53 protein-coding genes (1 of these 53 running past the window's edge) are annotated in these 57,671 nt (G+C 39.4%); 42 read left to right on the top strand and 11 right to left on the bottom strand.

All coding sequences use genetic code 11. The features are described from left to right. The 6 genes from ACFSFW_RS14870 to ftsX form a co-directional block, all read left to right on the top strand. Nucleotides 1-815, top strand: the 3' portion of a protein-coding gene (locus tag ACFSFW_RS14870; protein ID WP_388039394.1) for a lamin tail domain-containing metallophosphoesterase family protein. The gene continues 2,941 nt to the left of window position 1, outside the view; 815 of the gene's 3,756 nt are visible here — the last part of the coding sequence; its start codon lies beyond the left edge, outside the window; its stop codon occupies nucleotides 813-815. Nucleotides 816-1,025: 210 nt separating this feature from the next. Further along, on the top strand, nucleotides 1,026-1,892 hold the full coding sequence (locus ACFSFW_RS14865) for a YitT family protein (RefSeq protein WP_388039392.1): 867 nt from the start codon (nucleotides 1,026-1,028) through the stop codon (nucleotides 1,890-1,892). A 55-nt stretch (nucleotides 1,893-1,947) separates the two neighbouring features. Then, a complete protein-coding gene (gene cccB, locus ACFSFW_RS14860; RefSeq protein ID WP_388039390.1) occupies nucleotides 1,948-2,292 on the top strand; it encodes a cytochrome c551 in 345 nt (114 codons plus the stop codon). Nucleotides 2,293-2,757: 465 nt separating this feature from the next. After that, nucleotides 2,758-3,738: a nuclease-related domain-containing protein gene (locus tag ACFSFW_RS14855; protein WP_388039388.1), complete on the top strand. Its 981-nt coding sequence runs from the start codon at nucleotides 2,758-2,760 to the stop codon at nucleotides 3,736-3,738. A gap of 293 nt (nucleotides 3,739-4,031) precedes the next feature. Further along, on the top strand, nucleotides 4,032-4,718 hold the full coding sequence (ftsE, locus tag ACFSFW_RS14850; protein ID WP_099361351.1) for a cell division ATP-binding protein FtsE: 687 nt from the start codon (nucleotides 4,032-4,034) through the stop codon (nucleotides 4,716-4,718). Further along, nucleotides 4,708-5,601, top strand: a complete 894-nt coding sequence (gene ftsX / locus ACFSFW_RS14845; RefSeq protein WP_304216223.1) for a permease-like cell division protein FtsX — start codon at nucleotides 4,708-4,710, stop codon at nucleotides 5,599-5,601. Before ftsE ends, ftsX begins: the two co-directional genes overlap by 11 nt. A 152-nt stretch (nucleotides 5,602-5,753) precedes the next feature. Here the strand turns inward: ftsX and ACFSFW_RS14840 are convergent, their stop codons facing one another. Together ACFSFW_RS14840 and katA are read right to left on the bottom strand one after the other, a co-directional pair. Continuing rightward, nucleotides 5,754-6,185: a Fur family transcriptional regulator gene (locus ACFSFW_RS14840; protein ID WP_304216224.1), complete on the bottom strand. Its 432-nt coding sequence runs from the start codon at nucleotides 6,183-6,185 to the stop codon at nucleotides 5,754-5,756. Nucleotides 6,186-6,278: 93 nt separating this feature from the next. Continuing rightward, the gene (katA, locus tag ACFSFW_RS14835; RefSeq protein WP_388039385.1) at nucleotides 6,279-7,739 is read right to left on the bottom strand and encodes a catalase KatA; all 1,461 of its coding nucleotides are present in this window, start codon (nucleotides 7,737-7,739) and stop codon (nucleotides 6,279-6,281) included. Nucleotides 7,740-8,076: 337 nt separating this feature from the next. Here katA and ACFSFW_RS14830 point away from each other — a divergent pair, with 337 nt between their 5' ends. Beyond that, a complete protein-coding gene (locus tag ACFSFW_RS14830) occupies nucleotides 8,077-9,699 on the top strand; it encodes a catalase (protein ID WP_388039383.1) in 1,623 nt (540 codons plus the stop codon). A gap of 268 nt (nucleotides 9,700-9,967) precedes the next feature. Here the strand turns inward: ACFSFW_RS14830 and ACFSFW_RS14825 are convergent, their stop codons facing one another. Continuing rightward, nucleotides 9,968-10,336: a GNAT family N-acetyltransferase gene (locus ACFSFW_RS14825; RefSeq protein WP_388040323.1), complete on the bottom strand. Its 369-nt coding sequence runs from the start codon at nucleotides 10,334-10,336 to the stop codon at nucleotides 9,968-9,970. Nucleotides 10,337-10,771: 435 nt separating this feature from the next. Between ACFSFW_RS14825 and ACFSFW_RS14820 the strand changes: the two genes are divergently transcribed. After that, nucleotides 10,772-12,214 (top strand): S41 family peptidase, encoded by a 1,443-nt coding sequence (locus tag ACFSFW_RS14820; RefSeq protein WP_388039381.1) that lies wholly within the window; start codon nucleotides 10,772-10,774, stop codon nucleotides 12,212-12,214. A 430-nt stretch (nucleotides 12,215-12,644) separates the two neighbouring features. Next, the gene (locus tag ACFSFW_RS14815; RefSeq protein WP_388039380.1) at nucleotides 12,645-13,838 is read left to right on the top strand and encodes a PDZ domain-containing protein; all 1,194 of its coding nucleotides are present in this window, start codon (nucleotides 12,645-12,647) and stop codon (nucleotides 13,836-13,838) included. A 456-nt stretch (nucleotides 13,839-14,294) separates the two neighbouring features. Here ACFSFW_RS14815 and ACFSFW_RS14810 read toward each other — a convergent pair whose 3' ends face one another. The 5 genes from ACFSFW_RS14810 to ACFSFW_RS14790 all read right to left on the bottom strand — a co-directional run bounded on the left by ACFSFW_RS14810 (nucleotide 14,295) and on the right by ACFSFW_RS14790 (nucleotide 17,231). Further along, the gene (locus ACFSFW_RS14810) at nucleotides 14,295-14,603 is read right to left on the bottom strand and encodes a hypothetical protein (protein ID WP_304216232.1); all 309 of its coding nucleotides are present in this window, start codon (nucleotides 14,601-14,603) and stop codon (nucleotides 14,295-14,297) included. Between the two features lie 167 nt (nucleotides 14,604-14,770). Further along, nucleotides 14,771-15,001, bottom strand: a complete 231-nt coding sequence (locus tag ACFSFW_RS14805; RefSeq protein WP_388039378.1) for a hypothetical protein — start codon at nucleotides 14,999-15,001, stop codon at nucleotides 14,771-14,773. 345 nt (nucleotides 15,002-15,346) lie between these two features. Continuing rightward, complete coding sequence (locus ACFSFW_RS14800; protein WP_388039376.1) at nucleotides 15,347-15,658, bottom strand: DUF3892 domain-containing protein; 312 nt, start codon at nucleotides 15,656-15,658, stop codon at nucleotides 15,347-15,349. 63 nt (nucleotides 15,659-15,721) lie between these two features. Then, nucleotides 15,722-16,012 (bottom strand): HNH nuclease-like protein HlpB, encoded by a 291-nt coding sequence (gene hlpB, locus ACFSFW_RS14795; protein ID WP_388039374.1) that lies wholly within the window; start codon nucleotides 16,010-16,012, stop codon nucleotides 15,722-15,724. Nucleotides 16,013-16,169: 157 nt separating this feature from the next. After that, nucleotides 16,170-17,231, bottom strand: coding sequence for a M42 family metallopeptidase (locus tag ACFSFW_RS14790; RefSeq protein WP_388039372.1), 1,062 nt, complete (start codon nucleotides 17,229-17,231; stop codon nucleotides 16,170-16,172). A 233-nt stretch (nucleotides 17,232-17,464) separates the two neighbouring features. Here ACFSFW_RS14790 and ACFSFW_RS14785 point away from each other — a divergent pair, with 233 nt between their 5' ends. The 6 genes from ACFSFW_RS14785 (at nucleotide 17,465) to ACFSFW_RS14760 (ending at nucleotide 20,321) form a co-directional block, all read left to right on the top strand. Beyond that, nucleotides 17,465-18,001: an NADPH-dependent FMN reductase gene (locus ACFSFW_RS14785; RefSeq protein WP_099355545.1), complete on the top strand. Its 537-nt coding sequence runs from the start codon at nucleotides 17,465-17,467 to the stop codon at nucleotides 17,999-18,001. 81 nt (nucleotides 18,002-18,082) lie between these two features. After that, complete coding sequence (locus ACFSFW_RS14780) at nucleotides 18,083-18,460, top strand: hypothetical protein (protein ID WP_388039370.1); 378 nt, start codon at nucleotides 18,083-18,085, stop codon at nucleotides 18,458-18,460. Continuing rightward, nucleotides 18,447-18,974, top strand: coding sequence for an RNA polymerase sigma factor (locus ACFSFW_RS14775; protein ID WP_388039369.1), 528 nt, complete (start codon nucleotides 18,447-18,449; stop codon nucleotides 18,972-18,974). The genes ACFSFW_RS14780 and ACFSFW_RS14775 overlap by 14 nt, the downstream gene beginning before the upstream one ends. After that, nucleotides 18,971-19,201, top strand: coding sequence for a hypothetical protein (locus tag ACFSFW_RS14770; RefSeq protein WP_388039367.1), 231 nt, complete (start codon nucleotides 18,971-18,973; stop codon nucleotides 19,199-19,201). Before ACFSFW_RS14775 ends, ACFSFW_RS14770 begins: the two co-directional genes overlap by 4 nt. A 215-nt stretch (nucleotides 19,202-19,416) precedes the next feature. Next, the gene (locus tag ACFSFW_RS14765; protein ID WP_388039366.1) at nucleotides 19,417-20,001 is read left to right on the top strand and encodes an NADPH-dependent FMN reductase; all 585 of its coding nucleotides are present in this window, start codon (nucleotides 19,417-19,419) and stop codon (nucleotides 19,999-20,001) included. Nucleotides 20,002-20,015: 14 nt separating this feature from the next. After that, nucleotides 20,016-20,321: a monooxygenase gene (locus ACFSFW_RS14760; protein ID WP_388039364.1), complete on the top strand. Its 306-nt coding sequence runs from the start codon at nucleotides 20,016-20,018 to the stop codon at nucleotides 20,319-20,321. A gap of 28 nt (nucleotides 20,322-20,349) precedes the next feature. Here the strand turns inward: ACFSFW_RS14760 and ACFSFW_RS14755 are convergent, their stop codons facing one another. Next, nucleotides 20,350-20,730 carry an SLAP domain-containing protein gene (locus ACFSFW_RS14755; RefSeq protein WP_388039363.1) on the bottom strand — a complete coding sequence of 127 codons (381 nt, stop codon included), beginning with the start codon at nucleotides 20,728-20,730 and terminating at the stop codon, nucleotides 20,350-20,352. A 329-nt stretch (nucleotides 20,731-21,059) separates the two neighbouring features. On the opposite strand from ACFSFW_RS14755, the gene ACFSFW_RS14750 reads away from it, so the two are divergent. The 14 genes from ACFSFW_RS14750 (at nucleotide 21,060) to ACFSFW_RS14685 (ending at nucleotide 34,755) form a co-directional block, all read left to right on the top strand. Further along, nucleotides 21,060-21,875, top strand: coding sequence for a ZIP family metal transporter (locus ACFSFW_RS14750; RefSeq protein WP_304216243.1), 816 nt, complete (start codon nucleotides 21,060-21,062; stop codon nucleotides 21,873-21,875). 126 nt (nucleotides 21,876-22,001) lie between these two features. Next, on the top strand, nucleotides 22,002-23,546 hold the full coding sequence (locus ACFSFW_RS14745; protein WP_304216244.1) for a spore germination protein: 1,545 nt from the start codon (nucleotides 22,002-22,004) through the stop codon (nucleotides 23,544-23,546). Then, the gene (locus tag ACFSFW_RS14740; protein ID WP_388039361.1) at nucleotides 23,543-24,643 is read left to right on the top strand and encodes a GerAB/ArcD/ProY family transporter; all 1,101 of its coding nucleotides are present in this window, start codon (nucleotides 23,543-23,545) and stop codon (nucleotides 24,641-24,643) included. The genes ACFSFW_RS14745 and ACFSFW_RS14740 overlap by 4 nt, the downstream gene beginning before the upstream one ends. Continuing rightward, the gene (locus ACFSFW_RS14735) at nucleotides 24,640-25,770 is read left to right on the top strand and encodes a Ger(x)C family spore germination protein (protein WP_388039359.1); all 1,131 of its coding nucleotides are present in this window, start codon (nucleotides 24,640-24,642) and stop codon (nucleotides 25,768-25,770) included. Before ACFSFW_RS14740 ends, ACFSFW_RS14735 begins: the two co-directional genes overlap by 4 nt. 169 nt (nucleotides 25,771-25,939) lie before the next feature. Then, complete coding sequence (locus ACFSFW_RS14730; protein WP_388039357.1) at nucleotides 25,940-26,632, top strand: response regulator transcription factor; 693 nt, start codon at nucleotides 25,940-25,942, stop codon at nucleotides 26,630-26,632. Next, a complete protein-coding gene (locus tag ACFSFW_RS14725; RefSeq protein WP_388039355.1) occupies nucleotides 26,633-27,637 on the top strand; it encodes a sensor histidine kinase in 1,005 nt (334 codons plus the stop codon). 91 nt (nucleotides 27,638-27,728) lie between these two features. Continuing rightward, on the top strand, nucleotides 27,729-28,490 hold the full coding sequence (locus ACFSFW_RS14720; protein ID WP_388039353.1) for an ABC transporter ATP-binding protein: 762 nt from the start codon (nucleotides 27,729-27,731) through the stop codon (nucleotides 28,488-28,490). Continuing rightward, nucleotides 28,480-30,429, top strand: coding sequence for an ABC transporter permease (locus ACFSFW_RS14715; RefSeq protein ID WP_388039351.1), 1,950 nt, complete (start codon nucleotides 28,480-28,482; stop codon nucleotides 30,427-30,429). The genes ACFSFW_RS14720 and ACFSFW_RS14715 overlap by 11 nt, the downstream gene beginning before the upstream one ends. A gap of 256 nt (nucleotides 30,430-30,685) precedes the next feature. Further along, the gene (locus tag ACFSFW_RS14710; protein WP_388040322.1) at nucleotides 30,686-31,597 is read left to right on the top strand and encodes a metal ABC transporter solute-binding protein, Zn/Mn family; all 912 of its coding nucleotides are present in this window, start codon (nucleotides 30,686-30,688) and stop codon (nucleotides 31,595-31,597) included. Beyond that, nucleotides 31,594-32,349, top strand: a complete 756-nt coding sequence (locus ACFSFW_RS14705; protein ID WP_388039350.1) for a metal ABC transporter ATP-binding protein — start codon at nucleotides 31,594-31,596, stop codon at nucleotides 32,347-32,349. The genes ACFSFW_RS14710 and ACFSFW_RS14705 overlap by 4 nt, the downstream gene beginning before the upstream one ends. After that, the gene (locus ACFSFW_RS14700) at nucleotides 32,327-33,244 is read left to right on the top strand and encodes a metal ABC transporter permease (RefSeq protein WP_388039349.1); all 918 of its coding nucleotides are present in this window, start codon (nucleotides 32,327-32,329) and stop codon (nucleotides 33,242-33,244) included. Before ACFSFW_RS14705 ends, ACFSFW_RS14700 begins: the two co-directional genes overlap by 23 nt. Then, entirely contained in the window at nucleotides 33,244-34,134 is an 891-nt protein-coding gene (locus tag ACFSFW_RS14695) for a metal ABC transporter permease (RefSeq protein ID WP_388039347.1), read from the top strand. The genes ACFSFW_RS14700 and ACFSFW_RS14695 overlap by 1 nt, the downstream gene beginning before the upstream one ends. Before the next feature lie 82 nt (nucleotides 34,135-34,216). Next, complete coding sequence (locus ACFSFW_RS14690; RefSeq protein ID WP_388039345.1) at nucleotides 34,217-34,354, top strand: hypothetical protein; 138 nt, start codon at nucleotides 34,217-34,219, stop codon at nucleotides 34,352-34,354. 35 nt (nucleotides 34,355-34,389) lie between these two features. Continuing rightward, complete coding sequence (locus tag ACFSFW_RS14685) at nucleotides 34,390-34,755, top strand: metal-dependent transcriptional regulator (RefSeq protein ID WP_388039343.1); 366 nt, start codon at nucleotides 34,390-34,392, stop codon at nucleotides 34,753-34,755. 60 nt (nucleotides 34,756-34,815) lie between these two features. Here ACFSFW_RS14685 and ACFSFW_RS14680 read toward each other — a convergent pair whose 3' ends face one another. Together ACFSFW_RS14680 and ACFSFW_RS14675 are read right to left on the bottom strand one after the other, a co-directional pair. Continuing rightward, nucleotides 34,816-35,574 (bottom strand): YibE/F family protein, encoded by a 759-nt coding sequence (locus ACFSFW_RS14680; protein WP_388039341.1) that lies wholly within the window; start codon nucleotides 35,572-35,574, stop codon nucleotides 34,816-34,818. After that, nucleotides 35,571-36,680, bottom strand: coding sequence for a YibE/F family protein (locus ACFSFW_RS14675; protein WP_304216620.1), 1,110 nt, complete (start codon nucleotides 36,678-36,680; stop codon nucleotides 35,571-35,573). Before ACFSFW_RS14675 ends, ACFSFW_RS14680 begins: the two co-directional genes overlap by 4 nt. Before the next feature lie 201 nt (nucleotides 36,681-36,881). Here ACFSFW_RS14675 and ACFSFW_RS14670 point away from each other — a divergent pair, with 201 nt between their 5' ends. The 13 genes from ACFSFW_RS14670 (at nucleotide 36,882) to ACFSFW_RS14610 (ending at nucleotide 57,572) form a co-directional block, all read left to right on the top strand. Continuing rightward, entirely contained in the window at nucleotides 36,882-38,423 is a 1,542-nt protein-coding gene (locus tag ACFSFW_RS14670) for a response regulator (RefSeq protein WP_388039340.1), read from the top strand. Nucleotides 38,424-38,430: 7 nt separating this feature from the next. Further along, on the top strand, nucleotides 38,431-40,182 hold the full coding sequence (locus ACFSFW_RS14665; protein WP_388039338.1) for a sensor histidine kinase: 1,752 nt from the start codon (nucleotides 38,431-38,433) through the stop codon (nucleotides 40,180-40,182). 178 nt (nucleotides 40,183-40,360) lie between these two features. Next, nucleotides 40,361-41,647 carry an ABC transporter substrate-binding protein gene (locus ACFSFW_RS14660; protein ID WP_388039337.1) on the top strand — a complete coding sequence of 429 codons (1,287 nt, stop codon included), beginning with the start codon at nucleotides 40,361-40,363 and terminating at the stop codon, nucleotides 41,645-41,647. Nucleotides 41,648-41,879: 232 nt separating this feature from the next. Further along, nucleotides 41,880-42,806, top strand: coding sequence for a carbohydrate ABC transporter permease (locus ACFSFW_RS14655; protein ID WP_388040320.1), 927 nt, complete (start codon nucleotides 41,880-41,882; stop codon nucleotides 42,804-42,806). Beyond that, nucleotides 42,799-43,623, top strand: coding sequence for a carbohydrate ABC transporter permease (locus ACFSFW_RS14650; protein ID WP_099361377.1), 825 nt, complete (start codon nucleotides 42,799-42,801; stop codon nucleotides 43,621-43,623). Before ACFSFW_RS14655 ends, ACFSFW_RS14650 begins: the two co-directional genes overlap by 8 nt. A gap of 380 nt (nucleotides 43,624-44,003) precedes the next feature. Beyond that, nucleotides 44,004-47,069 carry a beta-galactosidase, LacZ type gene (gene lacZ, locus ACFSFW_RS14645; protein ID WP_465253935.1) on the top strand — a complete coding sequence of 1,022 codons (3,066 nt, stop codon included), beginning with the start codon at nucleotides 44,004-44,006 and terminating at the stop codon, nucleotides 47,067-47,069. 642 nt (nucleotides 47,070-47,711) lie between these two features. Next, nucleotides 47,712-48,953 (top strand): ABC transporter substrate-binding protein, encoded by a 1,242-nt coding sequence (locus ACFSFW_RS14640; RefSeq protein WP_304216264.1) that lies wholly within the window; start codon nucleotides 47,712-47,714, stop codon nucleotides 48,951-48,953. A gap of 70 nt (nucleotides 48,954-49,023) precedes the next feature. Continuing rightward, the gene (locus ACFSFW_RS14635) at nucleotides 49,024-49,956 is read left to right on the top strand and encodes a carbohydrate ABC transporter permease (RefSeq protein ID WP_099361380.1); all 933 of its coding nucleotides are present in this window, start codon (nucleotides 49,024-49,026) and stop codon (nucleotides 49,954-49,956) included. Next, a complete protein-coding gene (locus tag ACFSFW_RS14630; protein WP_099361381.1) occupies nucleotides 49,953-50,774 on the top strand; it encodes a carbohydrate ABC transporter permease in 822 nt (273 codons plus the stop codon). Before ACFSFW_RS14635 ends, ACFSFW_RS14630 begins: the two co-directional genes overlap by 4 nt. A gap of 29 nt (nucleotides 50,775-50,803) precedes the next feature. Further along, nucleotides 50,804-53,863, top strand: coding sequence for a glycoside hydrolase family 2 TIM barrel-domain containing protein (locus ACFSFW_RS14625; protein ID WP_388039332.1), 3,060 nt, complete (start codon nucleotides 50,804-50,806; stop codon nucleotides 53,861-53,863). Nucleotides 53,864-53,907: 44 nt separating this feature from the next. Continuing rightward, nucleotides 53,908-55,584, top strand: coding sequence for an amylo-alpha-1,6-glucosidase (locus tag ACFSFW_RS14620; protein ID WP_388039330.1), 1,677 nt, complete (start codon nucleotides 53,908-53,910; stop codon nucleotides 55,582-55,584). Between the two features lie 50 nt (nucleotides 55,585-55,634). Further along, nucleotides 55,635-56,516: a DMT family transporter gene (locus ACFSFW_RS14615; RefSeq protein WP_388039328.1), complete on the top strand. Its 882-nt coding sequence runs from the start codon at nucleotides 55,635-55,637 to the stop codon at nucleotides 56,514-56,516. Between the two features lie 54 nt (nucleotides 56,517-56,570). Continuing rightward, nucleotides 56,571-57,572: a LacI family DNA-binding transcriptional regulator gene (locus ACFSFW_RS14610; RefSeq protein WP_388039326.1), complete on the top strand. Its 1,002-nt coding sequence runs from the start codon at nucleotides 56,571-56,573 to the stop codon at nucleotides 57,570-57,572. Nucleotides 57,573-57,671: the final 99 nt, after the last annotated feature.

Raw genomic sequence — 57,671 nt, 5'->3', positions numbered from 1 at the left:
AGGTGAATAATGATTATTCCGAGTTCTATAAGTACTTTGGAAAGCAACGTTTTAAAAATAAACCTTATTATGGCGGTTCGTACCGTAATAACCGTGGCCATTATGATTTAATTTCAGCGGGCGGCAATGATTTTATCATGGTGTACCTCGGCTGGGGGATAACTGATGAAGGCATCCAATGGGTAAACGATGTACTAGCTGCCCACCCAGATCGCAAAGCGATTTTAAACTTCCATGAATACTTGCTTGCCACAGGGACAAGGCACCCGATAGGTGAAAGGCTTTTTAATGAAATTGTTGTGCCAAACAAAAATGTCATTATGGTGTTGTGTGGCCATTACCATGAGGCACAAACCTATGTCGATGAAATTGATGATGATGGTGATGGAGATCCAGACCGTACCGTTACCCAAATGTTGGCCGATTATCAAGCTGGGCCAGAAGGTGGCCAAGGCTATATGAGGCTCCTGCATTTTGACCAAAATAATAATCGAATTTTGGTTAAAACGTATTCTCCTTATATGGACGACTACAATTTTTACGACCTAGATATTTATCCGCAGAAAGACCAATTTGTAATTGAGATGGATTTAGCACCAGTCACAAAGCGGGTCGCAACCGATTACTTTACGGTCAATGTTTATACAAATCGCGTAATTGGAACTGATAAGACGAAAAGCGGCAAAATCGCAAAGGCCTTGTGGACGGGGCTAGAGAGTGACCGTTCATACTCGTGGTATGCGGTTGTTGAAGACAAATACACAGGACGAGCAGTCTCGGATATTTGGACATTTCGTAAAATTTCAAGCCACTAATTATTATTTTGTAATAATAATTTATTTATCGTTACAAACTAATGATGTAGGTGTATATTTTGTTGCTTTACCACGTTATTTTGCTGGCGTTTACTTGCTTTTGAAGCCGTGTTATACTTCCAAAGGTTATTTGGGCGCAAATACGCAAGGCAAGTTGCATCTAACATTTGAACGGTGCTAGTTGCTAGGATTGTATACGGGGGTAGTTTCATGAATAGAAGAAGACGTCAGCACGAAGTTCATCCAACACTTCAAAAGGTAAAGGAATTCATATACATACTACTAGGTTCTGCCACAGTGGCTCTATCGTTTAATCTGTTTTTACTACCGAACAAGGTGGCATCTGGTGGTGTGAGCGGGATTAGTACCATCCTGAACTCCCTTTTCGGTTGGGAAGCAGCCTATGTTCAGTGGGCATTTAATATCCCATTATTCATTGCAGGAATCATTTTTCTAGGGAAGATGTATGGTGCCCGGACGTTAATTGGCACTCTTTTTTTACCATTTGTTGTTTATCTTTCTAGAAATCTGGAACCCGCAACGTTCGATCCATTGCTTGGTGCTTTATTTGGTGGAATTGGAGTCGGTTTGGGGCTCGGTATTACTTTCCGAGGCAATGCATCGACAGGTGGGACAGACCTGGCCGCTCAGATTGTTCATAAGTATACAGGAATCTCCCTTGGGAAAAGTGTTGCTTTTATTGACGGCTTGATTGTTGTGACTGCGGCAATTGTGTTCAATATTGAGAGTGGGCTCTATGCGTTAATTGGACTTTTCGTTACAAGTAAAACGATTGATTTGGTACAGGTAGGTCTAGGTAATTCGAAAATGGCTCTCATTATTACGAATCGTCAGGACGAAGTGCGCCAGGAGATTTTTGACAAACTGGACAGAGGAGTGACAAAACTCTCTGGATATGGGGGTTACACCGACGATGAGCGACCGATGCTCATGTGTGTAGTCGATCAAAAAGAGTTCACAAAATTGAAACAAGTGGTTCAAAGCGTTGATACATCTGCATTTGTCGTCGTTATGGACGCTGCAGAGGTATTAGGAGAGGGTTTTAAAAGAGCGTAAAAGGGGTATAATAAAAATTGTATAATGGAAAAATTTATTACAGGGGGTAAATTCTGTGAAACGTAAGCTATTCAGTATTTTATTAGGAACATCACTTGTATTCGCGTTAGCTGCATGTGGCGGTGGGGACGACAATGCAGGAGAGGCACCAGCAAGTGATAATAACGGCGGTGGAGAAGCTACCGTTAACGCTGAAGAAATCGCTCAACAAAACTGTGCATCTTGTCACGGACAAGACTTTGGTGGTGGAGCAGGTCCTGACCTTACAAAGATCGGATCTAAATACAGCAAAGACGAAATTGCTGGAATCATTGAAAATGGCCAAGGCTCAATGCCTGGTGGCATCATCAAAGGTGAAGAAAAAGACGCAGTAGCTACATGGCTATCTGAGAAAAAATAAGTAGTATGTCAGGCCTTCCGGGTGAACCGGAAGGCTTTTTAAATGGCTAAAACTAGGGTTATGTCCGATAAAAAGTGGTGAATGTCTGATATATTCAGAGTTGAGTCCGATAAAATTGAATCAATGTCCGATATCCCAGCGGTAATGTCCGATATAATCAAAACAATGTCCGATATCGAAATACCTAAATAGATAGTCTGCCTTCCGAATGAACCGGAAGGCTTTTTAAATGGCTAAAACTAGGGTTATGTCCGATAAAAAGTGGTGAATGTCCGATAATTTCAGAGTTGTGTCCGATAAAACTGAATCAATGTCCGATATCCCGGCGCCAATGTCCGATATCCTTAAATTTCTGTCCGATATCTAAAACTTTCCCCATCTTCCAAGTAAATTATTTTTAAAAAAATTGCAGGAAAGCCGAAAATAATGTCGAATACCCAATAAAAGTGAAAGGAGTAGATGTATTTGATAAGAAAAAAACGTACAGTACCAATTGAAATTTTAATCCTTGAAGCACTTTTGCGGAGATTACGGCCAGACCATCCAAAAATACCACAAATTCAAGCAGAATTAGCCAAAAGAAAGAAGGGATACCGAGGAGAACTTTCGTTAAATTATTATTTGGACCTCATCGACACACCTGAATTCCTCATTTTGCACGATATTAGGCTCACAGACGGCAAAAGCTTCTTCCAGATCGACACACTCGTGATTACCCCTTATTTTTTTCTAATCCTAGAAGTCAAAAATATAGCAGGAACCCTTTACTTTGAAGATGAATCTAATCAAATGATCCGAACTTTAATCAATGAAGAAGAAGGAATGCCCAATCCAATTTTACAAGCGCTCCGACATTCCCGCCAATTCAAAAACTGGCTCATCCAACGGAAGTTACCACTTTTGCCCATCGAACATTTAGTCATCATCAGTGACCCAAAAACAATTATAAAAGCGTCAAGACCAAGTATTTTCACAAAAGTAATGCACAATGCAAATCTCCCATTTACATTTGAAAAATTTCAAAATAGACATACGAAAGAAACGTTGACGATGAAGGAAATGAAGAAAATAGCGGGGGCCATTGAAAAACATCATACCCCTAAAAAACCTGACCCACTGGTACAGTTTTCTATTTCCCAAACTGAAATTCTAAAAGGGGTTCATTGTCTGAAATGTTCCGCTCTTCCGATTGAAAGAAAAAGAGGCTATTGGTATTGTGATAATTGTTGTACGAAATCCCAAGATGCATATATACAAGCACTCAAGGATTATACCTTACTCATAAAACCAACGTTTACGAACGAGGAAATCCGAGATTTTTTACAAATCCCTTCAAGTAAATTTATATTTCGATTGTTAAAATCTATGAATCTCGAGTATACAGGAGAGAAAAAAGGAAGAATGTACCATTTGACCCGATTCCAAAATTTACACACCAGCACCTGAATCCTATCCCATCAAACATTAACTGCCATGAAATGAAAATGTAATAAAATTGAGTCGTATTTTGACGAATAATGATGTTATAATGAAAAAAGTAATGAAATTATCCTCATTTTGGCTTATAATTTCAAGTTGCATAGTTCAATAGGAGCATAAGTATGTCTATATGGACATAAGCGCTTACATTTTAATATAAATAGATTACTAAACATAAAATAATAGAATTCCCCACTGAGAACGGTGGGGTTCTTACTTCCGGTTAACGAGGGATAAAAAAACGAGATAGGTGATTCGCAATGATAGAAATGAAAGACGTTTTTAAAAAGTATCCGAATGGTGTTATGGCCGTTAATGGAATAAATGTAAAAATCGATCAAGGTGAGTTCGTGTATGTTGTTGGTCCGAGTGGTGCGGGGAAATCGACATTTATTAAAATGATGTATCGTGAAGAGAAGCCGACAAAAGGTTCAATCATCATAAATGGAATTGATCTTGCTAAATTAAAAGAGAAAAAGGTTCCCCTTTTACGTAGAAATATCGGCGTCGTGTTCCAGGATTTCAAGCTGTTACCACGCCTATCGGTGTATGAAAACGTGGCATTCGCGCTTGAAGTTATTGAAGAAAATCCGAAGAATATCAAAAAACGTGTAATGGACGTGCTTGACCTTGTGCGTCTTAAGCACAAAGCTCGATTTTTGCCAGATGAGCTATCAGGTGGGGAACAGCAGCGTGTGTCGATTGCGCGCTCGATCGTCAATTCTCCAGGTGCGCTTATTGCGGACGAGCCTACAGGTAACCTTGACCCTGAGACATCTTGGGAAATAATGAACATTTTTGAAGAAATCAATTTCCGTGGGACGACCATTGTGATGGCGACTCATAACCGTGAAATTGTTAATACGATTAAAAGACGTGTAATTGCCATTGAAGGTGGAAAAATTGCGCGTGACGAGGTAAGGGGTGATTACGGCTATGAAGCTTAACACACTCCGCCGTCATTTACGTGAAAGTACAAAAAACTTAGGGCGAAACGGATGGATGACATTCGCATCTGTCAGTGCCGTTACTGTTACACTACTCCTAGTAGGTGTATTCTTAGTCATCATGATGAATCTGAACAGCATGGCGACATCACTTGAAAAAGACGTTCGTATCAGTGTTCACACGGACTTAACGTCAACAAAAGAACAGCAGGAAGCCTTGAAAGCAGAAATTGTAAAAATTCCTGAGGTTGCATCTGTCACTTTCTCCTCAAAGGATCAAGAGTTAGAAAAAATGATTGATAGCTTTGGAGAAGATGGAAAAGTTTTTGCTTTATACGAACAAAGTAACCCACTTCATGATGTATTTGTCGTGGAAACGAAAAAACCTCAAGAGATCATGGCGGTTGCTAATAAAGTTGAAAAAATGGAGTATGTTTACAGTGTGAACTATGGAAAAGGAAAAGTTGAAAAGATTTTCAGTACTGTCGGTGTTTCACGAAACATTGGAATTGGGCTGATCATCGGTCTCCTTTTCACAGCGATGTTCTTAATTTCAAATACAATTAAAATCACGATCTTTGCGAGAAGAAGAGAAATTGAGATTATGAAGCTAGTAGGAGCAACAAACTGGTTTATTCGTTGGCCATTTTTCCTAGAAGGATTATTCCTTGGAATTCTTGGCTCGTTGATTCCAATTGGAATTATCCTAGGATTCTATAATTTCATATATGATTTGATTCAACCACAATTAAACGGTACATTCCTAGAGCTATTGCCATTTAATCCATTTGCATTCCAAGTAACGGCACTCTTGCTGCTAATTGGTGCATTCATTGGAGTTTGGGGAAGCTTAATGTCTGTCCGTAAGTTCCTAAAAGTATAAGAAAAAAGCGCATCTGCAAAGGTGCGCTTTTTCGTGCTTAACTTACATAACGGGTTTTGTTTTTCTTTAATTTCATTCCACAGGCGCAGCTTGTGCTGTGTTTAAGGATTTTGATTTCCGTTTTACATATTGGACAGATTGTTTTGGGCATTTTAAAAGTCACCTTCTTTGTTTTGACAAGATTTACATAGTCCATATACTTCCATCTGGTGCGAGTAAATTTTAAATTCAGTTAGCTTGCAGGCAACATGCTCGATTTGGCGTAGAGTTGGATAATTAAAATCAATAATTTCGCCACAAGATTCACATAAAATATGATAGTGATTCGGTTGGTTGGCTAGTTCATATTTACTTAACCCGTTCCCATAGGGCAGTTCTTTTAAAATCCGTAACGATACAAATAGTCTTACATTGTTGTAGATAGTGGCAAGGCTAATTTGTGGTAATTGCCGATGTATGTCTTCCACTGTCGGATGGCCTTTTAAGGAAAGGAAGGTCTGTAGTATTAACGTACGTTGAGGTGTAATGCGTAACCCGCGTTCTTTTAAAAAAGGGATTAGTTCAGCCATTTGATTGTCTTCCACGTTTAACAACCTCTTTGTTCATATTTATAAGAATAGGTATCCGGCTGCGGATACCTATTTTATGTGAGAATAAAATGAAATGTTCTTTACTTATTACTTCGCTACTACTTCACCAGGAACCTCTAAGCCAAGGCCTTCTGCGATACGTGTTCCGTATTCAGGGTCTGCCTTGAAGAAGTGGCTAATTTGACGAAGTTGGATTTCTTCTAATTCAACTGGTTTCATAGCTGCTACGATTGTGTCAACAAGACGAGTGCGTTCCTCTTCACTCATTAAGCGGTAAAGGTCACCAGCTTGTGTGTAATGGTCGTTATGATCATAAGCTACACTATCGGCAATTCCTTCAACAGCGAATGCATGCTGCTTTGCTTCTGGTGTTTCTTTCGGTCCGCTAAAGCTATTAGGCTCGTAATATACGGAACTACCACCATTGTTATCAAACCGCATTTGACCATCGCGTTGATAGTTGTTCACATCAACTCTTGCACGGTTGATTGGTAATGCTTGGTGGTTTGCTCCAACACGGTAACGATGTGCATCATGGTAGGCAAAAAGACGACCTTGAAGCATTTTGTCAGGTGATACATCCACACCAGGTACTAACGTTCCAGGTGAGAATGTGGCTTGTTCAACTTCTGCAAAATAGTTTTCAGGGTTGCGGTCTAATACCATGCGACCAACTTCGATTAATGGATAGTCCTTTTGTGACCACACTTTTGTAACATCGAATGGATCGAAGCGATATGTATTCGCATCCTCCAACGGCATGATTTGTACATATAGCTTCCAAGCAGGGAAGTCACCTTTTTCAATTGCATTGAACAGATCTTCCGTATGATAATCTGGATTTTCTCCAGCAAGCTTTGTCGCTACTTCATTTGTTAGGCACTTAACGCCTTGCTCTGTACGGAAATGATACTTAATCCAAACGCCTTCACCTTCAGCGTTTGTCCATTTGAACGTATGGCTTCCGTAACCATGCATGTGACGCCATGTCGCAGGAATACCGCGGTCACCCATTAACCAAGTAACTTGGTGAAGTGATTCAGGTGAATGAGACCAGAAATCCCATACAGCTGTTGGGTTTTTCAAGTGTGTTTGTGGATGACGCTTTTGTGTATGGATGAAGTCTGGGAACTTAATCGCATCGCGGATAAAGAAAATCGGTGTGTTGTTTCCAACGATGTCGTAGTTTCCTTCTTCTGTATAAAATTTAAGCGCAAAACCACGTGGGTCACGAGCTGTGTCAGCAGATCCATTTTCCCCAGCAACCGTTGAAAAACGGATGAATAATGGAGTACGCTTGCCAATTCCATTGAATAATTTTGCTTTTGTATATTTTGATATGTCGTTTGTTACTTCGAAATAACCGTGCGCACCGCTACCTTTCGCGTGAACAACACGTTCAGGGACACGTTCTCTATTGAAATGTGCTAATTTTTCAAGGAGGTGTACGTCCTGGATTAGTACCGGTCCTCTAGAACCAGCTGTGATTGAGTTTTGGTTGTCCCCAACTGGAGCACCCCAACTTGTAGTGAGATTATTGTATGTCAACTTGATCACCTCGTATTAAATTTGAATACATTTATTATAATAACACCTATAAATTAAAAATCAATATTTTTTTATAATAATTATAATGTAGATTGAAATAGTCTCTTAGATTTAGTATTGGAATGTGGTGGTATTAACGTTATAACACTCATAACTTACATGAGATTAAACTGTATTTCGAATTATTTTTCATGTATCTTTATTCTATTGATTTTCAATTATAGAGATTTTTAGTACATACTTGAGAATTGGAGTGGGATGTAGCCTTTTATATACATAGAAAATGATGTAAGGGAAATAATGACAATGAATTTTCGTTTAAGAGAGGAAGTGCAACATGAACGATGAAAAGCAACATGGAAGTGTGGAAGGGGTAGGTGGGCCACAGGATAATCGCCTAGGAACGGGTGAGTCGGCGGATTCATTAACAAACAGGCAGGGCCATCCAGTTACAGATAATCAAAATATCCGAACAGTTGGAAACCGAGGTCCTTCAACACTAGAGAATTACGATTTTATTGAAAAAATGTCCCATTTTGACCGTGAACGCGTTCCAGAACGTGTAGTTCATGCCAGAGGTGCTGGTGCACATGGATATTTTGAGGCATATGGAAAAGTTGGCGACGAACCGGTTTCTAAGTACACTCGCGCAAAATTGTTCCAAGAAGCAGGAAAAAGGACTCCAGTTTTTGTGCGTTTTTCAACGGTCGCAGGGGCGATGGAGTCTCCAGAAACGGCACGAGATCCCCGCGGTTTTGCCGTTAAATTTTATACGGAGGATGGAAACTGGGATTTAGTCGGAAACAATTTAAAAATCTTTTTTATCCGCGATGCGATGAAGTTTCCTGATATGATTCATGCTTTTAAGCCAGACCCGGTCTCAAATCTGTCAAACCCAGAAAGAATGTTTGACTTTTTATCGAAAACACCTGAAGCAACCCATATGATAACCTTCCTGTTTTCACCATGGGGAATTCCGGCAAACTACCGCCAAATGCAAGGTTCTGGAGTAAATACATACAAATGGGTGAATCAGGACGGCGAGGCCGTATTAGTGAAATATCACTGGGAGCCACTGAAGCAAGGTATAAAAAACTTAACTCAAAAAGAAGCAAATGAAATCCAAGCGACAAATGTAAGTCATGCTACTCAGGATTTATATGAAGCAATCGAGCGTGGAGATTACCCAGAGTGGGAGTTTTGTGTGCAAATCATGACTGATGATTACCACTCTGAGCTTGATTTTGACCCACTCGATGATACAAAACTCTGGCCGACAGATAAGTTCCCGTTTTTAAAGGTTGGAAAAATGGTATTAAACAAGAATCCAGAGAATTATTTTAACGAGGTTGAGCAAGCTGCGTTTGGTACAGGGGTACTTGTGGATGGACTTGATTTTTCAGATGATAAAATGCTTCAAGGGAGAACGTTCTCGTACTCAGATACGCAGCGACATCGCGTCGGAACGAACTATCTTCAACTGCCAATTAATGCGCCGAAAAAACGGGTTGCAACCAATCAGCGTGGTGGCCAAATGTCTTACCATGTGGATGTACCACCGAGCGGTAATCCGCACGTCAATTATGAACCGTCCACGATTGGCGGCCTGAAGGAAGCGAAGCAGGAGGGCAAAATTCATGAGCCTCATTATAATGACAAGTTGGTTCGTGAAAAAATTGACCGCCCGAATGATTTCGGGCAAGCAGGTGAGACGTATCGAGCCTTTTCGGACGTAGAGAGGGATGAACTCATCAGCAATTTGGTCGATAACTTAAAAGTATGCCGTCCAGAAATCCAAAACAAAATGCTGGAGTACTTCACCAATGCCGACGAGGAGTACGGCAGACGTGTCAGAGAAGGCCTCGCAAAAGCAATGGATACAACCGATAATAGCTCCGCTGCAGCGAATGAGGCAGTAGAGAAGTCTAAAAACATGGGACAAGAATCAGACGGGTATTAACTTTATTCAGGAGAACGCTGAATAAAGTTAAAGCCTCCGGCGGATGCCATAGATTTTCAATGGAAAGTTTTCGAGCGTAGGATCAAAGACTAACAACGCCACATCCTGTGGCAACGTCTTTGTGACCCACATCGTGTGGGCCTAAAAAATCTGGGCGGCAAATACGCCAAGGCGTATTTGATAAGAAAAGCATCGGTCCTTTGAGGGGATCGATGCTTTGGAGATTTACGCAAAATTTTCAACCGGCAAAACACGTCGGGTTCCTATCCTACAACTCCTTCACAAACGCATAACTCTTCCGCTCATACCCCATCTTCTCCTCATAAAAACGGTGCGCATCCACACGCTGCAGTCCAGACGACAATGCAACCAGCCCGCAGCCCAATTCACGACCAAGTTCATGGATATAAGAAAGCAGTTTTTCACCGTAGCCTTTTGAACGCCCGGTCTCGTCTGTCACCAAATCATAGACGTACATGTGATTTCCGTAATAAAGATTGAGCTGTTGCGCAACCCCAGTAACAGCCGCAACCTTTCCATTATCAATTAATGCGAACATTCTATATCCTTGAGGCTGCATGTCCGTCACCAATGCTACGAACTCCTCGAGGCTCAGATGTGTCCGTAATTGCTTCATAACAGGAAACGCTAATTTCCATTCCTCGACCGTCTTTAATTCGCGAATTTCATGTGCCACGCCAACCACTCCTACAAAAAAGATTTCTTCTATCTTACTGCACTAGCTCTTAACTGACTACATTTTTCTTTACTTCATTCTTATAAAACTTTTATAATGGTAAAAGAACAAAAATTTTTACCAAATACACGTTGAGGCGTGGCCTCATTTTTGTCATAAAGTGTACAAGCATTACATATTTTTATACAAAGGCATCGCACTAACGCAGGTGTGGTGCCTTTTCCTGCAACTCTGACCGGATAGTCAAAAAGGGCTAGGACCAAATGTCAAACAAGACTTTTCGACTATTATCATGAGTAAGGGATGAATAAGAACATAAAAGCTACAAAAATTAACGGTATGCATTTGTATTCGTAACGGAGGAGGAACAAATAGGTGAGTCGTAAAGTTGTCGCATTATACATGGTACTATCCTTACTATTAGGAGCGAGTGCTACATTTTTAGTGGTTCAGTTACTTGATAACAACGAACAACCACTCGTTCAGCAACCAAGCCAAAACAATGATAATAAGAAGGAAAACGAAAACGATCTATCTAAAATCGGTCAAGCATACAACATGATTTTATCTAATTATGTTGAAAAGGTGGACGAAAAACAATTAATTGAGGGTGCCATTCAGGGGATGGTCAGCACACTTGAGGACCCGTATTCCGCATATATGGATGAAGAAACAGCTGCCCAGTTCAATGAGTCGCTGGAATCATCGTTTGAAGGAATTGGCGCAGAGGTGAGTATGATGGAAGGCAAGGTCACAATTGTCGCTCCATTCAAGGATTCACCGGCTGAAAAATCAGGTCTTAAGCCAAATGACCAAATCATTAAAATCGACGGCGAAAGCATCGAAGGCCTTGATCTATATGAAGCCGTTTTAAAAATCCGCGGTGAAAAAGGAACAGTTGTTACTCTAGAAGTCATGAGACCGGGAGTATCCGATCTTATGAATGTAAAAGTAACCCGCGACACCATTCCGATTGAAACAGTCTACACAGACTTGAAGGAATATGATAATAAAAAGATTGGGTATATTGAAATCACATCATTCGCAAATGATACAGCAGAGGATTTCATTGTTGGACTGAATGAGCTAGAGGATAAGGGTATTGAAGGTCTGGTCATCGATGTTCGTGGCAATCCAGGTGGACTTTTAGAAAGTGTTGAAGAAATTCTAAAACAGCTTGTAACAAAAGATAAGCCATATGTTCAAATCGAGAACAGAGATGGCGAAAAGCAGCGCTTCTTCTCCACTCTTGAAAAACAAAAGGAATACCCAATTGTCGTGCTGACAAACCAAGGTAGTGCTTCCGCATCTGAGATTTTAGCAGGTGCCTTAAAAGAAGCGGGTGGCTATGACATTGTCGGTGAAAAAACATTTGGTAAAGGAACTGTTCAGCAGGCGCGCGACATGGGCGACGGAAGTAACCTGAAGCTAACGATGTTCAAATGGTTAACACCAGATGGCAACTGGATTCACAAAAAAGGAATTGAGCCAACAGTGGAGGCAAAACAACCTGAATACTTCTATGCAAATCCAATTCAGTTTGAAAAAGAGCTTGCGCAAAACATGAACAATGAAAAAATCAAAAACGCACAAATCATGCTAAAGGGATTAGGATTCGACCCAGGACGTGAGGACGGCTACTTCAGTGGAGAAACCGTCATCGCTGTAAAAGCATTCCAACAAGCAAATGAAATAGAAGCAACCGGCACCATCAACGAAAAAACAGCCGGATTAATCGAAGCTAAAGTCATCGAGTCGATCCGAGACCAAAAGAACGACCTACAACTCAAAAAAGCGATGGAAGTACTATTTAAATAAGAACGTGAAACACCTCTCCCGGTCGGAGAGGTGTTTTTTATATTAGGGGAATCATGGGAACCATGGAACCATGGGGACGGTTCTGGTGGTCCCAATTTTGACCATGGCAATATTTCTGGATCCTAATTCAAAGGCCCGGGAACTACTATATCGGACACAATTTTGATTTTATCGGACAGAGCTTAGCCACATATCGGACAAAGTGGCGGATTTATCGGACACAACTTTCGGGGTATCGGGCATAAATCACCATATATCGGACAAAGCCATTTTTTAGTCCTAAAACCAGTAATATGCCTAACGCTGGAGCAATCAGACCATTTCCAAAAAAATCATCGTATTCTTTAAGTCAAGTATTTGGTACAATAAAAGTTAGTAAATCGAACGAAAATTTTTACATATTAAGTCATATCCATAGGTGGTGAAAAGATTGGTTGAAGCATGGTTACTTGAATTTGCAAAGGGGATTGGACGCTTTTTCCTAAATCCAATGTTTTATTATTTTGCAGGATATTGTGTACTTTTAGGCTATTTCCGTGTTAAACGTGAGCGACGTGCTTTCCATATAAGAGTAGAAGATGGTTTTTATGACCTGAGATCACTACTTCCGGGCGGTTGGCTTGCTGGACTGCTTATATCAGTTGTAACGATTGCAGCCGGTGTCGTCATCCCACTTGGTAGCATCGTGGTAATTGCAATTGTCACCTTACTACTCAGCCTACCGATTAATACACGTCTACTATCTCCAGCCTATATTTTAGGGGTATCGTTTTTTGGAATTATTTTATTATCAAATCTATCGGTTGAGAATAAATTTATTGCGAGATTACTAGACGATATGGGCAATACAAGTCTTGCGGCGATTGCGATTTTACTTGGTGCCCTCATACTTGCAGAAGGAATATTGATACTGAAAAAAGGTCATATTGGCACATCACCCGATCTTTTAAAAAGTAAACGTGGACTTCCGGTCGGCGCCCATATTTCACAACGACTATGGCTTGCACCCGTATTCTTACTTATTCCAGGTGAGGCACTCACTACTCAATATGAATGGTGGCCAGTGTTCAATGTTTCTGGACAAGCCTACTCGCTCATTTTAGTACCGTTTGGGATTGGATTTTATCATAAAGTAAAAAGCATGCTTCCAACCCAGAGTATCCCCGTTGTCGGAAAACGCGTGGTCATTCTTGGGGTCGTAATCTCAGGGTTAGCGTTGGCGAGCATTTGGTACCCAGTTACAGCGATTATTGCTGCCTGTTTTGCGCTAGCAGGTCGGGAACTCATCTACCTGCAACACTATTTTACCGATGAAGCGAGACAATCCATCTTTTCACAACAAAATCATGGCCTACTCGTTTTGGGGATCATCCCACAATCGCCAGCTGACAAAATGCAGATTAAAATTGGTGAGACCATATCAAAGGTGAACGGTATACACGTAAAAAACGTTCAGGAATTTTACATGGCTCTTCAAAAAAATCGCGCCTTATGTAAGGTTGATGTGTTAGATATTAACGGTGAGGTCAGATACGTCCAACGTGCGCTATACGAAGGAGAGCATCATGAGTTAGGAATCCTTTTCGTTGAAGAAGGCAAAGGATGGAAGCATAAAGCGGTGTAAGTGTAATTTTAAGGGCATCACTACAAAATTTTATTAAAAGACAAAAGACGAGATATTTCCAAGAACCCTTATTAACATTATATTTTAATTTAATGTCAGCCATTATAAGGGGGTAAATATAAAGGATAGATGAGCAGAATTAAATATGCTCTATCTATCCTTTTTTTTCTACTACAAATGCCCCCATTTACTACAACAAAAAATTGCAATGTTGTTGTACTAACGCACCCGTTAGCCACCCATGAATCGCAAAAAATCAGCGATTCACCACAGAGAATCAAAATGGTTAGGAAGTGTCAATACTGATACTGACCTTGATCCAGTCAACTAATCATAGCAATGAATTGCAGCTCTCTCAATTTTTTTAAAAAAATGAGACGGGTTCTCTTTGGTATTGTCTTTTTTCGAGTTTAGAGAAGTTTATTTTCATGGTAGTTGAAAAATTTTTTTAGTATTTTATATCCTTATGTTAAACGTGAATGTGCTAAATGTACCAAGGATTCCTAACCCTTCTATTAAAAGGACACTCCCATCTTCATAATACAGTTTAACACCAATCTTATTAATAAAAAAATAATCGTCTATTGTTCTATCAGCTACTGTTAAATTATCGTTACCATTTATACATTTATCCCCAACGCACTCTATATCATGTTTATTTGATAGCCATTCATTAAAACTTTCTGGAGAAGGTTTTGACAATGTTAGGATTAGAAAAAATATAATTAGAGCTAAAGTAAAGAAAATAATTGGTTTTTTATTCATAAATTCCCTCCCTAAATTGAATATAATTACCAATAATTACATTTTACACTTTGATATTTAGGAATCCTATTAAAACTTTAACTATCCTGTATCGTTAGTTTAATAACTTCAACATAAAGGTGCGTACCCTTCTTGGTTCAACGCACCCGTTTGTTTAAGTACAATAGTTATCCAAAGTGATTATGAAACCACCAAACAATAAGAACCATACTCACGATTCCCCAAGCTGTGGTACTCATTATCCACAAAATTATGGTTTTAGCTTTCTTTAAACTTTCCACGTCTTCCGTATTTGCTGTTATAAAAGAAAGCTTACTTTCCATACCTTTTTTCATAGAAGTGAGAACAACAAATCCGATTATTATGAAACCAATAGTTATCCAGAGTAATAAGTCCACCTTTTATACCCCCGTTATTAGGTACTTTGATCTGTTAGTTTTTTATACGATTTACTAAAGGGTAGGTTTCAAAATAGATCATAGTAAAACTTATAAACACTAAAAGAATAAAAAAATAATACATTTAATCGCCAGTAAATGAGGTCATTTAGAGGTCTAGTAAATAAAAAAGTACACCACTAAATATAAGTGATGTACTTAATTTTTATTTAATGTGTGACATTAAAGTCAAACACCGATTCTGTATATAAAAAGGTACTTTCATTTGTACTTAATTTTACAGAGTAGTGATTCCTTTTTTAAAATTAACAGTAGTCTGTTGAGTTCTGAGGCTATTAATTGTTCCTAAAAATCGGGAAGATTGTCTAAGTTGTTTTCTTTAACACCATCTGGTTCACTCCGTAGAATATCCCTGCCATATTTATGGAATACATCTACATGGGCAAGCATGCCGGCTTTTGCCTCGTCTAGAGCGGTTATATAATCCAATTCCCTACCGCTTTCTGTCTTAAAAGCAATCAGATCACCATCGTCGTTTTTACGTACTGCTACGATCTTTTCCTTCGTAGAATCTGTTTCTGCAGCTTCAGTACGAGCCTGCTCTTCACCTTGTTGCTTGTATTCTTTATAAATTTGATTAAAATCCGTTGTTTCCATTTTAATCCCTCCCAAACATATGTACGCTTAGTGTGTTCAGTGGATTCATTTCTATGTAACAAGTTACTTCTTTTTCATTTTTCGACCATTCGACTTTCTATTTTTCATGATTTTAGTAGGAGGTTGCTTTCGTATCCATTTAATAAATCGTGAAAGCATTTCGTCTTCTCTTAGTTCCCGTAATGTAGTTAACCGTGTAGCAATCTCTCTATTTGTATATAATGCATGAATTTGTTTATGACATGGGATACACAGGTTTGCCGTGTCACCAAAAGTACCTCCCAACTCTTTAGGGAGTAGATGGTGAATCGTTGTTTCAACCTCACTACGTCCACAGAGCTCACAGCTACCCACAATCCTACCTCCATTGATTGTACCTAATGTCGTTCATTTTTTACTATCTACTCTTTAAAAGGAATTATTCGGTTCTCTAGTCCTCATTAAAACAAAATCGTTTTTTAGAAAAGAAAAAAAGCCATAAAAAATAGTTTACGGCTTTAAAGGTATTTCTTTATTCAATCGTAAATTTATAAGAGTTGGAATATCTCATGTTTTTCACAAAAGCTACTAATAAGTTCTTTGTTGCTTCAAGGTCATTTAAGTCAATTACTTCGATTGAAGAATGTGCATATCTTGAAGGTATGGATAGAACACCCGTAGGAATGCCCTGGTGAGCAAGGCTTAATTCTCCTGCATCTGTTCCAATTCCAGGGAAAACTTCTAATTGGTAAGGTATCTTACTAGCATCTGCTAGTTCAATTAAGTGATCACGTACCTTTTTATTTGCTATTAAGCTGAAATCTAGTACTTTAATTCCTGTACCATTCCCAATTGCTAATGTTTGATCCATCATTTCTTCAGGAGTATCGCTAACGGCTGTTGTATCAAGTGCAAGAGCAACATCGGCATTTTGTTGATGGCTTGCCACCCTTGCTCCTCTGAGTCCAACTTCTTCTTGGACAGTAAAGATTCCTACAAATTCACCCGAAAAATCATCTTTATTCAAATCCTCTAATGCTTGAATTAATACCGCACAACCTGCTCGATCATCGAAAGCTTTACCAACAATCCGAGTTTCTGACAAATGATCAAAATGCGGGTACCACGTAATCGGATCTCCAATTCGAATCCCAAATTCCTCAGCCTCTTTTTTAGAGGAAGCACCTGCATCGATATATAGGCGTTGATGAGGCCGAACCTTTTTAGGGTCATCATATTTCATCATATGAGCCGAAATGGTTCCAATAACTCCTGGACGTAACCCTTGGGATGTTTTTATTTGGACACGTTGTGATAGAAGAATACGATCGTCATGCCCACCTAGCTTTTCAAATAGGATAAGTCCATTTTCTTCTATCTTTTTCACAATAAAGCCTACCTCATCCATATGAGCAGCAACGACAATCTTTGGCCCCACTTGGCTGCCTTTTTTAGAGACAATGAGATTACCTGCCCCATCAACCTCCATATGGTCGACTTTCCCTTTTAATCGGCTTGCTATGTATTTTGCCACATCCTCTTCAAAGCCACATGGACCATGAATGGCAGTTAACTCTTTTACTAATTGTTCCATTATGTTTCTCCCCTTATGTCAGTAATCTAGTGCATCATTTTAGTTCCCAGTTAGTAGGAGGGATTGTTCTTAATTATAACAGTGATTTCAATTTTCTGACATAATTTTTTCACCTGTAAACTTCTCAGATTGATTAATCTCGTATCTATAACGCCTGAAAAACAAACATAAATGCCCATCTTTAAGTGAACGCTAAGACTGGTGTAAATGAAATTTTTAGGAGGTTCACGAAAATGAAGGTTGTTGGTATATCTGGCTCACTGATTGGAGCCAAAACATCAAAGGCGGTCTATGAAGTGTTGGCTGCTATTAAGTCACTTGATCCTAACGTTCAAATTGAATTACTAGACCTGAAGGATTTTGAGATTGAATTTGTGAATGGAAGCCCATTAAGCTATTACAATGATGATACAATTAAAGTAGTAAATAAAATGTTAGAGGCAGATATGCTTGTCTTTGGTTCACCGATTTATCAGGCGTCCATTTCAGGAGTTCTAAAAAATCTGTTAGACTTTTTCCCAGTCGATTCCTTCAAGAATAAAGTGACTGGAATTATTACAACAGGTGGTACGGAAAAACATTTTCTCGTCTCGGAGTTCCATTTAAAGCCTATTCTTTCCTACTTGAAAGGCACAGTACCGGTTCATCAAGTTTTCATACATAACGACAACTTCGATGATGACAATGAAATCACCAATCAGGGACTTAAAAAACGTATCCACCAATTGGCGGAAGAAATGCTCGCTCTCCAAAAAAGTATGAAAAAATAGATATCTTTCTAGAAAAGAGTGAACCTTTCACTTCCCTCATTAGTATAAGAAGTAAGACCAAAAAAAAAGGGAGTGCTAAAAATGACAACAATCATAGGGTGGGTTGTGAGTTCCGTTGTGGTTGCCATTCTTGGAACGGTTTTTGCAATAGTGATTGGTTCCATGAATAAAAAGGTTGTCCGAGATCATAAGGGTGATATTGATTTTACGAAGTCAAACATCTATTTTTATTGGTCTAGATGGGATACAATTATTACAATTGCGGCTGTGTATACATTTTTATGTATTACGGGTTTATTGGTTTTCCTTTTACGAGGAGACACCATTGATAGTCCGTTCATTCAATTTTTCATTCATCAGACGTTTGTCTTCAGTTTGATTACATTTTTGTGGTTCATTACAAAGCTTGCATATATCTATAAAGGAATAAAAAAGCGGTGGTCTGATGAGTTACAGTAGCGTTAACGAGGCAATTCTTCAATTTCAACGAGGGGATAAGGAAGCATTAGAGGTCATTTACAAAATATACAAAGCCCCTCTTTACCAGTTTATTTATCGGTACACAAACAATGAGCAACTAAGCATCGACCTTGTTCAGGACACATTTGAAAAGCTACAGCGTAAATTTCATCAATTTAATCCGGAAAAAGGACAGTTCAAAACCTATCTCTATCAGATTGCTTATAACACGATGATGACGAGGCTAAGAAGACAGAGTTTATTTCGAACCTTGTTGCCGATTTTGGCAGAACGCGCTACACACCAAGAAAACACCGACGAAAAAATAACCGTACAAACAGCGATCCAATCGCTCCCTGAAGATTTACGTGCGATTGTGTTGCTGACCTACTACCACGACCTCACACAAAAAGAAATCTCCACGATCCTACACATCCCAGTCGGAACGGTAAAATCAAAGCTACATCGTGCACTAAAAAAACTAAAAGTAGAATTAGAGGTGAATGAGGATTGAATAATGACCAATTTGAAAAAGAATTAAAAGAGAAACTCGATCAATTCACAGTTGAAGTACCAGACTTCCCTATGAAAAAATCCAGGTTAAATCGCATGGCAAACTGGTTCTTTAATCCAGCCTCGATTCCGTTTCCGGAAGTAGGCTACAAAAAGAGCGCCTTTCTATCAATCTCGTGGCTACCTGTATTGATATTACCCTTAACATTCGTCCTGTTTATGCTGTGAATGGGACACCTGTTCTCGGGTTGGGACACAGGTCCCTCGTTCCAGTTTAATGGGGTGACAAGGGACCAAGCGCCCCATGCTCAACCTATTTTTTATACACTTTATCAAAAGTGTTGGATAAGCAACAAATCCAATGTACTGTTGGTGCCAATATGTTTTCGCCCTTGCTAAACTAAATGTAGATACGAAAAACATTATAATTTAGGGGAGAAAACATGATCAAAATTGGTATTCTTACAGGGAGCACAAGGGATTCAAGGGTAAATCTACAAGTCGCAGATTGGGTGAAATCAATCGCAGATAAAAGAACGGATGCAGAATTTGAATTAATAGATATTAAAGACTTTAACCTACCAAAATTTAATGAGCCTATTCCGGCGATTATGTCACAGGACTATCAAGCTCCAGAAGCACATGCATGGTCTGAAAAAATTAGTAGTCTCGATGGATTTATATTTGTCACTCCGGAATATAATAAGGCTATTACCTCTGGGTTGAAGGATGCAATTGATTATTTATACGTTGAGTGGAATCATAAAGCAGCGGGAATTGTAAGTTATGGATCAACTTTAGGTGTTACCGCGGCAAATGATTTACGCCTTATTTTAACAGTGCCAAAGGTAGCAACTGTTGGACCTTCTGTTGCGATGAGTCTATTTACTGATTTTCAAGATATGAGTAGATTTAATCCAGCACCTTTCCACGAGGATTCCTTACATAAAACAATAGACGATGTTGTCGCGTGGTCTACAGCATTAAAAGGAATCAGACAAAAGGATTCTGAATTACAAACTGTATAAAAAGGAGAGTCACTATGGCATACGTATTACAGGTAGATTTTAAAATGGATGGACCATTCGGAGATGAAATGGCTGGAGCGTTTACTGATTTGGCCAAAAGCATTAATGAAGAACCAGGTTTCATCTGGAAAATTTGGACCGAAAATCCGGAAGCAAAAGAAGCAGGTGGAATCTATTTATTCGAGACAAAAGAAACCGCTGAAAAATATCTCGACATGCATACGAAACGATTAGCTGGCTTTGGCATCAACGGTGTAAACGGAAAAATCTTTGCGATTAATTCAAAGCTTACCGAAATCACAAAAGGTCCAGTCAAATAAAAAAGAGAAGTAGATTCTAAAAGTGAGTCTACTTCTCTTTTTTATGTCTAAGTGTCGTATGCTCGATTGAATTCGGAATCTCAAAACTATCAGATGGAAAAATAAACGTCCAGGGCATGCTAGTTTCAGGTGGTACATGGAGAGCGGGCAGGGTAAACTCGTGCTCAACTAGGAGTTTATCCCCATCAAAAAACTGTAGCGGTGTATTTTCAAATAAAAGATTTTGTGGCGTTCTGTTATGTACAATTGCGGTTACTAAGCGTTCGTTTTTGTGATTTACTGCTATCCGAAACGTGGTAAAACTAACTTCTTCTTCAGAGGTCTCGTCACGAAAAAGCTGTTCAATTATTTCTCGATCCTTCTGCGAAATCGTCCGATCCCACGCGTCCTCAAAAACTAGTTTTTGCATGATCTCACCTCTCTTACTACTGATTATAGCAGAGCAAGCTATTTTTTTGTGAAATTGGCTATGAGCAATGGTTTGTCCGATATATTTAATTTTATGTCCGATATCCCGGAAATTTTGTCCGATATCCTTCAGTCTCTGTCCGATAACCCGAGAACTTTGTCCGATAACCCGAGAACTTTGTCCGATATCCCGAAAACTCTGTCCGATAACCCAAAACTCTCCCCCATATCCCTCCAACTCTACCGATATCCCAACCCCTCCACCATAATTAACCCTAAAATTGGTTAAGCTAAACTATCATATAGTTGGTTAAAAAGGAGTTCTTGAGTATGGTAGACTTTTTCGAGAATTTTCATCCGGTTATGCAAGCGTTGATTGCGACTTTGTTTACATGGGGGATGACGGCACTGGGGGCAACCCTTGTTTTTGCAACAAAGACGATCAATCAGCGTCTTTTGGATAGTATGTTAGGTTTCGCTGGGGGCGTAATGATTGCGGCTAGTTATTGGTCGCTATTGGGACCTGCGATTGAGATGTCTAGCGACAACCAAATCGGTGCTTGGTTTCCTGCAGCGTCCGGATTCCTGTTAGGGGGCATTTTTCTATGGGGAATTGATAAGATTTTGCCTCATCTTCACCCAAATGCACCAATCAACGACGCAGAAGGCTTACATTCTAAAGGTCAAAAGCGAAGTACGCTCTTAGTCCTCGCAATTACACTTCATAATATTCCAGAGGGATTGGCTGTTGGAATCGCGTTTGGTGCCCTTGCAAATGGGGGAACGGAAGCTTCTTTAGCGGGTGCCTTGACCTTGGCGCTTGGTATTGGAATTCAAAACTTTCCAGAAGGTATTGCGGTTTCAATGCCGTTAAGAGGCGACGGCATGTCCCGTCGAAAGAGTTTCTTTTACGGGCAATTTTCAGGGATGGTCGAGCCGATTGCTGCTGTTGTTGGGGCAGTTGCTGTATCCTTCATTGCACCATTGCTTCCATACGCATTAAGCTTTGCGGCTGGTGCGATGATTTTTGTTGTCGCAGAAGAAGTAATTCCGAGTTCTCAGGAAAAAGGCAATAAAGATCTCGCATCCATGAGCTTAATGATTGGATTTGTCGTGATGATGATACTTGACGTCGCATTGGGGTAAGCCGAACAAAACATCACAGGTGCAACCATTCATCATTGAAAAACCGGGCATTGACCCGTTTCCTATTTTGCATGTTTTTCCAGTCTTTGTCGCATACTAAATCATCATATCGTAGGTGGTTTTCATATGTCTTTTTTTAAAAAGTATAAGAAGGAAACGCAACAGCAATCAACAAATCCTAACGAGAATTCAGGACCTAAAGAGGAACCGATTAGCTTGCATGTAATAGATAACGTAAATGAGATACAAAGCATTTTTAGTAAAACACCGGATTTAATCGTGACTAACCTTGTGATTAAACAAACAAATGCGAAAGCTGCACTCGTCTATTTAGGTGAGCTTACTGATTCCACGGTGGTTAGTGAACATGTATTAAGACCACTATTATTCCATGTTGATGATACTCATGAGGATTCGACACCCAAGGTATCAGTCACCCAAATTAAGGAAGTGAATACATGGTCAAAAATTACGGACGAAATTTTACAGGGGAAAAGTGTCTTGTTTGTGGACGGGTCTCAAGCTGCATTCCTTTTAGATACCGGTAAATGGCCGGAACGATCCATTGAAGATACTCCGATTGAGTCTTCTATTTATGCTGAACATATCGGGTTTACTGAATCTGGTAGTACAAATATTGCACTCATCCGAAAGCATGTTAAAAATCAACGTTTAAAAATAAATGAATACAACATGGGTGAAAGAGGGAAAACCAAGGTCTCCCTTTTATACTTAGACGATGTTGCCAATCCGGATTTGATAAAGGAACTTGAAGCCCGCCTTCAAAAGGTCAAAGTTGATAGTATTTCTAATTGCATCGTTTTAGAAGAATACATAGAGGATAATCCCTATTCGCCATTCCCGCAATTTCTTATAACAGAGCGTACTGATTTTGCTGCTTTGGAAATTTTAGCCGGAAGAATTGTGATAGTGGTAGATGGAGCACCGAATGTTTTAGTTGCACCATCAACCTTTTTTTCCTTTTTTAAGAGCATGGATGATTATACGTCACGTTGGTTGGTCGCCTCCTTTATTCGACTGTTAAGGTATGTTGGTTTTTTTACGGCAATCTTTTTACCAGCGACCTATATTGCGGTCATTGCGTTTCATTTTGAGGTGATTCCCTTAAAATTGCTCTTGTCTATCGGTGTGTCGAGGGAACGAGTACCATTTCCACCGTTCATTGAAGCTCTAATTATGGAAATAGCCCTGGAGATGTTACGTGAGGCAGGAATTCGGCTCCCAGCCAAAATTGGCCAAACCATAGGAATCGTCGGCGGTATTGTCATTGGGCAGGCTGCCGTACAGGCCGGAATCGTTAGTAATATTATGGTCATTGTTGTTGCCATAACAGCAGTTGCCTCTTTTATCATTCCAAACTATCAAATGGGAGCCTCCGTCAGGCTTATCCGATTTCCAATGATGATTATTGCATCCTTATTTGGATTTGTTGGATTAAGTGTAGGGTTAATGACATTAATCGTCCATTTAATTGAGCTAAAATCACTTGGTGTCTCCTATGCTAGTCCGGTTTCACCATTACGAATTCAAGATTGGAAGGATTTGTTTATACGTTTCCCACAATGGTCAATCATCAAACGCCCGGTTAGTTCTTTGGGCACTCAATTAAGAAGGGCAGATTCTAGCCGTCCAAAGGGTGACAAAAAATGATGAATGTTCAAGGTAAACAAATCTCAATCGTCCAGTATATCTTATTAATTCATGGTGTTCAAATAGGCGTTGGCGTCCTTACCTTACCTAGAGATTTAGCAGAAAAGGCAGGGACTGATGGATGGATTGGCATAATCATTGGGTGGTTCATTGCTACAATTACTAGTTTAGTTATTATTCAAATTATGAAAAAACACCCGAATGGAACGATTCTTGACCTGTTGACACATTACTTTGGTAAGTGGGTAGGTAAAGTGGCCGGGGTGATCCTCGCTTTATATTTTGGTTTATTAGCCCTGTACTCATTTATTACAGAGGCGATGTTTATCCAAGCTTGGGTTTTACCGAGAATTTCTATCTTCTTACTGATGATCTTATTATCTATCCCAACGTATTTATTGGTCCGTAACAATATTCAAATTATAGCGAGATACTCAGTGGTTATTTTTTATATGACGATTTGGATAATTGTCTTATATTCATATTCGATTAAGGATGGCCAAGTGCTAAATCTTCTTCCTCTTTTAAAGGAAGGCTGGCATCCCGTCATGAACACTGTAAAAATCACCATTGTTACATATGTTGGATTTGATATCGCTTTTTACCTTTATCCCTTTTTACAAAAGAAGGAAATGGCCTCAATTGGAGTTGTGATTGCGAATACAATAACCATGATTGCCTATTTAATTATTACCATTGTGGCATTTGTTATTTTTAGTCCTGATGAAATTGCAAAATTTAATGAACCAACCATTACAGTCTTGAAGGTTATTGAATTTACCTTTATCGAACGATTAGAGATTGTCGTGTTCGCATTTTATATATTTGTGATGTCTACAAAAGTCCTTCCACTTTTGTTCGTATCTGTGTTTAGTACAAGCTGGATATTTGGAAAAAAGGAACACTCAAAACCGTTATTTTGGTTCCTGATCATTAGTGTCATTTATGTTTTTTTGTTTCCACCTTCCGTACATATGAATTTGATTTGGAGTAAGGAATTACACAGACTAAGTTATCTCTTTTCGTTTGCTTTCCCTATTTGTTTATGGGGTTATGTCCTCATACATGGCCTAATCAAGAGGAGGAGCTTGAAATGAAACGTTGTTTTCGTACTCTTTTGTTTCTTCCACTTTTAATAATGCTTACAAGCTGTGGATACCAAGTTCCATTAGAGGATACGACGATTGTCTTCGTCCTTGGGATTGATCTTGATGAGGACAATAATCTTATTTTTTATGAGTCAAGCCCTGTATTTAGTAAGGAAGCAAAGGCGCAAACAGATATTTACGAAACAAAGGCTGAAACAATACGAGATTCTAGAAAGTTTTTTGACGCGGTGACAGGTGGTGAGGTATCAGGTGCCAAAATCCAGATTCTTTTGCTAGGAAAACGGGTAGTGGAACATGAGGACTGGTTTCCTATATTGGATACCATGTACCGGAACAGTAATTTTTCGATTAATACAAGAGTGGTCGTTGTAGACGGTCAAGTATCCGATGTCATTAAATATGAACCAGAAAGCAATGCATTTCTTGCGATGTACTTGAAGAATGTTATTGATAAAAACCATAAACGAACAAGAACGGAAAAAGGAACGCTCCAACAACTTCATACTGAATTTTTTGACAAGGGAGTGACACCGGCTTTAGCCAATGTGAAGAAGGGGAAAAAGGTTGAAATAATAGGAACCGCGTTACTAAATGATCGTGGGAAATATGTGGATTTTCTTGATTTATCGGAATCCACGTTATACCTTTTCTTAAAGCATAATCGGAAACATCAAATTAGTTATACGACCATTACGATTCCGACTGAAAGAGAAGAGGGGATATTTCATAAAAATGATTTGAGTTTTGAAGTGAAAACGGTGAAGTCAAAAGTTAAAACATCGCATGACAAGGACAGGTTTAAGTTCGATGTGAAAGTCTCGATGTCCATCGTTATTCTCGAAAGTCTATTATCAGTAGATATGCAAACTCATGAAAAGGAAATCAAGAAAAAAATTGAGGAGCGGTTGAAAACGGGATATGAGGAATTGTTTAAAAAAATTCAAGGGCATAAAGTCGACCCATTTGGATTTGGAATCTACGCAAGAGCCTATCAGTACGATGACTTTAAAAAGGTAGAGGATAACTGGGGTGAAGCACTAGCAGAAGCGGATATCAATGTTTCTGTTGAAGTAGATATCAAGGGTATGGGTACTGTCAATGAAACGAGTAAATAAACAAACTTTCGAGTTCCGTCGGGACAACTTTATAGAAGCCTGAATCCATCATCGGTTCAGGCTTCTTGTGGTAGTTTATGGTATTATTAGAGTAGAGTATGAGGGAGTGTTTCCCATAAAATGGTGGGACGCGGGACCTGTCCCTTTGTCCCAGATAGATGGTGGTCGTGTGTTTAAGATTTTGTTGATTGAAGATGATGTGACGTTGTTTAATGAGATTCGGGAGCGGTTGTTGCAGTGGTCGTATGATGTGTACGGAATCGGTGATTTCAGCAATGTGATGAAAGAGTTTACGAGAATTCAGCCCGACCTGGTCATTATCGATATTCAGCTGCCGAAATTTGATGGTTTTCATTGGTGTCGGATGATTCGGACACATTCGAAGGTCCCGATTATTTTTCTGTCGTCGAGAGACCACCCGACGGATATGGTCATGTCGATGCAGCTTGGTGCGGATGATTTTGTGCAGAAGCCGTTTCATTTTGATGTGCTCATTGCGAAAATTCAGGCCGTCCTTAGACGAGTCTACAACTACAGCCTTGAACAGCAAATACATTTAAAAATTTGGAATGGGGCATCTGTTGATTATGTGAAAAACACCGTGCAAAAAGGCACTGAAGCCATTGAATTAACAAAAAATGAAATGTTTATCTTGAAAATCCTGATCGAGAATGTGAACCAAATCGTTAGCCGTGAGGAGCTCATCAAAAGCCTGTGGGATGATGAACGATTTGTAAGTGACAATACCCTGACAGTAAACGTCAATCGATTACGAAAGCGCCTTGATGAAATCGGCCTAGGGCAATATATTGAGACAAAAGTTGGTCAAGGGTATATGGCTAGGGAAGAGGATGGCGTTTAAATGATCAAGAAATTTCTCGTCGAAAGGCGCAGTTGGATTCTATTATTCTGTTTTCTTCAAGTGTTAATCCTGCTCATTGGGTATCTTGATTCATCCCTGTCATTTCGCTCTGTTCTCTATATTGTGTTTGTCTTTTTCGTCGTGTTTATTTTATTTCTCGTCATTCGGTACAATCGGGAAGCTTCGTTTTATAAAAATATTGAAGAATGGGACCCAGCTGTAGGTGTTGAGAGTCTCCAGGAAAGTAATGCACCTTTTGAAAAAATGGTAGAAACGGCTCTTAACCAGCATCATCATTTTTATAAAAACGAAATAAGTCGTTATGCAACGAGTGTTGAACAGGAAAAAGATGAATTATTATCCTGGATTCACGAAGTAAAAACGCCACTGACAACGATGAAATTAATGATTGAAAGAGTCGAGGACCACACGTTAAAGGAGCAGCTCATGTCAGAATGGCTTCGGGTTCACTTGCTACTTGATCTGCAGTTGCACGGACGACGAATCCCTTTCATGGAAAACGACCTGTACATCGAAATGGTTGATTTGAAAGGGTTACTCATTCATGAAATTCAGTCATTAAAATCATGGTGTTTTCAAAAGGGGATTGGCTTTGATATATCGCTAGAGGCTTCAGAGGTGGCTTCTGACGGAAAGTGGCTTCAATTTATCTTGCGGCAACTCCTAACCAATGCGGTAAAATATAGTGAAAATGCCGATATCGAAATCCACAGCTATCAAAAAAATGACCAAGTCGTCTTAGAAATCAAAGATTACGGGCGTGGCATGAAGGAGAAAGACCTTCCACGCATTTTTGAAAAAGGCTTCACGTCTACAACCGACCATCGGGATCATGCAGCAACTGGTATGGGTCTCTACCTCACAAAAAATGCAGCAAAGCCGTTAAAAATTAGGATAGATGTCCATTCTATATATGGAGAGGGAACAACTTTCACATTAACTTTTCCTAGAAAAAATGACTTTCTCAAACTTACAAGCATGTGACAAGAATGTCACATGCTTTCATGTTTTGTTCGATGATTCGAAGGAAAAAGAGCTCATTCCCGTCTATGCTAGAGGTAAGGAGTTGATACAATTGAACATTTTAGAAGCTAATAAAATTGTAAAAACATACGGAAACAAGTGGAACCGCCAAGAGGTTCTAAAGGGAATTGATATCGAGGTAAAAAAGGGTGAGTTCGTTGGAATCATGGGCCCTTCAGGCTCTGGTAAAACAACATTACTTAATGTACTTTCATCCATTGACCGCGTGAGTTCAGGGTCGATTCGCGTGGAAGGCAAGGAATTCACGAGTATGAAGGACAAACAACTTGCTGAATTTCGAAAACAGCATCTCGGGTTTATTTTTCAGGAATATCATCTATTAGATACATTAACGGTCAAAGAAAATATTATGTTACCACTCACAGTTAATAAGATTTCGCCCAAGGCTGCACAAATCATGTTTGAGGATGTGGCAAAGGAATTAGGTATTTTTGCGGTGAAGGATAAATATCCGAACGAAATTTCAGGTGGTCAGAAGCAGCGGGCTTCAGCAGCACGTGCATTCGTACATGAACCGAGTATTATCTTTGCGGATGAACCAACGGGTGCACTTGATTCCAAGTCGGCTTCAGATTTACTCAACAAACTAAGTGATTTAAATGAAAAGCGGGAAGCAACCATTGTGATGGTCACCCATGACCCACAAGCAGCAAGCTACTGCAGCCGGGTTATTTTTATCAGAGATGGGCAAATCTTTACGAAACTAAATCGAGGCGAGGAGAACAGACAGGACTTCTTTAACGATATCATTAAGACCCAGGCTGTGTTAGGTGGGGTGCAGCATGAGCTTTAAAAGCCTCATCTTCCGAAATCTAGTAAAAAACATCAAAAACTACTATTTATATGTGTTTGCACTCGTTTTTAGTGTTGCGCTGTATTTTGCCTTTGTGACGTTGCAGTATGACCCAGCGATGGATGAAGCGGCAGGGTCTGTTAAGGGTGCTGCTGCGATAAAAGCAGCGTCTGTCATGCTAATCGCAATCGTCATGGTTTTCCTTGTTTATGCCAATACGTTGTTTATTAAACGTCGTGGCAAGGAAATCGGGTTGTTCCAATTAGTCGGTATTTCAAAAGGAAAGACATTTTGGATTTTAAGTGTCGAAAACATGATTCTGTATTTCGGATCAATGATGATCGGGATTTTCCTTGGCTTTGTTTCCTCGAAACTCGTAATGATGATTCTATTAAAAATCATTGGGATTAATGAGGTTGCCGAGCTCCGATTTTCACCTGAGGCTCTTGTTCAAACGGTGCTAGTGTTTGCTGCTATTTATGTGGTAATAATGGCGATAAATGCATTGTTTATTAAAAGACAGCAAATTTTATCACTATTTAATACGAGTTCAACAACAGAAGACAAGAGACGTAAGGTTTCCGTACTTGAAGTAGTAATTGGTGTACTAGGTCTTGGGCTCATCATCTTTGGCTATTATTTATCAACTAAGCTATTCGATGGACAGTTTACGACGATGGAAGCATTGTTTATGGCTATGATAGCCATCTTAGGCTCTGTGATTATTGGAACGTACTTCTTTTACAAAGGATCAATTCGGTTTGTTTTTAATCTAATACGGAAAAAGAATAACGGGTATCTGACGGTGAATAAAGTATTGTCACTGTCGTCAATTATGTTTCGGATGAAGTCTAATTCGATTTTACTCACAGTTATTACAACTGTTTCGGCCTTATCTCTAGGGTTGTTGTCACTCACGTATATTTCGTATTATTCTGCAGAAAAATCAGCGGCAGAATCTGTCGTTTACGACTTTTCGATTCCAAATGAAGAGCGTGCTAGCCAATTTATCGAAGCTTTGGATAAAAATCAAATTGGCTACAATAAAACAGAAGTTGAATTTTTACATGTGATTTCAGACCAAACAAAGATACTCGAAATTAGTCTTGAGCAGCCGTCAGGTTCGGATAGTATCGATCAAATGCCGTTGGTTATTGTTTCGGATGATTCAGTAGAGGATCTTGATGTCGCTGAAAATGAATCGATATTTGTCAATAATAACTCTGCTCTCCAGTCATTTATGACTTTTAATAAAGGGAAATTTACCGTGAAAGGTAAAACCACATCGATTGATTTAGAGTTTTTAGGATTTGAAGAAAAAAATGTACTTCCATTACGCTTAACAAATGGCGGGTTACCGGTCGCGGTTGTGGATGATACAGTTTATCAGCAATTAGCTTCTGATGCTGACCCAGAAATAGCCGATGAATTTACCATATCAATTGGGATTGATATCGATGAAAGAGATGACCTGCAAAAGGCAAACGATATTTTTCATGAATTAGATATAGCAAAATGGGCGGCGCATGAATCACAATTAGATGCCTTTACCGACCAAAAAAGAAATATGGGCATGATGATGTTTATCGTCGGATTTCTTGGATTGGTATTCTTAGTTACCTCAGGATGTATCCTCTATTTCAAACAGATGGATGAAGGCGAAGAGGAAAAAGGAAGCTACACGATTTTGCGTAAACTAGGTTTTACAAGAACGGACCTGTTAAATGGTATCAAAATCAAACAACTATTTAACTTCGGAATACCATTAGTGGTCGGACTATCTCACAGTTATTTTGCTGTGAAATCAGGATGGTTCTGGTTCGGCACTGAACTCTGGACTCCCATGATTATCGTTATGGTCCTATACACCCTGCTCTACTCTATCTTTGGTATCCTATCTGTGATGTACTATAAAAAATTGATCAAAGAAGCACTTTAACGCCTGGCCGACTTCCTAATTGTGGGAAGTCGGCTTTTTATGTCCCGCCCTTTTTTTATTTTTCAAAAAATTCTTCTTGACAGGATAGGTTGTATTGAGTTAATTTTTCCTTAAGGAAACTTTTTGTCTGTTAGGAAACTATAAATTTTTTTACCCAAAAAGTTTCCCTGATGCAACATTTCTTCATTAATGCAAGGAGGCGTAAAAATTGAAGAGAGCAAAAACAATCATCCGACTTTTTATCTTAGGAGTATGTATGACGCTTGTACTTATAGGGTGCAGCACGACAACCAGTGAGCTAAATAACGAGGATTCCACGAAAGAAACAATTCAAGTAGTCACAACGATTGCACAAATAGGGGAACCCATGCAAATCATTGGTGGTAATCGGGTGGAAGTTACAAGTCTTATGGGGCCTGGAGTTGATCCGCATTTGTATCAAGCTACCCAAGGAGATATCACGACCCTACAAAATGCAGATATCATTTTTTACAATGGATTACATCTTGAAGGAAATTTAGGAGAAATCTTTGACAAGTTGAATGAAACGAAACCGGTTTTTGCAATCGGGGACTCTATTGACGAGAGTCGATTGCTAAAGGACGAAGAGGGTGCAATTGACCCACATATTTGGTTTGACTTAGAGATCTGGGAGGATGCGTTAGAAAGTGCGACAGAAAATTTAAAAGAATTTTCACCTCGTGATGCCAGCTATTTTGAGGAAAACAAACAAGATTATTTTTCTAAAATTGATGAGCTAAAGGCAGAGGCAATCGAGAAAATGGCGAGTATTCCAGTAGAACAACGTATCCTTGTCACGGCACATGATGCATTTGGCTATTTTGGTCGCATGTATGATATTGAAGTGGTTGGTTTGCAGGGCTTAAGTACGGAGGATGAAGTCGGAATATCTGATATTCAATCGACAGTTGATCTATTACACGAAAAAAAGGTTCCGTCTGTCTTTGTTGAAAGTAGTATCAACCAAAACTCAATCAAGGCAGTTATTGAGGGTGCGGCTAAAAAGGGGATGGACGTTAGCTTAGGTGGAGAACTCTTCTCTGACGCAATGGGGCAAGCAGGAACGGAAGAAGGCACCTATTTAGGAATGTATCGTCACAATGTCAAAACGGTTTACGATGGGTTAACAAGGAGTGTTGATGAATGAGTGTACTTACAGTGGATGGGCTTAGTGCCGCATATCGTAAAAATACAGTGCTTCAAGATGTTTCATTTACAATCAAGCAAGGGTCACTAACAAGCATCGTTGGTCCAAATGGAGCGGGGAAATCAACCCTTATTAAAGTTTTACTTGAACTTCACCCACGTTTAACAGGTACAACTTCTTTTTTTGGAACCACTTTAAAAAAGGAAAAGGCACGAGTTGGGTACGTACCGCAAAGAGGTTCAGTAGATTGGGATTTTCCTACGGATGCATTGGATGTTGTGATGATGGGGATGTACGGACAAATCGGATGGGTAAAGTGGCCTAACAAACATCATCGTGAAAAAGCCCTTGATGCCTTGGATAAAGTGGGGATGGCTGATTACGCACATCGACAAATCAGTGAATTGTCGGGTGGACAGCAGCAACGGGTCTTCTTAGCAAGGGCTTTGATCCAAGATGCAGATTTGTATTTTATGGATGAACCGCTTGCTGGTGTTGATGCAGCTACAGAAAGAGCGATTATGACAATTTTAAGAGAATTGAAAAATGAGGGTAGAACTGTACTTGTTGTCCATCATGACCTTCAGACGGTAGAAGATTACTTTGATCAAGTCTTATTTTTAAACCGTTCTGTGATCGCACACGGTGATGTTGCTTCAACCTTCTCAACGGAAAATATAGAAAGAACCTATGGTGGAACCATTCGCTGGTTGAAGGAGGGCGTTGGCGTTGTCAATTCTACTCTCAAGTAACTTTCAATGGGTCTTGTTTAGTACATTGCTCCTTGGGGTAGCTGCAGGATTGGTTGGTTGTTTAGCTTATTGGAAAAAGCAAAGTCTGATGAGTGATGCACTTTCACATGCTGCACTTCCTGGAGTAGTTTTGGTCTTTCTTATTTTTCAAGTGAAAGACTTGTTTGTTTTAATGATTGGAGCCTCTATTAGTGCGCTCCTTGGGGCATTCTGTATCATGTTGATAAAATCAACAACTCGTATCACCGAGGACACAGCAATGGGGATGATTTTAGCTGTATTTTTTGGCGGAGGAATTGTTCTGTTGACACTGGTAAACAAGACGAGTACAGGAAATCAGGCTGGTTTAAACAATTTTATCTTCGGGCAAGCCGCCTCGATGGTCTCTTCAGATGTAATGACTATGTCAATTTTAGCAATCGCTGTGATTTTTATAGTTGTCATTGGCTTTAAGGAATGGAAACTGTTTCTGTTTGACCCGAACTTTGCAAAGGGTCTAAATCTATCCATAAAAGGGATGAACATCATCTATTTATTAATACTTGTCCTCACGGTTGTCGTAGGAATTCAAGCAGTTGGCGTCATACTTATGTCAGCTCTACTAATCATCCCACCTGTCAGTGCGCGATATTGGACGCACTCATTCAAAACCATGATGTGGTTATCAGGAATCTTCGGAGGGGTTTCAGGTGCTGTTGGAACAACAATTAGCGCTTTAGGAGTTGGATTACCAACGGGGCCATTCATTGTCGTGACGTCTGGTTCTATCTTTCTAGTATCCTTATTTTTAGGATATAAAAAGGGATTGATCGTTGAATCTATGATGCTACGAAACAAACGGAAAGAAGTCCAAGAACAGTTGGTTCCACAATCTATTGTAAAGGAGGGAAATTAATGACGTACACAGCATGGATCCTTCTAACAGCTTCTCTAGTGGGGATTTCTTGTGGAATCGTTGGGGTATTTCTCATCCTTCGAAAAATGGCGATGATGGCAGATGCGATTAGTCACACTGTATTACTAGGAATTGTGGTTGCCTATTTACTTACACATAGCTTAAGTGGTTATCACATGGTCATTGGTGCAGCGGTTGCTGGTATCTTAACCACGTTTTTAGTACAGTGGTTCCATTCAAAAGGCGTGGGGCAGGATGCATCTATCGGTGTCGTCTTCACAACACTTTTTGCAATTGGAGTGATCTTGATCGCGACGAAGGTTGGAAATGCGCATCTGGATGTGCAGCACGCCTTAATGGGAGAAATCTCATTTGTCCCTTGGAATACTGTTCATGTACCTGTGCTTGGAGAGATCCCTCTCGCAACATTTATGTTACTTGTTGTCCTATTTGTGGTTATATTGGTGATCGGACTCTTTTATAAGGAATGGAAGCTTACAACCTTTGACCCATCACTTGCAGCCAGTATTGGCATTCCGGTACTTGGGATGCATTACCTGTTTATGACACTTGTTTCAGTTACGACCGTCGCTTCCTTTGATGCCGTCGGTGCTATCATGGTAGTCGCCATGCTGATCACCCCAGCTGCATCCGCCTATCTTTGGACTGACAAACTATTAGTCATGATTGGTCTAAGTGCCTCCTTCGGGGTGATGTCCGCAATAATGGGATACTATTTTGCACTCTGGATTGATACGTCCATTTCCGGTTCCATGGCATTTGCAACAGGTGTGATCTTTCTCATCAGCTTCATCTGTTCCCCTAGACACGGGATTCTCTCTAAAACGGCTGGGGCAGAGGTCCATCGTCCCAGTTTACCTCGTGATTAAAGGGTTGCGTTGGCAGGTTTATCTAGTAAAAAAATGGGTGGGACAAGGGACCTGTCCCCGTGTCCCAAAAAGGAGGGTGAGAATGATGCAAAGAAGTCCAAGAATTTATTCGAAGCTTGTAAAGTACTCTATTATTCTTAGAGCTTTAGGTGTAATTGATACGGACGCCTTTAACCAAATTACAGGCAATGTCTCTCATGATAAAGATGATAACTTTTGAAAAAATCGATTTGATTCAAGGTGGTGTAAGAATAGATGCTTTCAGCTAAGCAAGAAAAGTATCTTGTGGAGATCTATTGGAGTTTAAATGAGGAAGGTTTTGCGCGTGTTTCTCAAATAGCGAAGTCATTGAATGTTTCCGTTCCTTCTGCGTCAAAAATGTCGAAAAAGTTGAAGGAGGAGGGACTGATTGATTTTCAACGATATGGGATTATTATCCTCACAGAAAATGGAGAAATGCTCGCTAAACAATTGGCAGTAAACCATGAAGTCCTCTCCCGGTTCTTTCAACTAATTGAAGTGAAAGAAGAGAACATTAAAGAAGAAGTGAAAAAAATAGAGCCGTATATTAGTAGTTACGTCATCCAAAAATTAGACACCTTCCTAACAAAGAGGAATTAGGGACAGAGCGACAGGGCCTCTGTCCCAGTTGGTACGAGGGACCTGTCCCTGTGACCCGCCTTAGTTCGCTTTTTTTACGAAAAAGTATGCCGTAATCCATGCGGTAATGGGTATAACTAGAGTTACACTGATTCCGGCAATTAGAATCGTCACCATTTCGGCGCTAAATATCTTTGAGTTTACGATTTCACCGATTGAATAATGTAAATCCTTAAACCAAATTAATAGGGCAAGGTAGCCTCCAAAGAAGGCGAAGAATAACGTATTCGTACTCGTTCCAAGGATGTCCCTTCCTATATTTAGCCCAGAAGCGAATAACTCTCTTCGGCTAAGATTCGGATTATGGTAATAAATTTCACGCATCGGCGATGAAATTGCAATTGCTGCATCTGTAATGGCGCCAATGGTACTCATAATGATGACGGAAGCCCCAATTTTCACAAAATCGACTCCTATATAAAGTGAGAACATCCCAAGCTCTTCGATTTCTTCCTCGCCAAACCCTTGAATCATTGTTTTATTGGTGAGCGCGATAATAAACAACAGCAGTATGACCGTTGTGATGATCGTAGAAATAAAGGCTGTTTTTGTTTTACTATTTACTTCATTAATATAAAAAAGATTAATACCACTTATCGCAACACATGCTATCAGGGTTAAATAAATCGGATTTAGATTCGGGTCATTCATAAAAATGACCGTAATCATGAGCACACCAAAATTGAAGAACAACGCCAAAAATGAACGTACCCCTTTTTTTCCACCGATAAGGGCCATTAAAATAAATAAAATGGCGGCAAGTAAGAATAAAGCATTCATGATCTCGCCCTCTTTCTACTTATGAAAAATATCGTCGTGTACAACCCAATTGGAATCGCTAGTACAATTCCAATCCCACCAGCTAGTGCACGAGCTAGTTCCAGCGAAAGATTCATGTTCAGAGTAAATCCGAATGGAGATGCATTTTTAAAATATAGAATCAATAATGGGATCGAACCACTTATGTATGCAAAAAACAATATATTCGTCATCGTTCCCATGATATCTCTACCAATTTCCAACCCAGACTTCACAAGTGCTTTGACGGAAATATTGTTATTTTTTTCATACAAACTAAAGATTGAAGAAGACATGGTAATGGCTACATCCATAACAGCCCCTAGGGAACCGATAAATAACCCAGCCATAAACACCGTTTTATAGGGCCGAGTAATAAATTGCAGTTCTTCATATCGGAGGCCTTCACCGGCAGTGAACCATATTGCGAGATACGCAACGGCTAAAGAAACAAAAGTGCCAAGTAGGGTTGCGATAATGGCGCTATATGTTTTTTCATTAAATCCATTGACGAGTAACAGGGATATGACTGTAAAGAAAATAATACCGATACTGCATATCATTAATAGACTTCGGTCGGGTTTGTCCAAATAAAGGTCCAAGGCATACGATAAAATGAGTGCATTGATTACCAAGCTAAAAATAGACAACAGACCTTGCTTTTTCCCGACCAATAGTAAAATAAAGATAAAAATCCAAGCAACGATCAGTAAATATTTATCACGTTTAACCTCAAGGATTGTGCCAGTTAAATCTGTATCCCCTTCGTTATCCCCATCGATCGTAACAAACAATTCATTCCCAACACGAAATTCGTAATCATACGCTTTTGAGGAAGAGTATTCATTTTCAAGATGAATCAGGCTTCCTTTTTCTTCGCCATTTTTTATTTCCCCAATGATATGCTGGGTGAACAAAGTATCTTTGTTCTCAAGTCCATCCACTATTTCCGTCTCATCTTCCAAACTTACTTCAATCACTTTAACGATCGGCCGCTCATAAAAAGCATAATTGTTATAGACAAACACGATGCTAGCTAGAAAACAAAGGAGAAGGATAATGTAAAACAACTTCTGTTGTAACGTCATCTTTTTATATAAATGGATGATTGAATTCAAATAAGACCCTCCGAGACCATAATATGGAATATAGTATAGCATAGGGGCCGTGTGACTGTCCCGGTATGGACGTGGGCTAATACCAGCGACTGTTGAAGACCAATTCTTTTTCGACAACTCGTTATGATGTGTATAATAGGTATAAAAAATTGCAAATAGGGTGAACAACAAATGGCAACGAAGGAATTGTGTAAAATTGTGATTGTGGATGATGAAGTCTTAATTAGACAGGGGATCAAACATTATGTCAATTGGGAGCAGGAAGGCTTTCAAATTGTGGGGGAAGCCTCGAATGGAAAGGAAGCGCTTGAAATCATTGAACAAACGCAGCCCCAAATCGTCATTACCGATATTGTCATGCCGATCATGGACGGAGAAGAATTGACAAGAATCGTGAAGTCAAAATATCCAGAGATTGAAATCATCGTCTTAAGTAGTTTCGGAGAGTTTGATTATGTTCGGTCTAGCTTTCAAAGTGGAGTTGTTGATTATATATTAAAGCCCAAGCTGGATGCTCATTCACTATTAAGCGTGCTAACTAAAGCAGTAAGCAGAATACCCTCCGCAAATTCTATTGAGTCAAAACAGCAGGATTACATTTCAATCAATCATGTCATTGATAAGATCATGTCAGGGTATGAAACAGACTACGATGCCGAACTGATAGCTAGGGTGTTTCCCTTTGACAGTTTCTATCTATTAGGGGTTGTTTTTAGTGGGAACCTTCCAGGAGTTGAACGCAGCCAACTTCAGGATCGTATCACCGGACAATTCCAATCTTTTGTAGACCAAGGAATCTATCACACGATTCCCTTTAATAAAGATGAAACCGTCATTCTTCTAAATGTAAAAAAAGACCACGCTCAAAGGGTCATCGATTTTGCAAACATGATGGCGGAAAGCCAACAGGATTCAGGCTTTGTTCTAAGTGAGCTGTTCGCTGACTTTTCACAGATTGGACTTATTTATCGTGATAAGGTTTCAAAATTAATGCAATATCGATTTTATTTTCCCGACATCCCTCTTTTACGGGCACAAGATTTACAAAGAGATATACCTAACATTGAACCCTTTAAAATAGAGTGGTTCACAAATGAATGTAAGCAAGATCGTTTCCAAGAAGCTTTTAGCTATTTGCAGGATTATGTAACTTCATTTTCTACAATCTATACAACAGATGTATTTGAGTTTAAATCATTCTTCGAACATATCATCTTTCACATGACCGTTCTTTTTGGTAATACGGAGTACGATTTCACGGAAATAGAGAATGCCAAGTATGACTACTTCAGGTCGATTAATGAAGCTCAATCGTCTACTGAAACAGTCGATATTCTAATGACTTTTATTGAACAAGTAAACAAATGCTTACAATCGGAGAAGAATCAACCTACTAATTTGAATATGAAAAAGCTCCTGCAATATATTGAAGACCATTATGCGGAACCACTAAGCCTTGCTGGTGTAGCCGAGCATTTCCATTTTAATCCTTCGTATTTATCTAGCTATTTTTCTACTCATAATAAAGAAGGGTTTATAGAGTATTTGAATAAGGTTCGAATTGAAAAAGCTTCACAGCTCCTACTAAAGGATACGGCACCCATTTCAGAAATTAGTGGGATGGTTGGTTACTCGGACCATAGTTATTTCTGTAAAGTGTTTAAAAAGGTACACGGAATGTCACCTAGTAAATTTAGACGAAAAAAGAGATGAGATGTACATGAGAATTTTACGTAATCGATTTAGACATAATAGCCTGTTTTATAAAATGTTTCTTCTTACCATCGTGATTATAGTTACGGTATCCTCTTTGATATCCTGGACCACTTTACGCATGTCAGAGAAGTTTTTTGTCGAGCGGTTTAGTTTTAACAATAGCAAGGTGATGGATCAGATCAAGGAGAGCTTAGGTACTTTTCATTATTCGATTGTAATCGCTTCGAATAACCTTTTGCAAAACGGAACGGTTAAGAGTTTTCTCACAGGTAATCACTCTAATCGTATGTTGGGCAGCTATTATTATCAAGTAAACTCACAATTGGAAACGATAAAATCCAGTGTTGAAGCTTATAATGTAAGCATTTTGATCCATGGTATAAATGGTGTTAATTATGCAACGGATCGACCTACATGGGCCTCATCGGATGAAGAGTTGCAGAATCACTTCATCACGACAGCTACACTAAAACAACCTAAAAAACTGCTTTATCATCTTGAGCAACAAAAGGATGACCGATACATTATTGCATCAAAAGCATTTATGGAACGAACATCAAACTATATTTATGGATCCATGTACTTTACGATTCTAGAAGAAGATTTTCGAAAGTTTTATAGTAGCTACACGAGCTTAGGAAATGATGTGCTAGTGATGGATAAGAAGGGGACCATTTTATCGAGTAATCGGGAGGAGTTCATTGGAAAAAAAGAAGTAGAGCTCCTTGACTATGCCATTCAATTAGAGGATCAACAAAAGAATTACATGGATACAGAATTTAAGGGCAAGGATCATATTATTATGACTGAATATAGCCCTACCCTAAATTTGTATTTGGTCAATTTAATTGATAAACAAACAGCATTTAAGGATATCATTGATAAAAAATCAATTGTCATGATCAGCGTCCTTTTTATGATTCTGGCGATTATCATTGTGTTTTTTGCCTCAAGAAGGCTGACAAATTCATTGTCAAATCTCGTGAAGCAAATTGAAAATACCCCTAAAAATGACTTTGATCATTATATACCGGTAACGGGTACGTACGAAACACGACAAATTGGTCAAGCCTTCAATTCAATGCTTGATGAGCTTCATGAGTATGTAGACAAGCTTGTACTGAGCCAAAAACAGAAGCGGAATGCAGAATTAGCAGCACTCCAGCAACAAATCAATCCACATTTTTTATATAATACGTTAACTTCAATCAAGTTCATGGTGCAGCAAGGTGGAAAAGAAGAGGCAACCGAAACAGTCAATGCGCTAATCTCTCTCCTCCAAAATACCATTGGCAATATTAGTGAAACGATCACTGTGGATCAAGAAATCGATAATTTAAAAAGCTATGTCTTCATTAATCAGAAACGATATGGTGAGCGAATTCGAGTGAATTATTTTATCGGACCGGAGTGTAACAATGTCCAAATTCCGAAACTCATTTTACAACCATTTATTGAAAATTCCTTTTTCCATGGCTTCAATAAAAAGAGTGGTGGGACAATAAATGTTCTCGTTTGGAAAGAAGAAGATACCCTCATTAGTGAGATCCTTGATAATGGTGACGGAATGAAAGTGTCTACCGATCACAAACTTCCGGATACGAAGCGCAAACAACAGATGTTCAGTGGCATCGGTGTTCGAAATGTCAACGAACGCATCCAGCTATTATATGGGGAAGACTATGGTGTGACGATCTCAAGTACTATCGGAGAAGGGACAAAGGTTCGTATCACCCTTCCAATACAAGAAAGCTAAAAAAATTCATAAAACCTAAAGATAATACAAGTCAAGAAATGGAAGCGTAATCAACATACAAAAATATCACAAATTTACAAAAATATCGTCCTAACTCATACGCTCTACGTGATGATAACATTGAAATTGTAAGAAGGATAACGCTTACATTAACAGACATTCTTAGGGGGATATAAACATGAAGAAAGTAATGGCACTATTGATGGTTAGCATGCTTTTGTTGGGTGCGTGTTCTTCGGGGTCTTCGAATAGTACTGAACCGGAGGGAAACTCAGACTCAAATGAGATTACTGTTTGGGCATGGGATCCAAACTTTAACATTAAAGCAATTGAATTAGCAAAAGAAGCGTATGCAGCTGAAAATCCAGACGTCAACGTCAAGATCATTGAGAATGCGCAAGATGACATTGTGCAAAAGCTGAATACGAGCTTAAGTTCTGGTACAACGAAGGGATTACCAAATATCGTATTAATTGAGGACTATCGTGCACAAAGTTTTCTACAAGCTTATCCAGACATGTTCCATCCGCTTACTGGAACTTATAAAACAGAAGACTTTGTTCCATATAAGGTAGAAGCAACGAGTGTAAATGACGAAAACTATGGTCTTCCATTTGACTCCGGAGTAACTGGATTATACGTGAGAACCGATTACTTAGCAGAAGCGGGTTATACGGTTGAAGATTTACAAAACATCGACTGGAAAGAATACATTGAAATTGGGAAGAAAGTAAAAGAAGCAACGGGCAAGAGATTGCTTACTCTTGACCCAAATGAGTTAGGAATAATTCATACTATGATTCAGTCAGCAGGTGAGTGGTATGTTGAGGAAGATGGGACTACGCCATATATAGCTGATAATGAAGCTCTAAAAAAGTCTTTTGAGATTTATAAAGAACTTGTTGAGAACGACCTAATGAATTTCCACTCAGACTGGAATCAGTTCTTGGCTACATTTAACGGTGGAGAAGTTGCGACGGTAACGACTGGGAACTGGATTACTCCTTCCATCAAAGCCGAAAGCTCTCAATCTGGTAAGTGGGCTGTAGTGCCTCATCCAACTTTACCAGGCATTGAATCTGTAAATGCATCCAACCTAGGTGGTGCATCATGGTATGTTCTAAATGTTCCGGGTAAAGAGAACGCAGTTGATTTCCTTACAAAAACATTTGGTTCGAATGTAGACTTGTATCAAAAATTAGTAACTGAAATTGGGGTAATCGGTACATATACCCCAGCTACAGAAGGAGAAGCTTATCAGACAACAGATGAATTCTTTGGTGGTCAATCTATTGTTTCAGATTTTTCGAAATGGGCTGAAGAAATTCCACAAGTTAACTATGGGATGCACACATATGCGATTGAAAGTATTTTAATTGTGGCAATGCAAAATTATCTGAATGGACAAGACTTAGACCAAGTACTTAAAGATGCACAACAACAAGCGGAAATACAAATCAAATAATATATTTGAATTTAATAGTCCTCGGAACTCACCGGCAGTACGGAAGTGGGCTCTTCCGGGGCTATTCTTATAACTTTATTCAGTAGGGGCTCAAACCCCAACTGAATAAAGTTAGAGCCTCCGGCGGATGCCACGATTTTTCAAAGGAAATTTTTCGAGCTAACTCGAAAAAAATCGGGCGCAAATACGCCAAGGCGCATTTGATTCGATAAGTAGGGAGTTGAGAGAAGTGATACAAGCAACTACGAAGCAGAACTTAGATACGAAACCAAGAAAGTATAACAACAAACTCCGGTTTAAAAATGGACTAATAGGCTGGTCGTTTATCTCAATAGCAACGGTCATGATCTGTATATTTTACTTCTATCCAATGGTCCAAGCGCTCATTCTATCATTTCAATCAGGTGCTGGAACCAATCTGCAGTTTGTAGGTTTCGATAATTACATGCGGTTATTTACGGATCCGACGTTTATAACGGCTGTGAAAAATACAGTTATCTACCTGATCATCCAAGTACCTGCCATGATCATTCTGGCATTGTTTTTATCGGTTATGTTAAATAATAAAAATTTGAAGCTAAAAGGATTCTTTCGCACGGCTATCTTTTTACCGTGTATTACGTCACTTGTCGCGTATTCGGTCGTATTCAAATATTTATTTAGTACAGATGGCATCATTAACAAAATGCTGATCAACCTGTCGTTCATCGCAGAACCGATTCAATGGCTAACAGATCCTTTTTGGGCAAAGGTAACGATTATTATCGCAATCACATGGCGTTGGACAGGCTATAATATGATTTTTTATCTATCTGCTCTCCAAAATGTGGATAACTCTATTTATGAAGCTGCAAAGATTGATGGTGCAAATGCTTTTCAACAATTCTTTAAAATTACAATTCCAATGCTAAAGCCGATTATTTTATTTACATCGATTACATCAACCATTGGTACGCTTCAGTTATTTGATGAGGTGATGAACATAACAAAGGGTGGACCTGGTAATGCGACATTAACAATCTCTCAGTATATTTATAATCTCTCATTTAAATATACTCCTGATTTTGGCTATGCTGCGACAGTGTCATATGCAATCGTGATTATGATCATTTTCTTCTCGATCATTCAGTTCAAAGTAGCAGGTGATAAAAATGCATAAAATAAAACAGGCTTTCGTTTATATCATTCTATCGATTTTTACGATCATTTCTATTTTCCCATTTCTATGGATGATTGTTAGTGCGACAAATAAATCTGTTGATGTGACAAATGGGAGGTTATTGCCTGGTACACATTTGCTGGAAAACTTCCAGAACCTATTAAATTCGGTTAATCTTGTTCCAGCGTTAATGAATTCAGCCATTATCTCGATCGCAACGACCATTTTATCTCTGATCATTGCATCGCTTGCAGGGTATGGCTTTGAAATCTACCGGAGTAAGGCAAAGGATGTAGTCTTTAATATCTTGCTTCTGTCGATGATGATTCCTTTTGCAGCACTGATGATTCCGCTCTTCCGGATGTTTGGGACGATTTCTCAATATGCACCTGGAATTGGGATAGATACGTTAACGGCTGCTATGTTGCCAAGTATTACAACGGCATTTCTGATCTTTTTCTTCAGACAGAATACAAAGATGTTTCCAAAAGCGCTACTAGAAGCGGGACGAATGGATGGTTTAACAGAGCTTGGTGTATTCTTCCGTATCTATGTACCAACGATGAAAACAACCTATGCGGCGGCAGCCATCATAACGTTTATGGCAAGCTGGAACAATTACCTGTGGCCACTCGTTGTGCTACAGTCACCAGAAAACCATACGATTCCATTGCTTATTTCGAATCTTGGTTCGAGTCATGCACCTGATTTCGGGATGATTATGACAACGATTGTGATTGCAACATTACCAACAGCCCTCATCTTCTTCCTACTTCAAAAGCATTTCGTTGCAGGAATGATGGGGTCCGTAAAATAACCAGGCTTATTTCTAAAAGATTGTTGCTTTTTGTTAATAAATTGCAAACCATGTTGATTGGAGCGTAGGGTGGCGACTCCAGCGGGAAAAGCGTGAGACTTGAGACCCCGCAGGAGCATCAGCGACTTGTCCAGTTGCAGCGGCTAGAAACTCAAGAAATTTCAACTCCTCCTTCAGAGGCAAAATACGCCTCTTTGTCGGAGTCTCCAATTTTCTCGTTTCTGGCAAGCCGCCTACACATTTCGTTGAGGAGGCTCAAGCCACGCCCGCGGAAAGCGTCCACCTGAAGCGGAAGTCAACGATATAAAAACAACAAGGCTTACGAAAACATCCAGTAACTAACACCATTTGGTAGACGAATAGAAAGGAAGAATATGATGATGTCGAATACTCAAATTCAAGAAACAAAACGAGATCAAACTCCAAGTATCGATTGGCTAACGGATGTAAATGTGTTTGCAGTGAACCGAATACCAGCTCATTCTGACCACACTTACTATGAAACATTAGAGGAAGCGAAAGAAGCATCTGCAATGAACATGCGTTACGACTTAAACGGAAATTGGAAATTCCATTATTCAATCAACCCTGATTCAAGACCAGAGCGTTTTTATGAAACGGACTTTGAGTGCTCAGCTTGGGAAAATATTATCGTTCCAGGCCACATTCAATTACAAGGATTTGGAACGCCACAATATGTGAATACAATTTATCCGTGGGATGGACATCAAGATATACGGCCTCCAGCAATCCCGACAGATTTTAACCCAGTTGGCAGCTATGTGAAGGACTTTAAAGTACCTGAGAATATGGAAAACAAACCTGTGTATATTTCATTTCAAGGTGTAGAGTCTGCATTCTACGTTTGGTTGAATGGAGAATTTGTTGGGTATAGCGAGGACAGTTTCACACCTGCTGAGTTTGAATTAACTCCTTTTATAAAAGAAGGTGAAAATAAACTGGCAGTTGAGGTGTTTCAACGTAGCACGGGAAGTTGGTTAGAGGATCAAGACTTTTGGAGATTCTCTGGTATTTTTAGAGATGTCTATCTTTATACCGTACCTGAGATTCATGCACAGGATATCCACATTCATACCGAACTTAACTCTTCTTTTAAAAAGGCAGAGCTAAAAGTAGATTTTAAGCTTCTCCCAAATGTCCCTGTTGGTTCGCAAATCATAGTTGAGCTTTGTGATAAAGAAGGGAACAGAGTAGCAAAAACAAGTCGTGCGCTTACGGCTGTAAAGGGTTCAGTATCGATGGAGGTAGAAGCTCCAACGTTGTGGAGTGCGGAAAATCCGTATTTGTATAAACTCTTTATCCAAATTTATAATGCTTCAGGGGAACTTGTTGAGGTTATTCCACAAAAGGTTGGATTCCGGAAGTTTGAGATTGTGGATAAAATCATGCGACTCAATGGCGAGAGAATCGTATTTAAGGGTGTCAATCGTCATGAATTTAATCACCGAAGCGGCCGTGCGATTACAAAGGAAGACATGCTTTGGGATATTAAAACAATGAAACAACACAATATCAATGCCGTCCGTACCGCACATTACCCAAATCAAAGCTATTGGTATGAGTTATGTGATGAATACGGAATCTATGTGATTGATGAAATGAACTTGGAAACACATGGATCCTGGCAGAAGATGGGGCAGGTAGAACCATCATGGAATATCCCTGGGAACAAACCGGAATGGAATGATATTGTTTTAGATCGAGCCGTTTCAATGCTGGAGAGAGACAAAAACCATCCCTCCGTTTTGATATGGTCATGTGGGAATGAGTCATATGCAGGTGAGGTTATTTTAAATGTTACTCATTACTTCAAATCTGTTGACCCAAGCCGACTAGTCCACTATGAGGGTGTGTTCCATAATCGCGACTACAACGACACAAGTGATATGGAAAGCCGGATGTACGCAAAGCCTGCAGATATTGAGGAATATTTAACTGACAATCCTGAAAAGCCTTATATCAGCTGTGAGTATATACATGCGATGGGGAATTCCCTTGGAGGTATGCACAAATACACGGCTCTTGAAAATAAATATGAGATGTACCAAGGTGGATTTATTTGGGATTATATCGACCAATCCTTGGTGAAAAAAGACCGCTATGGTCAGGAGTTTCTTGCGACCGGAGGAGATTTTGGCGACCGCCCTACAGATTATGGATTCTGTACAAATGGCATTGTCTACGCCAATCGCGAACTATCACCAAAGATGCAAGAAGTAAAATACCTCTATCAAAATATCAAACTTACTGTTGATAAAACAGGCGTAACGATTAAAAATGAAAATCTATTTGAAGATACATCAAATTATGAACTAGAGTACGTTTTATTCCTAGATGGAAAAGAATTGTACCGCAATCAAGACCAAACGGTGGTGATTCCTGCACAAAGTGAAGGTCGAGCTGAATATAATTGGCCAACAGACTTACTCGATGAAGCAGGTGAATATGTCATCCATGCATCTTTCAAACTGAAAGAAGAAGAGAATTGGGCAGATCCAGGCTATGAAATTGCTTTTGGCCAATATGTGTTTGAGGAGAAAAAACGGATTGCTCAAGTTCCTAGCGGGAATTTACGAGTAGCATACGGAACACAAAATGTTGGTATACACGGTACTGATTTTACAATCATGTTTTGTCGAAAGGCCGGCAGTCTGATTTCGATGAAATATGGAGGAAGAGAGATGATTGAGGCCCCACTACTTCCACTATTCTGGAGAGCAACTACCGATAATGATAGAGGATTTGCTCAAGGGTTTGAATCTGGGTGCTGGTATGCAGCTAGTTTAGCTCGTAAATCGATTGGCTGGGATGTAGAGGAAAAAGAGGATCGTGTAGAAGTTACTTTTGCCTATAAATTCTCAATTCACTCGGAAATTGAAGTGAAGAATACATTTACTGTATTTGCAGATGGAAGTGTTCGTGTAAAATCAAACTATCATGGCGCTGACAACCTTCCACAAATGCCAATCTTTGCTCTTTCATTTAAGGTTTCTGCGGATTATGACCAATTAGAGTGGTACGCGATGGGGCCGGAAGAAAATTATTCAGACCGTGCTGCTGGCGCAAGGCTCGGGGTATTTAAAAATACAGTTGCAGACAACCTGTCTGGATATGTAAAACCGCAAGAATCGGGCAATCGCACGGGAGTACGTTGGGTAAACCTTACAAACCGTGACGGACAAGGAATTAAAATTGCTTCCACATCTCGTCCAGTAGAATGTAATTTCTCACCTTACACTGCCTTTGAGCTAGAAAATGCCGCTCATCATTATGAACTGCCAAATGTACACTACACAGTTGTAACTGTGGCAGGCAAACAAATGGGCGTTGGAGGAGACGATAGCTGGGGAGCACCTGTTCACCCAGAATACCTGATAAATCCAAACGAAGACATGGAATTTGAATTTACGATTAGCCCAATCTAGGGTACCTGTTCTCGTGCCCGAACTAAAAAACAAGTCGATTTTCCAATTGTGGGGAATCGGCTTTTTTGCTATTGATGATTTAGTTTTAGTTGTGTAAGCATGAAGACCACTTCGGGTGAAAAACATGACTAAAGTGTACTTCATAAGCCTGATGAAGTACAGTATGAGCAAAAAACTCGCTCGAAAAGTCCTTCATAAGCCCGATGAAGACCATTTGGAGCAAAAAACTCGCTAGAAAAGTCCTTCATAAGCCTGATGAAGCCCATTTGGAGCAAAAAACTCGTTCGATATGTCCTTCATAAGCTCAATGAAGCCCACTTCGAGCAAAAATATCAATTAGATAGTCCTTCATAAAACAACAAGCCGAAATTTCCCACGCCCTGGGACAAGGGACCTGTCCCCGTGACCCACCAGAGCCCTGTTTTTACTAAAACTAACTAATCCGATACGTACACTTTACCGAAAAGAAAACTCGTACTCTCTCTTTTACTAAACGAATAAAACACCTGTAAAACCCTACCATAACTACAATATAACCCAGTTTATACCAAAATAAATTTTAGTAAAAATGAAAATAAAACCGTTTACATTTAGTAAAAGTCAGAATATAATGAAGGTGTCATATAAAAAGGAGGCGCAATTATGAAGCTAGTAAAATTTAAATCTATTTTCTTTTTATTCATCGCAGCAATGTTGCTTTTAGCAGGTTGTAGCTCATCATCGGGGGAAAGCAGTGGTGACACTACTGAAGATGGAAAGGTAAAACTTCGATTTGCTACATGGGATGTTGGTGACGATGTTGACTTACAGCAAGAGATGATCGACAAATTCAATGAAACTCACGAGAATATTGAAGTTGTTTTAGAGGCTTACGGAAGTGAGTATGATACAAAAATTACAGCTGGTATGGGTGCGAAAGATGCTCCGGACATTATGTATATGTGGAACTACCCACAATACAAGGATGCATTAGAACCACTGGATTCTTACATTGAAAAAGAAGGCGCTGAGTACAAAGACAATTTCTATGAAACTCTTTGGAACTATAACTCAGCGGATGACCAAATCCTTGGATTACCAGTTGGATACACAACACATGTTGTTTATTACAACAAAGCTCTATTTGATGAAGCAGGTGTTGAATATCCACAAGCAGATTGGACTTGGAAAGACCTTCAAGATACAGCTAAGAAAATAACAAACAAAGATTCAAAGGTTACTGGATTTGCATTCTCAGGAAAGCCTGACCCATATGATTTCGAAATGTTCTTATGGGGTAACAACGCAGCTTACGTTGATGAAGAAGGAAACTTAAAAGGAAACCTTGATTCAAAAGAATCAGTTGAAGTGTTTGAGATGTTCCAAAACATGGCGAAAGAAGGCTATGCGATTCCAACTGAGGGTTCAGGAGCTACAGAAATGAAATCTGGTAAAGTTGCCATGTTTGTATATGGTGCATGGGGACTTAATCCATTAACAGAGGCTGGAATTGATTATGGTGTAGTTGAATTACCGACGTTTGAAAATGGAAAAAGTGTTAGTATCTTAAGTTCTTCAGGTATTTCTATTTCTAAGAATTCTAAGCACAAAGAAGAAGCATTTGAGTTCATTAAATTCTGGACTGGCGAAGAAGCAAACAAAGCAAGAATTGATTTCGAACTACCAGTTCTAAAATCTGTTGTAGAAAGTGAAAAGCTTGAGGAACACGAAATGAAGAGTGTGTTCTACTCCATGTTAGAAAAGAGTGAGGGCTATACTCCTGCTTCCTTCATCGTAGAGGACTGGAGTCAGGTGTCCGACAATCTAAACTATGTATTCGAATCAATCTTTAACCCAAGCACAATGGTAGATCCTAAAGAAGCATTAAAGGACGCTGCTCAGTAAATAACTTAACGTGGTAAAGCACTTGTACAGTGCTTTACCCTATTTTCTAATCTGAATAAGGGGTCATCTTATGTTAAATAAAACAAAGAAAGCGAATAGCTATCAGCTGGTAAGTAGGAAAGTACCCTATTTATTTATCTCACCTTGGATAATCGGATTTTTGGTGTTCACTCTTGGTCCATTAGCTTTTTCATTAATCATGAGTTTTTTTGATTGGCCAATTACAAGTGCACCAAGCTTTGTGGGTATCGACAACTATAAAACGATGTTCACTGACGATCCACAATTTTATAAATCTTTAGCCATTACATTTAAATTTGCCGCGATTTTTGTGCCGTTAAACTTAGTTACTGCCCTAATCTTAGCGCTCCTCATTACTCAACCATTAAAAGGAATGAAAATTTTCCGTACCATTTTCTATTTACCTGCGGTTGTATCCGGAGTTGCGATTTCAATTATTTGGGGCTGGATTTTCAACTCTGAATATGGAATTTTAAACTACCTACTTTCATTAGCTGGTATTGAAGGGCCAAAATGGCTTGTCGATCCGAAGTGGGCAATCCTGACAATCGTTATTGCGAGTGCCTGGGGTGTCGGAACAATGATGCTTATCTTTTACACAGACATTAAAGGAATCCCGCCAGAATTATATGAAGCAGCAGCAATTGATGGTGCGGGTCCGTTTCGTCAGTTTTTCAGCATCACAATCCCTAGTATTACACCAACAATTTTATTCAACGTGATTACATCGGTAATCGCCGCACTGCAACAATTAACACTTGTCTTACTTTTAACCGGTGGAGGTCCGTTAAAATCAACCTATTTCTATGGACTATATGTATATAACAACGCCTTCAAACACCATGAATTAGGATATGCAAGTGCAAACGCATGGTTTATGTTCATCGTCATCTTAATCTTAACGATGTTAATCTTTAAATCATCATCCACATGGGTATTTTACGAAAATGAAGTGAAAAAAGAAGGGAAGAAGAAAAAATGAAGATGTCAAGGAAATATAAAATCATAATGTACAGCCTTCTTGGATTATTTTCACTTTACTTCTTACTACCATTTGTGTGGGTAATCCTTTCTGCGTTAAAAACAGAGGCTGAAGTGTTTAGCTTCCCACCAAAGATTTTCCCGGAAGTGCCACAGTGGGGAAACTTTATGGATGCTTGGAACAGTCAACCATTTGGAACCTATTTTAAAAACTCGGTCATCGTAACCGTGATGACAACGCTAGGTCAGTTGATTTCTTGTTCTCTAGTAGCCTACGGATTTGCAAGATATGACTTCAAATATAAAAATGGACTCTTCATCTTGTTGCTTGCAACGATGATGATACCTTGGGACGTAACGATGATTCCGTTATACATGGAATTTAACTTTTTCGGATGGATTAACACATTAAAACCATTAATTGTCCCAGCGTTTTTTGGATCAGCTTACTATATCTTTTTATTAAGACAATTCCTTATGAACATACCGAAGGATCTTGAAAATGCAGCGAGAATTGATGGAGCAAACGAGTTCCAGATTTTCTTTAAAATATTCTTACCGATTATGAGAGCACCACTTATCCTAATCGCTGTATTAAATATTTTATTAGTATGGAACGATTACTTAGGTCCATTAATTTACCTTCAGGATCAATCAAAATATACATTAGCACTAGGACTTGCAGCATTTAAAGGAATTCATGACCTTCAAATTCTACCAATTATGTCGATCACGTTAGTCATGATTATTCCACCAGTTCTCGTGTTCCTAATTGCGCAAAAGTATATTGTCGAGGGAATCAGCGGTTCAATCAAGTAATTCACCATAGTTATGCGGAGGAAGATAATATGCGACGAGAGATGAAAAGATGGGAGAATATCCATCTGACTGGGATCAACAGACTCCCTGCACATACCGATTTTTATAGATATGAAACAAAAGAGAACGCAAGAACGTTTAACAAAGAAAGTAGTATCGGCTATACATTGCTTGACGGCGTGTGGAAGTTTTTATTTGTAGATGCACCAGAGCTTTCACCAAAGGGGTTTGAGGCGGAGGACTTCGCAGTCGAAGGTTTAGACGATATCGAAGTGCCATCCAGCTGGCAAATCAAGGGTTATGGAAACATGCATTACACAGATGTTTTGTACCCATTTGCTATCAACCCACCATTTGTACCACAGGAAAATCCAACAGGGATTTATTTTAGAGAGTTAGAGGTTTCTGATTTAGCAGACGACGAAGCCCTTATTTTAAAATTCAATGGGGTTGACTCTGCATTTGATTTATATGTGAACGGACAGCATGTCGGTTACAGCAAGGTTTCTAGAGTACCGTCTGAATTTGACATTACAGAGTATGTGAAACAAGGAAGCAACCGCCTAACGGTAAGGGTGTATCAGTTCTCTGATGGCACTTATTTAGAAGACCAGGATATGTGGTGGCTTTCAGGTATTTTTAGAAGTGTGGAGCTCTTTAAAATCAACAAAAATACGCTTCAGGACGTTTTTGTGGAAACACTGCCTGATGAAAACTATGAAAATTTCACCTTGAAAGTCGGTGGTGAATTTTTAACAAACGATGTAAAAGGTTTATTTGCAACTCTATATCACAGAGATGAGAAAGTGGATCAGTTTGACATCGAAGTGGCTGACGGAAAATTCGAGACTAGTAAATTAGTAGAAAAGCCGCTTTTGTGGAATGCAGAGGAGCCAAATCTATACCATCTAGTTTTTGAATATTGTTTACCAAACGGTGATAAGGAAATTGTGCCGCTTCGCGTTGGTTTCCGTTCAATTGAGGTCATCGACAATGAAATTCGTGTCAATGGAAAACGCATTTTCTTTAATGGGGTGAACCGTCATGATTCACATCCAAAGACAGGTAGAACGGTAAGTTATGAAGACATGCTTCAGGATATTAAAATGATGAAGCAGTATAATATTAACGCTGTTCGTTCAGCGCACTATCCAAATAATGATGTATTTTATGATTTATGTGATGAGTATGGATTATACGTAATAGATGAAGCGGACCTAGAGTGCCATGGCTTCGAAAACACGGGTAACTATAACTGGATTTCCGATAATGAATTATGGGAAAAACAATATGTAGACCGTGCAGTTCGTATGGTAAAAAGAGATCGCAACCACCCAAGTATTGTGATGTGGTCATTAGGAAATGAGTCTGGAGCTGGGCGCAACTTCACAGCGATGTACAATGCGATTAAGGCAATCGACCCTACTAGACTCGTACATTATGAGGGAGACAGAGTTGCAGCTTACAGTGATGTTTACACAACCATGTATACTCGCTTAAAGCCACTTGAAGAAATCGGTAAAAATGCAGAAGGTAAGAAGCCTCATATCCTATGTGAGTATGGACATGCGATGGGGAATGGCCCTGGTGGTTTAACAGAGTACCAACAGTTAATGCGAAAGTATCCTCGATTACAAGGTGGATTTATTTGGGAATGGTGTGACCATGGAATTGAAACGACGAATGAAAATGGTGAAACGTACTATCTGTATGGCGGCGATTACGGCGACTTCCCAACTAACGGAAATTTCTGTATTGATGGGCTAGTCTATCCAGACAGAACCCCATCACCAGGACTAATCGAATACAAAAAGGTCATCGAACCGATTGTGACGGAGGAAGTAAACGTAGCAGAAGGAAAAATTCGTGTGAAGAACTTATACGATTTTAAAAACATTAGTGGAATCGTGCTTCATATTGAAGTGAAATCCTTCGGTACACTTATCGAGGAAAAAGAAATCAAGCTACCGAGCATTCAGGCTCATGAAGTTGCAGAAATCACGTTGCCAATCGATGTTGCAAAAGCTGCGCAGCATGACGATGTTCGTATCTACCTAAGCTATCGGGAAGCTGAAGATACTCTCTATGCGGAAAAAGGACACGAGATTACAAAGGAAAGCTTTTTACTAGATTCTACGAAACTTGAAAAAAGTGTAAAAACTATCGCGTCAATCGGATCTGATTTCATTATTGAAGACGAAGCAGCTCAGCTGATCGTTGAAAATGATATGTTCAAGGCTGTTTTCTCAAATGTGTACGGAACACTTGAATCCTTCGAATCAGAAGGGGAAGAGATCATAAACAAAGGCCCTGAAGTAACGCTTTGGAGAGCAATTATCGACAATGACATGTATAAAAAGGATGACTGGATTAACAAGTACTTCCTTAAAAACACAAAAGAACAGCTTGGCGAAGTAACCTATGAGGTGTCTGAAAATCATGTGGACGTGGTTATCACGAAGTTCTTATCAACCGTAAACCAAGCGTGGGGCTTCCATTTAACATATAATTACCGGATCACGAAAAATGGTGCGCTTAACATTGATCTAAAAGGTGAAAAAGTTCTACGTGGCATAGAAATTCCAGAAATGCTGCCACGTATTGGCGTAACAATGAACTTTAACCAAGATTACAACGATGTTACTTGGTATGGTCGTGGGGATTCTGAATCCTATCAGGATACGAAACGTAGCCAACCAATTGGACTTTACAACAAGACCGTTGAAGACATGCACACTGATTATGTGTATCCACAGGAAAACGGCTCAAGATGTGATACCTCTTTCCTATCGCTAGCGAAAGGTGACCACAAGTACCTAATTAATTTTAAAGAAGAGTATGACTTTACGATTCATGATTATGAGACAAGTGCACTTGAAGAAGCGAAACACCGCGGAAATATCAAGAAGTCACCATTCAATGTGTTGACCATTGATTATAAACAAAGTGGTGTTGGAAGCAATAGCTGTGGTGAAGAGCAGTTACCTCCATATCGAACCGTGATTGAGGACTTCCGCCTTCAATTTGAAATAAGAAAGATTGAAAAGGATAGCCTAGTAGAAGAAAGTAAATTTTTCACAGCACGTTAAGAGAGCAGGGGAAACCCTGCTTCTTCCATAAAGGAGAATTATAGATGAATTTAGATATTAGAGAAATTCCTTTTTCTAGATTTGGTTCTTATTTTTGCGTGTCACAGGAGAAGGATTCTAAAGAAATTTATATACGCGATGTTCATGGTGGGGATGACGCACCTTCAAAGCTTTTTAAATTGGATCTTTTGCAGGATGGTATTGAAAAAGAATTTGAGATCCTCGCATCTGAAACGACCTTGCGTTTTTATGTAGTAGAGGACTTAGAGAAATATGCGGAAATCATCATTCCGGAAGAGGATGAGCTGCATATTGATGTTCATGGAGTAGAAGTACGTTTGCAGGCAAGTAAAGTAAAATACGATACGTTACATGAATATGAGGATGGAATGTATGAGTACCATATCTATCCGAAGGAATTAAAGCTGATGATCAGCAAGCTCAGCGGAGAAATGTCAGTTGAAGCACCATGGAATGTCATCGGCAATGATTTTATTGACATTCGCATGAGTAATGGCCATTTTGTGATTGAGAGCTATCGGACTGTTTTTAAGCCAAAGGAATATGCAAGCTTTGAAGCGGGTAAAGAAAAGGTCGAGAAACTCTATCAAGAGTGGGTCGGAAATATCACAGAGAAAAATGAAGTCTACCAAGCTTCGATTGACCGTGCGTCGTATATCACTTGGTCAAGTGTCGTTCACCCAGATGGCCTTTTAAAAGATTACGCCATGTATATGTCAAAGCTTTGGATGTACAATATTTGGTCCTGGGACAATTGTTTCAATGCGTTAAATTTAGGAGCTAAGTATCCAGAACTAGCGTATTCCCAATTAAAAATCTTTATCGATACACAGGATGAATCTGGGGCATACCCTGATTTTGTGAATGATAAATTTGTATCCTATAACTGTATTAAGCCTCCGATTTTTGCATATGTTTATGAAAAACTCATGGAAGAAAATGATTACTTTAAAGATGAAAACCGCTTAAGAGAGGTTTATGAATCTACAAAAAAAGTTATAAAGTATTTTGACCTATATCGAACATATGAAGGTCGACTTCCACATTATAAGCACGGCAATGATTCCGGCTGGGACAATGCGTCTTTATTTCATCGTGGTATGCCGGTTGAAGCACCTGACCTTGCTAGCTTTTTAATAAGAACATATGATATTTTAACAAAATTTGCGGGCATTCTTGGAGAGCAGGATGAAGCAAAGCAGTTTACAGATAAAGCAGATTCAATGTTTGCTTTATTAATGGATAGATTGTACGACGAAAATGGATTCTTTGGCCGCGTAGGTAAAGATGCTGAAAAGATCGACATTCGCTCAAGCTTGATACTGCGTTTGCCTGTTTTAATCGGGTATCGTCTTGATACAAAGGTAATGGATCAGCTTGTGGCTGACCTTACGGAAAACTTTGAAACGAAATATGGATTTGCAACAGAAATGCCATCAAGCCCATTTTATAAGGAAAATGGCTACTGGCTTGGACCAATTTGGGCACCAGTCACCTATCTTTTTATTGATTCATTAAAAAGTTTTGGCTACAGTGAAATTGGAGAAAGAATCAGAGAGAAATATTTGAATCTAACACTCGTCGGCGGAATGGCAGAAAACTTCGACCCGCATAACGGAACAGGGCTCGTCGATACCTCCTTCACGTGGACATCAAGCGTCTTTCTTCAATTAATGGGACACACTGTCCCACGAGTTTAATAAATGGGACGAGGGACCTGTCCCTTGAGTCCCAATAGGTGGAGGTTTACATGCGGAAACATTTTGGGGAAATAGGTCTTACGATAGTAGCCATCATTTGGGGAAGCGGGTTTGTGGCGAGCGCGGTGTCGCTGGAACATTATACACCTTATCAAATTCTAGCAATCCGTTTCCTAATTGGTGTTCTTTTGTTAAGTCTAGTCTTTTTTAAGAAACTAAAACACATCAAAAAGAGTACGTTAATCAAGGGTTCGATCATTGGAATCTTTCTATATTTAGCATTTGCTCTACAAACAGTCGGGTTAGTCTATACCACGCCATCGAAAAATGCCTTTTTGACGGCGGTAAATGTGGTCATTGTTCCGATTATTGCATTCTTTATCTTTAAACGAAAAATGGATAAGTTCGAGCTCTTGGGCGCAGTGCTTGCGATAACAGGTATAGGGGTATTATCACTTCAGCTCTCAGGTGGTATCAACTTTGGAGACTTCTTGACTCTATTATGTGCGGTTGCATTCGCATTTCATATTTTCTACACGGCACAGTTTGTGAAGGATGAAGATCCAGTGCTATTAACGGTTATTCAAATGGCGGCTGCCACAGTTTTGGGTTTCATCGTCGTCCTTTTCAAAGGAGAAATGAATTTTGCGGCTAGTTTTGAAGGAGTATCGGCGGTTCTGTACTTGGGAGTTTTCTCCACAACAATTGCGTTTTTACTGCAGACAGTCGCTCAGAAATTTACGACCGAAACAAATGCAGCCATCATATTATCAACAGAAGCATTCTGGGGCATGGTATTCTCCGTGATCATTTTAAGTGAAGTGTTAACAACAAGAATGATCATCGGAGCCATCATTATTCTTGTAGCGATCATCATTTCCGAAACAAAACTGAAGTTCATAAGGAAAAAAAGCTACAAAGAAGCAGTGTAGTAAACGGATATCTGTATTAAAATGGAAGTATAAAGAAAAAAGTGGGTATGATATATGGCGACAATTAAAGATATAGCAGATTTAGCACAGGTTTCCATGGCAACGGTCTCGCGGGTGTTAAACTATGATGAAACGTTAAACGTTGCACCAGAGACAAGAAAGCGAATTTTCGAAGCGGCAGAGGAACTAAATTATGTCGTTACCCCGAAAAAGAAAAAAACAAAAAAGAAAGGGATAGTGGGGCTCTACTATTCCTATTCACTAGAAGAGGAATTGGTCGACACCTATTATCTTTCGATTCGGGTTGCATTAGAAAAGAAGCTTGAAAGCTTGGGGATGGAATTATTAAAAATTACAAAAGACGACACAAAAAGAAGTCTATCAAAATTGGACGGAATCATCTGCCTTGGAACCTTTAAAAAAGCAGATATTGAATTGATTAAGAGCTTTGAAAAACCATCGGTGTTTGTGGACTCAAACCCAGATGAGGATCGTTTTGATGCTGTTGTCATCGATTTTACTTCTGCGACGAAAACGGCGCTCAACTATTTGGTTGACTTAGGACATAAAAACATAGGTTTTATCGGTGGCGTTGAAACAGATATGTATGGTAATCGGTTCAAGGACTTACGACAGGATGTCTTTGAATGCTATTTAAAGGAAAAAGGAATTTTTAATGAGGAATTCGTCAAAATTGGCGGCTATAATCCAAAGGATGGCTATCAGATCCTTAAGGATATGCTCAGTCAGAACGAAAAACCAACCGCGGTGTTCGTAGCAAACGATTCAATTGCAGTCGGTTGCTACAAGGCAGCCTATGAATTAGGTGTTAAAATACCGGAGGATCTAAGCATCGTCGGCTTTAATGATGTGTCCTCTGCACAATACATGATGCCACCGCTTACAACCGTTAAATTGTACACGGAAATTATGGGAGAATCCGCGGTCGACTTACTGCTTGAGCGAATTGCAACTAAGCGTGAAATCTGTAAAAAAATAACCATTCACACAAAGCTCATTGTCAGAGGCAGTGCTACAAAGGCAAAAAAGAGCTAACTTATAATCCGCGAAACGGACTAGTTTCGTGGATTTTTATTAGTCTTTTTAAACCACACGCTCTGCGTGTGTGCAAACGAAACTTATAGAGTCGTACCA

Source organism: Ferdinandcohnia salidurans, from assembly GCF_042680725.1.
Taxonomy (GTDB): Bacteria; Bacillota; Bacilli; order Bacillales; family Bacillaceae_L; genus Ferdinandcohnia; species Ferdinandcohnia salidurans.
The sequence above is the reverse complement of the archived record's forward strand: the minus strand, read 5'-3'. Positions and strand labels throughout refer to the sequence as shown.

Coding starts and splice junctions, on each gene's coding strand:
- ACFSFW_RS14715 (WP_388039351.1), top strand. CDS start 28,480: ATGAGCTTTAAAAGCCTCATCTTCCGAAATCTAGTAAAAAACATCAAA.
- ACFSFW_RS14685 (WP_388039343.1), top strand. CDS start 34,390: ATGCTTTCAGCTAAGCAAGAAAAGTATCTTGTGGAGATCTATTGGAGT.
- ACFSFW_RS14665 (WP_388039338.1), top strand. CDS start 38,431: ATGAGAATTTTACGTAATCGATTTAGACATAATAGCCTGTTTTATAAA.
- ACFSFW_RS14790 (WP_388039372.1), bottom strand. CDS start 17,231: ATGGAACAATTAGTAAAAGAGTTAACTGCCATTCATGGTCCATGTGGC.
- ACFSFW_RS14760 (WP_388039364.1), top strand. CDS start 20,016: ATGGCATACGTATTACAGGTAGATTTTAAAATGGATGGACCATTCGGA.
- ACFSFW_RS14630 (WP_099361381.1), top strand. CDS start 49,953: ATGAAGATGTCAAGGAAATATAAAATCATAATGTACAGCCTTCTTGGA.
- ACFSFW_RS14780 (WP_388039370.1), top strand. CDS start 18,083: ATGACAACAATCATAGGGTGGGTTGTGAGTTCCGTTGTGGTTGCCATT.
- ACFSFW_RS14725 (WP_388039355.1), top strand. CDS start 26,633: ATGATCAAGAAATTTCTCGTCGAAAGGCGCAGTTGGATTCTATTATTC.
- ACFSFW_RS14745 (WP_304216244.1), top strand. CDS start 22,002: ATGTCTTTTTTTAAAAAGTATAAGAAGGAAACGCAACAGCAATCAACA.
- ACFSFW_RS14660 (WP_388039337.1), top strand. CDS start 40,361: ATGAAGAAAGTAATGGCACTATTGATGGTTAGCATGCTTTTGTTGGGT.
- ACFSFW_RS14695 (WP_388039347.1), top strand. CDS start 33,244: ATGACGTACACAGCATGGATCCTTCTAACAGCTTCTCTAGTGGGGATT.
- ACFSFW_RS14825 (WP_388040323.1), bottom strand. CDS start 10,336: ATGAAGCAATTACGGACACATCTGAGCCTCGAGGAGTTCGTAGCATTG.
- ACFSFW_RS14865 (WP_388039392.1), top strand. CDS start 1,026: ATGAATAGAAGAAGACGTCAGCACGAAGTTCATCCAACACTTCAAAAG.
- ACFSFW_RS14765 (WP_388039366.1), top strand. CDS start 19,417: ATGATCAAAATTGGTATTCTTACAGGGAGCACAAGGGATTCAAGGGTA.
- ACFSFW_RS14800 (WP_388039376.1), bottom strand. CDS start 15,658: ATGGAAACAACGGATTTTAATCAAATTTATAAAGAATACAAGCAACAA.
- ftsE (WP_099361351.1), top strand. CDS start 4,032: ATGATAGAAATGAAAGACGTTTTTAAAAAGTATCCGAATGGTGTTATG.
- ftsX (WP_304216223.1), top strand. CDS start 4,708: ATGAAGCTTAACACACTCCGCCGTCATTTACGTGAAAGTACAAAAAAC.
- ACFSFW_RS14670 (WP_388039340.1), top strand. CDS start 36,882: ATGGCAACGAAGGAATTGTGTAAAATTGTGATTGTGGATGATGAAGTC.
- ACFSFW_RS14775 (WP_388039369.1), top strand. CDS start 18,447: ATGAGTTACAGTAGCGTTAACGAGGCAATTCTTCAATTTCAACGAGGG.
- ACFSFW_RS14650 (WP_099361377.1), top strand. CDS start 42,799: ATGCATAAAATAAAACAGGCTTTCGTTTATATCATTCTATCGATTTTT.
- ACFSFW_RS14810 (WP_304216232.1), bottom strand. CDS start 14,603: ATGAATAAAAAACCAATTATTTTCTTTACTTTAGCTCTAATTATATTT.
- ACFSFW_RS14735 (WP_388039359.1), top strand. CDS start 24,640: ATGAAACGTTGTTTTCGTACTCTTTTGTTTCTTCCACTTTTAATAATG.
- ACFSFW_RS14755 (WP_388039363.1), bottom strand. CDS start 20,730: ATGCAAAAACTAGTTTTTGAGGACGCGTGGGATCGGACGATTTCGCAG.
- ACFSFW_RS14690 (WP_388039345.1), top strand. CDS start 34,217: ATGATGCAAAGAAGTCCAAGAATTTATTCGAAGCTTGTAAAGTACTCT.
- ACFSFW_RS14710 (WP_388040322.1), top strand. CDS start 30,686: ATGACGCTTGTACTTATAGGGTGCAGCACGACAACCAGTGAGCTAAAT.
- lacZ (WP_465253935.1), top strand. CDS start 44,004: ATGTCGAATACTCAAATTCAAGAAACAAAACGAGATCAAACTCCAAGT.
- ACFSFW_RS14740 (WP_388039361.1), top strand. CDS start 23,543: ATGATGAATGTTCAAGGTAAACAAATCTCAATCGTCCAGTATATCTTA.
- ACFSFW_RS14750 (WP_304216243.1), top strand. CDS start 21,060: ATGGTAGACTTTTTCGAGAATTTTCATCCGGTTATGCAAGCGTTGATT.
- ACFSFW_RS14675 (WP_304216620.1), bottom strand. CDS start 36,680: ATGACGTTACAACAGAAGTTGTTTTACATTATCCTTCTCCTTTGTTTT.
- ACFSFW_RS14640 (WP_304216264.1), top strand. CDS start 47,712: ATGAAGCTAGTAAAATTTAAATCTATTTTCTTTTTATTCATCGCAGCA.
- ACFSFW_RS14830 (WP_388039383.1), top strand. CDS start 8,077: ATGAACGATGAAAAGCAACATGGAAGTGTGGAAGGGGTAGGTGGGCCA.
- ACFSFW_RS14680 (WP_388039341.1), bottom strand. CDS start 35,574: ATGAATGCTTTATTCTTACTTGCCGCCATTTTATTTATTTTAATGGCC.
- ACFSFW_RS14785 (WP_099355545.1), top strand. CDS start 17,465: ATGAAGGTTGTTGGTATATCTGGCTCACTGATTGGAGCCAAAACATCA.
- ACFSFW_RS14705 (WP_388039350.1), top strand. CDS start 31,594: ATGAGTGTACTTACAGTGGATGGGCTTAGTGCCGCATATCGTAAAAAT.
- ACFSFW_RS14620 (WP_388039330.1), top strand. CDS start 53,908: ATGAATTTAGATATTAGAGAAATTCCTTTTTCTAGATTTGGTTCTTAT.
- ACFSFW_RS14625 (WP_388039332.1), top strand. CDS start 50,804: ATGCGACGAGAGATGAAAAGATGGGAGAATATCCATCTGACTGGGATC.
- ACFSFW_RS14615 (WP_388039328.1), top strand. CDS start 55,635: ATGCGGAAACATTTTGGGGAAATAGGTCTTACGATAGTAGCCATCATT.
- ACFSFW_RS14610 (WP_388039326.1), top strand. CDS start 56,571: ATGGCGACAATTAAAGATATAGCAGATTTAGCACAGGTTTCCATGGCA.
- ACFSFW_RS14635 (WP_099361380.1), top strand. CDS start 49,024: ATGTTAAATAAAACAAAGAAAGCGAATAGCTATCAGCTGGTAAGTAGG.